The organism is Thalassobacillus pellis, assembly GCF_016908295.1.
In the GTDB taxonomy this organism is placed as follows: Bacteria; Bacillota; Bacilli; order Bacillales; family Halobacillaceae; genus Thalassobacillus; species Thalassobacillus pellis.
In genome coordinates, this window is the sequence record NZ_JAFBDO010000001.1 from 807,401 (window position 1) to 865,071 (window position 57,671).

Below are 57,671 nucleotides of genomic sequence, written 5' to 3' on the forward strand. Positions count from 1 at the left end.
TCAAAATCAACTACATGGATTCCAGAAGCAGTTAAAACAGTGCTGGGAAAAAAATGAATTAGGCTAAAATGGGGATGGACCAAAAGGCCTCTTTGAAATGAAAAACCACGAAGAAGTTGACTTTTCTTTACGGTTTTTTAGTACATAAAAATGAAGATATTTGCATTGTTGATTGCCAATTTGGACAGGGAAACGATGAGACTCCTGCAGGAGAGGCAAGGCTGACGAGGCCCCGCAGGGCAAAGCCCGAGGAGACTTGTCGTCTTCCCTGCGGAAAGGGAATCGTTTCCCAGCCATACTTTTTCGGTATCAACAATAAAAAAAGAGGCTGTACAATTCAATTTTATATCGTTGGTTTACTTATGTCCCAGCCTCGTTGATTTCGTCAAAATAAATTGCGATGCCCTAATATTTGTTCCCAACAGAAAAAATATAACGCAGCTGTCATGTACACTAACTGAAGGTACAGCTTCCTAAAATTTTATTTCCCCATAACATTTCTACTTGATCACCAGGAGTAATCGTTCCTACGCCTTCCGGGGTGCCAGTAAAGATGATGTCCCCTTCGCCAAGGCCAAGGTTGCTGGCGCAGTATTCGATGATTGTTTGAAAATCAAAAATCATCAGCCTGATATTTCCCGATTGTACCTGTTCATTATTTTTCCATAAAGAGAAGTTATTCCTTTTGCATGCTTCGATTCCTTCGAACGGGATAAAGTCACTGATGACTGCGGCATTGGGGAAACCCTTTGCAAGCAGCCAAGGATGCCCTTTTTCTTTCAAGCTGTTTTGTACATCACGTAAGGTGAGATCCAGCCCAATCGCCATTTGTTCAATAACTTCCTCCGCACGCATTCCATCCTGAAATGATTTGCCGATCCGGATGACCAGTTCGGTCTCATAATGGACCTCTCCCCTGTCTTTGGGTATCGTAATAGAATTCCCATTCGCATGAATAAAAGCATGAGTTGGTTTAGAAAATATCATTGGCTGCTCAGGTACCTCATTTTGAAGTTCTTTCGCATGGGCTGCATAATTTCTGCCTACACAAAAAATGTTCCTGATTTCTGTCATTCTATCACCCTATTTCAAATTTTTCTTAAATACATAGCTGGCTTTGTCATAATCCATCTTGGTTTCATAAAAGCTGTGGGCTTCCGTGCGCTGTAGCCCGGAGGATAAAGCAACGCTCTCAAAATTATTTTTGATTGCCCAGAATTCCACGAAATTAAGTAGTTTTTTACCGTAACCTTGTGAACGCCAAACTTCGTCCGTAACCAAGTCACACACCCACACAAACCTTCCATAATATAGCGTTATCATCGGCTTGAATCCTGTCACTGCCACTATGGTGTCTTTTTTATATAAAGCATAAAGCTTGTACATATCTCGTTCCTTTGCCTCGAATACAAGCTCCACGAAAGCTTCTTCATCTAAATGACCTCGCAGCTGCTTTAACACCGGAAAAGCCTGCCTGACCTCTTCTTCTCTTTTCAATTCCTTTATAGTATGATCCACCAAAACACTTACCCTCCTGAGTTTTTTAGAAGAACATGGCTTGTCGCCAAGTCCTTATGGCGAATGCCTCAGTTTACTTATACTGAAACCCTTTAACATAGTTAACCTTTCTTAAAGGTAAAACTAGCATACCACAACCACTACAATCAAAATGTCTCCGAAAATTTTCTATGTCTGCTCTGTCCGGCAGCAAGTTGTTTACCTTAGAATGCCAGACTTGTTATTTTAAGATTTTTAAAGGTGCTTAGAGGGTATCAATTATTGCGAGCTTAATAGTTGTGTCGATGAAACGAAGAAAGTATAATTTCATAATTGGTCTAGCGTTTTTATGGGAAGGGAGGAATACTGGTGGCACAGGAAAACTATAACAAAGTATTGATGGCTGCATTACTGCTGGCAGGGTCATTCATCACCATACTAAACCAGACATTGATGATCACAGCGATTCCGCCGATCATGCACGAGATGAATGTATCAGCTAACTCTGCTCAGTGGCTGACGACTGTTTTCATGCTGGTCAATGGGATCATGATCCCCATCAGTGCTTTTTTGATTGAACGGTTTACAACTAGACAGCTTTTCATGACAGCAATGAGTGTGTTTGTTCTTGGTACGGTTGTCGGTGGTATTGCCCCGAATTTTCAAGTACTGTTACTTGGCAGGGTCATACAATCAGCAGGTGCCGGCGTAATGCTGCCATTGATGCAGACCGTATTCCTGTTAATTTTCCCAGTTAATCGACGAGGGGCTGCGATGGGGTATATTGGCCTTGTCATTTCATTTGCCCCGGCTATCGGTCCTGCCCTTTCCGGCTGGCTAACGGCTCATTATTCCTGGCGCGTGTTATTCTGGTTCATTCTGCCGTTAGCATTACTGATTATTGTTATTGCCCATTTTATTTTGAGAAATGTAACGGAGCTTTCCTACCCGAAGGTGAACATTCCTTCGATTATATTATCGTCCATCGGGTTCGGAAGCCTTCTTTATGGCTTTACGAGTGCCGGTAATAATGGCTGGGGGAGTTCAATAACAATTACAGCTCTATCGGTCGGTGCCGTTACGCTCGTATTTTTCATCGGCAAACAGCTTCGGATGGATCATCCTATGCTCGAATTCCGGGTATTCAAAGGAAGGACGTTTACGATTGCCACTATCATCGGAATGATTGCTTTCCTTGGACTGATCGGTTCCGAAACACTTATTCCTCTCTATATGCAAAATATGCGGGAATACACACCGTTTGAATCTGGCCTGGTGCTATTGCCAGGAGCATTGATAAGCGGACTGATGTCACCTATTACCGGCCGTATTTTCGATAAAATCGGCGCACGACTGCTTGCCGTTGTCGGCCTTACTATAGTAACAGGAGCGACGCTGTCATTATCCTTTTTAGATACGTCGACTTCACTCATCTATTTGACAATCGCTTATTCTGTACGAATGTTTGGACTGTCTATGGTTATGATGCCGGTTACTACCGCAGGACTGAATGAATTGTCGCAAAAACTGATTCCGCATGGTGCCGCAATGAATAACACGATGCGTCAAATTGCAGCTTCCATTGGTACTGCTATCTTAGTAACAGTAATGACAACCACAGCTCAAACTGCCAGGCAGCAGCCATCGATTGAGCACCCAGATATCCATGGGGTAAATGTGGCATTCTTAGTCATAACGGTGCTATCCTTCATCGGCATTATTCTATCAGCTTTCATCAAACGCACTTATCCACCTGAAGAGGAAGACACAGATAACGAAAAAAGAGAAGTACAGACCGAGGCATAGACATTTTTATGCCTCTTTTTTTTGCTGTTTTGTTATAATACAGGCAGGAGGGGTTCCCATGATACGAAAAGAAGATGCAAGAAACTTGGATAAAAAGGATCCACTTGCCCATTTCAAAGAGGAATTTTACATAAATGAGCCCAGGCTGTACATGGACGGCAACTCGCTGGGGCTCTTGTCGAAGCGTGCGGAAAAATCCCTGCTCACTTCGCTTGAAGACTGGAAGGAACATGGAATTGAAGGATGGACAGAGGGGAAAGAACCCTGGTATTACCTGTCCGAAAAGCTTGGTTCTATGACTGCACCGCTAATCGGGGCGAAGGATGAAGAAGTGATCAACACCGGCTCCATAACAACTAACCTTCACCAGCTGCTGGCCACCTTTTATAAACCGACAGGGAATAGAAATAAAATTCTCGCCGATGAACTCAATTTCCCATCCGATATATATGCAATCCAGAGCCAGTTAAAGCTACACGGTCTTGATCCTAATGAATACTTAGTCAAGGTGCCGAGTAACGATGGAAGAATGCTCGATGAAGATACGATCATCGACATGCTGAATGATGACATAGCACTGGTGCTGCTGCCTTCAGTCTTATACCGCAGCGGTCAGCTGTTGGATATCGAAAAGATAACAACGGCGGCCCATGAAAAAGGTATTATTGTCGGTTTCGATCTCGCTCATTCGATTGGTGCCATTCCTCATGAACTTCACGCATGGGGAGTTGATTTTGCAGTATGGTGCACGTATAAATACTTGAACAGCGGCCCAGGTGGTGTCGGCGGATTGTATGTCCATGAAAAACACTTAGGGCAAGCTCCGGGGCTGGCAGGATGGTTCAGCTCAAGCAAAGCCAAACAATTTGATATGGACCATACACTTATTCCAGCCGAAACAGCCGGTGCCTATCAAATAGGTACACCGCATATATTGAGCTCTGCTCCTTTGGCCGGATCTCTTGAAATTTTTGCTGAAGCAGGAATCGCGAGCATTCGTGAAAAATCCCTGAAGCAAACTACCTTCCTTATGGAGCTGATTGAACAGGAGCTCGGCAGTTATGGTTTTACAATAGCTAATCCTAGAGAGGCAAAACGCAGGGGTGGCCATATCAGTCTGGAGCATGAGGAAGCAGCAAGTATTTGCAAAGCATTAAAAGCAAAAGACGTCATTCCTGATTTCCGCTCCCCTAATGTGATACGGCTTGCACCAATCGCGCTTTACGTATCGTTTGAAGATATTTATGAAATGACAATGCGATTGAAGGAAATAATGGAAGGTAAACTGTATAAGCAGTTTACAAATGAACGTGGAATCATTGCGTAAGGAGGTTCATTCTATGAAAATCATTGATATTTCCATGACGTTGGATCACCAGACACCACCTTGGCCTGGAGATGAACCTTTTCATTATGAGCGGACATGGACAATGGAAGAAACGGGATCAGTCAATGTCGGCAGCGTGAAAATGAGCAACCATCTTGGCACCCATGTAGATGCTCCCTTTCACTACGATAATCAAGGTCAAAAGATTGCCGAATTACCTGTGGAACGATTTTGCGGTCAGGCATTGGTTGTCGATCTAGCCGGAAAGAAAACTGTCAGTGCCGATGATTTTCGGGATGTCGATTTTACTGGTGTCACGAAACTGATCGTCCGTTCAAACAGTTGGAGGGACAGGAGCACTTTCCCAACTGAATACACTGTCCTCGAAGAGAATCTTGGCCACTTTCTGGAAACACAAGGTATCGATCTTATTGGCGTAGACACACCTTCTGTCGATCCGGAAACAAGCAAAGAATTACCTGCTCATCACAGCTTATATGAACATGACATTCTTATTCTGGAGGGGCTTGTGCTCGATAATGTGGAACCTGGCCGATATGAATTAAATGCCTTTCCTTTAAAAATGGCAGAAGCAGACGGAAGCCCGGTTCGAGCTGTATTAAAAAAGGATTAACCTATAGCGAAAGCGCCTCATTCACCCCCGACCAGCTTAAGACAAGCCTCGTCGTGACGTTTTTGTGTCACAGAGAGGATTGACTTAAGACCTCGAGGGGGTAGGCGCTACAGCTGGATGCGACAAATGCGGAAGCGCCTGCTCACCCCCGACCAGCTTAAGACAAGCCTCGTCGTGACGTTTTTGTGTCACAGAGAGGATTGACTTAAGACCTCGAGGGGGGTAGGCGCTACAGCTGGATGCGACAAATGCGGAAGCGCCTGCTCACCCCCGACCAGCTTAAGACAAGCCTCGTCGTGACGGTTTTTGTCACAGAGAGGATCGGCTTAAGACCTCGAGGGGGTAGGCGCTACAGCTGAATGAAAAACGCAATAAAAACACCGCGGAGAAAATGAAGTTTCCTCCGCGGTGTTTTTTACTCTAGACACTTTTAAAATTCACTGATCTATGGTTTGAACTCAAGTGGTCATTCACCTTGTGGCTGATCAAGGTCTTCCACTTCATCCTTATGCCTCTTTTGGCAATCCTTACATAGTTGAACTTTCTCTTCTTTTTTGCTTGTCAGTACTTTACCACAATTACTGCATTTGCCGAAATCATTAGGGTTCGGCTGAAATCCCATCAGATGGTTATCCGGCCCACTCATATATACTTCGCCTCCATTTCTAGTAGTTAAACACTATTTATCCAATACCCTTGATATTGATTACCCAAACTGAAGCGTAACTTTCCAAGTTTTGTAACAAAACTGTAATATAAGGCTTTAAGATGTGCTTTAAATATATTAAAATGGAAGAAGTATATTGCAGGAGGAACATGCATGACATTCATTAAAAACAAGAAAGTCCTCGCACTTTTCATTGCCTTTTTCATGTGCGGAATTCCGTTATTTTTTATAAATTCTGCTCCTATCAGCTCAAAAGAAGGAAAAGAGCTCACCCCAACCGTTTTTGTTCACGGTTTCAAAGGGGGACCTGGTTCATTCAATTATATGCTTTCCCGCTTCGAAGCCAATGATTGGGGAATGAAACGAATGGTTTTCCGCGTATCGGCGAATGGGGAAATCGCAGTCCGTGGGGGTATTCCTAATAAAAAGAACCCATTCATTCAAGTAATCTTCGAAAACAACAGGGCCAGTATTGAAACTCAAACCAACTGGCTTATTAATATCATGGAACTGCTCAAGACAAACTATGGCATTAAACAAACGAACCTTGTCGGCCATTCGATGGGCGGTTTGACATCAACTAACATGCTGCTTCACCAACAGGGTAACAATTTACCTAAAATTGAAAAACTTGTAGTCATTGCGAGCCCCTTCCTGGGGATTGATAACAAAAAATATTTTGCTTTCAACACTGGAAATGCGACGGTAGATCTTAGACCGGAATCGCAGGCTTTGACAAATATGTTTGACAATAAAGAATATTTCCCTGGACATGTCGATGTTCTGGCAATCGCAGGGGTCATCAATGAAAACATAACTGACGAACATGCCATGCAAGCTGAGTCTGACAGATATGAACAAAACAAAACCGATGGGTTAGTTGCATTAACGAGCGCACTAGGAATCAAAGAAATCGTTCCAGCAAAAAATTATCAACAGAAAATCTTTTCCGACACTACTGCAACCCATTCAGGCTTACACGAACATTTTGGCGTAGATGCCGCGATTGCGGAGTTTTTATGGGATATACCAACACCAACTTATTGAAATGGAAACCAGAACAAAGGAAAGCCGGATGCTGAACAGCATCCGGCCTTTCTATTTTGTATTAATCAAAATTTATTGCCCAGCTGCCGTTTCGCATGACTGGTTCACTTGTGCCATCTGCAAGAACTCCATCAATATCCAGTTCATTGGAGCCCATCATGAAGTCAACGTGGGACAAGCTATCATTGACACCATGTTTATCAAGCTCGTCTTCATCCATATCGGATCCGCCTTCCAGGTTATTCGGATATGCTTTACCGAGCGCCAAGTGGCAGGAGGCATTTTCATCATACAATGTGTTATAAAAAATTAATCCTGACTGGGAAATTGGTGACTCATCTGGTACGAGTGCCAGCTCTCCTAAATGAGTCGAGCCCTCGTCCGTTTCAAGTAGATATTTTAATGTTGATTCACCTTTTCCGGCTTTGAAATCAACTACTTTCCCATCTTTGAACGTGAGTGTAAAGTCATCGATCAGGTTTCCCCCGTAGTTCAGTGGCTTAGTGCTGGAAACTGTACCATTAACACCATATTTATGAGGTACTGTAAAAACCTCTTCTGTTGGCATGTTCGGATTGAAAGGAACTCCCTCTTTCTCCGTCTTGGCTGCTCCGCCTTTCCACACATGACCTTCCGGAAGTTCCACTTCAAGATCCGTTCCAGGTGCTTTATAAACAAGTTTTTTATACTTCTTGCGATTCAGGAAGTTACAGGCTTGAGATAAAATGCTGTTATGTCTTTCCCAGGCTGCAACCGGGTCATCATGATCCACGCGTACAATTTTGAATATTTGTTCCCAAAGCTTTTCAACTGCTTCTTCTCCATTAGAATCAGGAAAAATTTTCTTGGCCCAGGAAGTAATCGGTATAGAAACGATTGACCATTGGATGCGGTCGTTCATTGTGTAGTTACGGAAATTTTTCATCGCTTCAGCTCCGGCTTTATTGGCAGCCTGGATTTTTTCCCCATCAATCCCCTGCAGAAGATCAGGGTCCGTCGAACGGATGGAAAGAATTGCTGCTCCGCCTTCAGCAAAATAGTCATACATTTTCACTTTCCATTCTGGCACATCCGCTAGTGTATCTTTGGATTCGTGTTCATATTTACTACGTGTGATCGCGTCATCAGACCAATTAATATGTACCGTTTTGGCTCCCATCTCGTAGGCTTTACGAACGACAACCCTAGTAAATTCTGCGCCTTCGATAGTGGAATTGATCATCAGCATTTGACCCTTCTGGAGGTTTGCCCCTGTTTTCAGCGCAACCTCAGCATATTTCTCTAACATTTGTTGTTCTGGCATACAATAACCCCTCTCCCCTTTTTCTTATATAACCACTTCTTATTATTCCATATTTCGGGTCGCGAAACAAAAGAAAATTGCCCTCCCCATCAGCAGGAGGGCAGTGGTTTATGCCTTGCTGTTTTCTTCCTCGATTTCTTCGACAAGAAGCGACAATTCTTCCCACCGTTCCATGGCCTGTTCAAGCTCTTGCTCGATTTTTTCCTGTTGTTGGTACAATTCTTGAACTTTACCAAGGTCACTGCCTGCTTCAGCGATTTCATCCTTGATTTCCTCGGCTTTCTCTTCTAAATTACTGATTTTCTCCTCAATTCCATCCCATTCTTTTTGTTCATGATAGGATAATTTCCGTTTGCGCCGGATGTTTCGCTGAGGTTGTTTATCTTCCTCGGCTTTCCTCAATGCTGCCCGGTGATTCTCGTCTGCTTTTTTCTTTTCCATATAATCGGTATAGTCACCCATAAAGGTGACAATTTCTCCATTGTTTTCAAAGGCTGCCAGCTTATCAACTACCCTGTCGAGAAAATATCGATCGTGGGAAACGACGATAACTGCCCCAGGAAAATGGTCGAGATAATCTTCCAGTATGCTGAGGGTTTTTGTATCCAGATCGTTTGTGGGTTCATCCAAAAAAAGTACGTTTGGTTCATTCATTAAGACACGGAGCAAATAAAGGCGCCGGCGTTCTCCACCGGAAAGCTTCCGGATGTAGGTCCACTGCTGGGAACGTGGGAATAAGAAACGTTCAAGCATCTGCTCAGCTGTGATCTCTTCTCCTTTGGCAGTGCTGATCACTTCCGCAACTTCCTTGATATAGTCGATCACGCGCAAATTGCCGTCGATTTCCTGATGATCCTGCGTATAATAACCGATTTTCACCGTCGCTCCTATATCGATTGTACCTTCGTCCGGGGAAATTCGTTCTGCCATGAGGTTCAACAGTGTCGACTTCCCACTGCCATTAGGACCTATGATGCCGAGTCTTTCATCTGGCATGACAAGATAACTGAATTCATTGATCAGACGCTGACCGGCAATTTCTTTAGAAACACTATCCAGCTCGATTACTTTTTTCCCGAGACGGTTCGATCCTGCAGCGAACTCAATGGATTGATCACTACTCGGTCCAGATTGCTTTCGTAAAGCTTCAACCCTTTGTTTCCGTGCTTTTTGCTTGGTGGTCCTGGCTTTTGCTCCTCTGTGCAGCCAGGCAAGTTCACGCCTTAACGTGTTCTGCCGCTTCTCCTCGGAAACCCGCTCCTGTTCAAGCCGTTCTTCTTTTTTCTCCAGGTAGGTATGATAATTGCCCTCATAAATATACAAGTTACCCCTGTCAAGCTCATAAATCAGATTAGTCACACGGTTCAGGAAGTATCTGTCATGCGTAACCACGATTAATGCCCCCTGGTATTGCGCCAGATATTCTTCCAGCCACTCGATTGTTTCATTATCCAGATGGTTGGTCGGCTCATCCAATATTAATAAATCAGCAGGCTGGATTAATGCCTTTGCAATAGCTACCCGTTTCTGCTGCCCTCCGGAAAGCTCGCTTACTTTTTTATCAAAAGTAGTGATTCCAAGCTTGGTCAATATGGTTTTCGCAGTTGTATTCGCTTCCCAGGCATTGACTTCATCCATTTTTTGCTGCTTTTTCAATAATTGGGACTGGAAATCTGTGTTTTCCGGTTCCCTTTCCAGCTGCTGAAGCGACTTTTCATAGGCACGTAACGTGATCATAACTTCAGAATCGCCATAATAGATTTGCTCGAGAACACTTGATGATCCATCAAGCTCTGGCTCTTGCGGCAGATATTCAATCCGGAAATCATTGGCATGATGCATCTCACCGGATTCCTTTGAATCAAGTCCTGCAAGCACCCTGAGCAGTGTTGATTTACCCGTACCATTGACACCGATCAAACCGATTCGCTGATGGTCGGAAATAGTAAAAGAAATATGATCGAACAGGGTTTTCTCCCCGTATGTTTTCGTTAAATTTTCAATTTGCAAAAGGCTCATGTCCATCATCCTCATTTCTAGACTGATCCTATTATAACATCCAGGAAAAGGTTTCTCTGACCTGCAAAGATAAGAGAGATGATCAAAAAACCTAAAGAAAACCTGAACAATGTGTGGTACACGTTGTTCAGGTTTTCTTTTGTTTAGCATTCCTGTCAGCCGCGGGAATTTAGTGTTTCATTTTCTTTTTCATGACTCTTAATCGGGTCTTCCCTCTTCCAGTACTCCATACCGGATACCCCAGGAAGGTGGTCCTGATAAAATACAGGATCCTTTCCCTCTTTTTTCTGCCTGCTGTAATCTTTCATAGCTGCAAAAGCTACTTTTGACAGGCGGGTAATCGCATACAGGTTGATGAGTGCCATAATACCCATTGTCAGGTCGGCCATCGCCCAGACGATGTCAAACTCCGCCATCGCACCAAAAACAACCATCAATAGAACAGCTATACGGTAGATGAATAATCCAGTTGGTGTGTTTTTGATGAATTCAATATTCGTTTCCCCGTAATAATAGTTTCCAATAATGGAACTGAACGCAAAGAGGAAAATAGCTATGGCAACGAATATTACTGCCCATTGCCCAAGCTGTGATTCAAATGCAGCCTGTGTCAACTGGATGCCATCCATACTTTCCGGAGCAGATAGATGTGCTCCAGATGAGATGATAATCAATGCTGTCGCACTGCAGATGAGTAAGGTATCCGTGAACACGCCTAATGTTTGGATCAAACCCTGTTTGACCGGGTGGGTAACTTCGGATGTCGCTGCGGCGTTCGGCGCACTACCCATCCCCGCTTCGTTAGAAAATAATCCACGCTTGATCCCCATCATTATAGCGGCACCGAAAGTACCTCCGGCCACTTCACGCAACCCGAACGCCCCCTGAAAAATCATGGCGAATATTTCAGGAAGTGCACCAAAATTCAACGTTAGGATGTATACAGCTAATATGATATAGAAAATTGCCATAATCGGAACTATCAATTGGGTGACCTGTGCGATCCGTTTCAAACCGCCAAAAATGATCAAGGCGACGATGATTGTCAATATGGCAGCCATCATCCACTTTTCAACAGCGAAAGATTTTTCAAAGGCCAGTCGAATCGTGTTCGCCTGAACGGAACTGAAGACAAGCCCATAGGTAAATGTAATTGTGATAGCGAATACAATTCCAAGCTTACGATTCTTCAATCCTTTTTCCATGTAGTAGGCAGGACCGCCTCGGTATTGATTCTTTTCAGGAATTTTATATACCTGAGCCAGTGTACTTTCAATAAAACTGGAAGCTCCTCCTACAAGTGCTACTATCCACATCCAAAATACAGCTCCAGGGCCGCCTATGGCAATCGCTGAGGCCACTCCGGCCAGGTTCCCTGTCCCGACACGGGAGGCTGTACTGATTGTGAATGCCTGAAATGGTGAAGTACCTTTCTTTCCCTCGGCTGATATTGCCCGCTTGTCGAACAGTACCCGGAACATTTCGGGAATGTATCGGAACTGGACGAATTGGAACTTTACGGTAAACCATAATCCTAACCCAATTAGTACGGCTATCAATATGTAACCCCACATGGCGTCGTTGGCATAGCCGAGTAATCGTTCAAAGGTTTCCATAATTGCACCTCCATGAAATTTTTAATGGCCGCTGCCATTGTAAAAAAAAGACATTATAAACTCCTGTAACCCTTTTCCATTCTTTTCAAACCTTGAATTGACCGTTTTCTATCGTGCACCTTTTTTAGGTTAGTATATATCCGGCAATTTATCAATTATATTCCTGTATAAGCGTTTCTTTCTAATGTCCTGCACAAAAAAAGACAAGCTCGACGATGAGCTTGCCTGCCTATCATGCCCACGGAAATCCTGCACCGAATTTATCCGCTACTTCTTTTGAATCTTTCCTTCTTTCTTTTCTCTGCTTATGACGTTTATCTGCTTCCGAATGGAGCCATTTTTCTTCATCAGACTCTGGAAGAACTGGTCGTACCGGTGTCGGCCGGTTGTTTTCATCGACTGCCACCATCGAAACAAACGCTGTGGTACACACTTTCCTATCCCCAGTCAGTAAATTTTCCGTTATCGCTTTTACGAAAACTTCCATGGAAGTGTTGTGTGTCCATGTTACAAATCCAACTACACAAATCGTGTCGCCTTCAAATACAGGCTGCAGAAAATCGACAGAGTCGATGGAAGCGGTGACCACCGGTTTTCGGCAATGCCTGGTTGCTGCAATCGCGGCTACATCGTCGATATATGCCATCAGTTTACCCCCGAATAATGTTCCATGGCTGTTGGTATCCGGCGGCAGAACGTGTGAATTTTTTACAGTCAATGATTCAATACATGGTTTTGCGTCCATTGTTTTCTCTCCTTTAACGATGTTTTTTTCGGGCGTTCAATCCGTACCGTTCGTGCGGTATTTCGGCAAGTGGATAACAAAAGTCGCACCCTGTTCCTTATTATTATAAGCTGATATCGTGCCATTACTCCGTTCAATGATTGCCCGTGATATTGCTAGCCCTAATCCCGTTTCCCCTTGTTTTCCTTTCATAAACCGTTTGAACAAGCTTGGGAATAGATCTTCAGGTATTCCACAGCCATCGTCGCTTACCTTGATCGTGTAATATCCCCTGGAAAGTTCAGTTGTCAATGATACTTGCTTTTCCGCATGGCGGATAGCATTACCAAGGATGTTGAGCAGGGCTTGCAGCATTTTTTCCTGATCGACATTCACAAATAGCGGTTCCAGCTCTTTATAAACAAGCTCTATCTGTTTTTCCTTTGCTAATGGATAAACGCGCTCTGATGCCTGTTTGATCAGTTCATGAAGGTCTGTCTTTTCCGGATGATAAATGTTTTCGTCACTATCAAGCTTTGCCAGCAAAATCATTTCATCAACAATTTTTTTCAGACGCTCTGTTTCACTTGCCATCACCTGCAGCCCCTTATCGGCGGCTGCCCCCTCAAAAATACCATCCTTGATTCCTTCCGCATAACCTTGGATGGACATAAGGGGGGTTTTCAGCTCATGGGAAGCATTTTGGAAGAACTGCTTCTGGGAATGGATATAATTTTCCAGCTCTTTAGCCATCTGCCTGATGCTTTGCTCCACTTCTTTAATCTCCCCACTGGCGTGTACAGGTTTAAGGTCATTGAATTTTCGCTGTTCAATTTTTTTCAGCTCTTGTTTCAGCCTCGTAAGTGGTGTGACCAGCTTTCTGGTGAGAAGGTAGCTGATCGATACAGCGAGAATTAAGCCGATGATAAGGACAACCACCATTCTCCACGCAAACATTGTCTGAACAGCCTGCAAATCATCCAAAGGAGTTGCAAGGGCCAATACTACACCATTTGAGCGAGGAGTGAATGTGATGTCATAGACTACATAATCCTTTCCTTCACCTTCCCATAGGTCTTCTTCCTTCAGCTGCTGATCATACCTGGAAGCCCAGTCAGCAGCGGTTTTTTCAGGCAGTGTCGAAAATAATATTTCCCGCTGGGAGCGGTCGAACATAAGCACCCGAAATTCACTATCACTGAGGAGTTGGGATAGCTGCGTATATTTACCTGGGTTCTCCTGCTGGTTCACCAATTCGATTAACAGCTCTCCCTTATCCTCCAGTTGTCTTTTTTCATCCTCAATCAACAGGTTCAGTATCATGGAATAAAGAAACAGGGCTGTCAAAGACATGACAATTACTATTAAAGCGGTAAAAGCCGCATTTAATTGGTACAGAAGCTTCATGAGTCATTACCGTCATTTCTTAGCCGGTAACCATAACCCCAGACTGTTTCTAAAGGAATATCATGCAGCTTTTTCCGGATTCTTTTGACCAGGTCGTCTACCGCTCTGTCACTGCCAAAATAATCTTCTCCCCAAACTTTCACAAGCAATTCCTCCCGTGAAAATGCTCTGTTCACCTGCCGGGAAAGTATTTTCAGCATCTCGAATTCTTTAGCCGTCATTTCTTTTTCTGCACCTTCCCAATAAACTCTTCTTTCCCCTAGAGAAAGGACCAGTCCACCAACTTCGATTGTTTCGTTCGACTGTGAAGGAGCCTGGTTCATCGACTGCCATTTGACCAGATGGCGCTTGACTCGAGCGACTAGTTCCCTGGGGCTGAAAGGTTTTGTCAAATAGTCATCTCCTCCAAGCTCAAGCCCCAATATTTTGTCCAACTCTTCGTCTTTTGCAGAAATGATTATGATTGGAACTTGAGAATGCTGGCGTACTTGTTTGCAGAACTCATAGCCATCCATACCTGGGAGCATTATATCAAGCACCCATAGATCTGGAGGATCATCCTTGAACAGATTCCAGGCTGTTTCCGCATTCTCCAGGCCATGGACAAGGTAACCTTCTTTCTTTAAATACCCTTCAACGATATCGCGAATGTTCGGGTCGTCTTCCACTATCGCTATTTTATGTTTCATAGGAAAAACCCCCTTTTACTTATAACCCTCTCGTCTTTATATTCCCATATTACATTCCCTATTTCCTGATTAGCGATTCTTTTACATACTTTTCCCACATTTTCTCCAAAATCGTGCCATATCTCACCCGTACAATATGAATTGTACACATCACAGAACACCAACTTCAACGAGACTAACAAGAATATATAAAAGCGTAAGCGCCTCTCTCACCCCCGACAAGCTTAGGGCCTCGAGGAGGTAGGTGCTTGAGCCGATACAATCGGGTTTTTATATTTTTTAGATAAGAAGAAAGGGGCATTAATTGTATGTATCTTAACGGACAGAAACAGTCAAAGAAATCTAAAAAGAGGTACGGATTCGCCTATGGTGTTCTCGGAGCGATTACCGCCCTATTCCTCGTAACGACTATCTTTCAATGGAAAGGAATTTCTATTGACATTAATACAGATAAACCGACAGCACAAGCTGACGAACTGAATATAGGAAAAGATAAGCCGGAAGTTACACAGGCTATTAAAGAGGTGTCTGGCGCTGTAGTAGGTGTGACGAATCTACAGCAAGGGAACCAGAGCCTCGCCCAAAAATCCGGCACAGGATCTGGGGTCATTTACAAAAAAGAGAATGGAAAAGCTTATGTAGTCACAAACCACCACGTCATTGAAAATGCTGGAAAATTGGAAGTCGTTTTGAGTGGTGGAAAAGCTGTCAATGCTGAATTAGCAGGCAGTGACCCATTGACAGACCTGGCCGTTTTAACTATAGATGATAAACATGTCGAGGATGTTGCCGAATTTGGATCAGCCAAAGACGTAGAGGTTGGTCAAACAGCCATAGCCATCGGCAATCCGCTCGGTATGAAGTTTGCAGGCTCTGCAACGAAAGGGATTGTAAGTGGATTGGATCGTAATCTTCCGGTTGACATGAACAAAGACGGGCAGCCGGACTGGCAGACAGAGGTCCTGCAGACTGATGCTGCCATCAATCCTGGCAATAGCGGAGGAGCGCTTATCAATCTCCAGGGTGAAGTAATAGGTATCAATTCTATGAAAATCGCCCAGAAAGCAGTTGAAGGAATTGGTTTTGCGATTCCGACTGACGTTGTCATTCCTGTTATTGAAGACCTGGAAAAGTATGGTGAAGTGAAGCGGCCATATATGGGCGTTTCCCTGCAAGATGTCAACAAGATTCCAGGATCCATCCTGCAACAGCGTCTTAACCTTCCAAATGATATCAATTATGGTGTCATCATCGGAGAGGTAGTAGACAGTTCACCAGCTGATGCAGCAGGTTTGAAGCAGAATGATGTTATTACTGAAATTGACGGCAAGAAAATCAATTCGATGATGGAGCTTCGCCAATACCTTTATAAGAAGACAGAGGAAGGCAAGCAAGTGGAATTGACCGTTTATCGTAATGGTGAAAAACTGACAACTGAATTAGAATTAGCATCACGCTGAAATCTATCCTTCTCATGAAGGAATACTCCCCCTCTTTCTAATATAGAAGAAAGGCAGCCTGTGAGTGGCGGACACTCATCGGGCTGCCTTTTTTTATATGGCCTTATTATAATCTGTTATACAAGCGTATTCTTAAAGCAATTTCGTTCCTTCAGGTGAGAAATCGTAAATAATCCTGTTATTTCAACAAGCTGACTGCGACAGTGCCTTTAAAGAATCGGTGATAATAACCGGGAAATAGATTCCTTGAAGCGAATCCATTTTGAGCGTGACCTGTACAGCTTCAAAGTAAGCTGGGTAGAATCGACGATATCTTCATAAAAACGTTCTGATAAATGTTGTGCCAGACCTTGTTGATACAAGAAAGCATTGACTTCAAAATTCAAACGGAAGCTCCTCACATCAATATTGGCCGTCCCAACGGAAGCTATTTTTTCATCGACAACGATGGTTTTGGCATGCAGAAAGCCTTTCTGATAGATATAGATAGTAGCTCCTGCTTTCAGCAATTCTCCTACATTTGAATAAGTTGCCCAGTAAACAAACGGATGATCAGGCATTTTAGGAATCATTACCCTTACATCAACACCGGAAAGGGATGCGATCCGGACAGCATCCAGCAGGCTGTCATCAGGAATGAAATAAGGGGTCTGAATATAGACAGACTTTTTAGCTGACAGTATCATTTTGATATAGCCATGTTTTATCTGCTCCCATTCTGAATCTGGTCCACTGGAGACAATCTGCATCGCAACATCCCCTTTTGGCTCTGACTGATAATAACGCTTATCATAGTAGATGTCGCTTCTTGAAGCGTGGTTCCAATCTAAAATGAACCGTGTCTGCATATTGCGGACAGCACCACCTTCCACTCGAAGATGGGTATCGCGCCAGTAGCCAAACCTTTTGTTGAAGCCCAGATATTCATCCCCGATATTGAAGCCGCCAATATACCCGATTTTTCCATCAATAATAGCTAGTTTTCGGTGGTTCCGGTAATTGATTTTTAAGTTCAGCTTTGGTATTAAAGGCGGAAAAAATGCTTCCAGTTCACCGCCAGCCCTTTCGATTCTTTTGACAAAATCCTTTCCTAACGTTCGTGAACCCATATCATCATATAGAATCCTGACCTGAACTCCTTCTTCAATTTTTTTGATCAACGCTTCCGCCATACGCTGCCCGAGCTGATCATCACGAATGATATAATAAAGGAGATGAATATGGTCTTCCGCGTTATGAATATCCTCCAATAAAGCATGGAACTTCTTCTCTCCATCTGTAAAAACTTCGACCGCATTGTCCTGGGTTAGCAGGGCATCATTATTTTTTAAATGCATATAAAATAAGTCCTCGAACTCCTCGAGGTTCGGGTGCTGTAACTTAAGGGAACCATCCTCGATGGACCTAAGCTGTTCCTGAACTGCTGTCAACAAGCCAAGTCTGCTTTTTTTATCCCAGGTGAAAATTTCTTTATTACTCAGCCTTCTCCCGAAAATAAGATACAGGATGAAGCCAGCAATAGGGATGAACAAAAGGACCATCAGCCATGCCCAGGTAGCACTCGCATCGCGGCGCTCAAGGAAAATGATGGCTAAAGCCAGGATAACGTTAAAAAATATGATAAAGCTCACAACATATGGAGCAATTTGTATGGTCAACCGCCTTCATCCTCCCTCCAGGATCGCCTGATTCCTTTGTGGATCTAAGAAAAAACAAGAAGAGATATGTGCTTTGACAAACATACCTCTTCCTCAGTATATTCTTATTTTACTGAATTACCTCATGATTTCAATAATATTCCTTCAGCTTGAAGAGCATCCAGCGCTTCTTCGATTGCCTTGTTATTGTCAGCAGAAATGGTATGAAGATGAATACCTCCTGTCAGTTCCAATAAATAGGATGATTTCGTCTCACGTATCCGCTCCAGTAATGTCTGGACATCTCTTCTATTCGCGAGCAGTAATGAGGCGGTCAAATCCCCATAGACTGGATGCTCTACGGTCACATCTTTGATAAAAACGCCATGATCGACAAGAATATTAAGCTCTGTTTCCGTCTGTTCAGCCGAGTGGCGACAGGCAATCGTACGCTCAAACGCAGGAGCTGCTTTGTTTTCCTGCACGTAAAGGTAGCCCTGGCTTGTTGCTATAATAGGTTCATTTTTCGCTTTCAACAAGGAGACATCCCCAACAATCACCTGCCTTGATACCTTCATTTTCTCAGCAAGTTCGCCCCCCTTGATCGGTTCTTTTTCCGATTGCAGTAACGAGAGTATTTCCCTTCGTCTTTCAGGGGCTTTCATTTTTTTCTGTTCCCTCGTCATACTTCACCAATCCTCCGTTCCAATTGCTGTTACCTACTATTATAATATACCTGGCACAGCCTTGGATAGAGCCCTTCAACTCCAATGTTCTCCTACAGCACGACTGATGTGCAGAGTTAAATAGCTGATTTCATTTTCCGGGTAGTGTATATCGTACTCTTTTTCTAAATATCCAGAAACATTTAGAGCACATTGGTAAGCATTGCGATATTTTTTCTGGATGAGAGCCAACATGTCTTTATCCATTTCCCTTCCATTTCTTCCTGTGGCTGCAATACTAAGTGACTTGCTGAGATTAGCCAAAAGGCGGTTATAAGAAATAGAATTGGTATCTATTGTGTTCATGAAATTTCGATTAATAAAAACAGCAAGATCCCGTACTATTCTTGTCTGACGCAACGCCACATTGACATCTGAATCGCCAAGGGCAGCGGTCTTTAAATATAAAGCGATATGCCCTGCTTCTTCTTCCGGCAATTCCACCCCTGTATTATCTCTTAAGTTCCGGAGAGCCCACAGTCCAACCTGGAATTCTTTTGAATAGAGAATACGTATCTCCTCGATAATATCATTTTCAATCTTATTCCCTTTCCTGTACTCTTCCATTGAAAAAGCTAAATGATCAGCAAGTGAAAGATGTACATTGGAATTTAATGAGGTCTTTAAATAGTTTTCCGCATGGGAAATAATCTCCTCTGAAATAGCAATTGTCTCTTCACAGGTCACTTTCACTAGCTCTTCAAATTGCCGGGTGTTTTTTTCCATGAAAAATGTTTTCTCAATTTCTTCTTCTCCAACATAGTCATTCCTTTGTTTATTAACTGCGATATTCGATCCCATAACTATTTTGTCATGCTTATTTTCCTTAACGATAATAACGTTATTATTTAAAATTCTTGATACCCTCACTCCGATTCTCTCCTTAGATTTGACGAATTACTTCCTTCAAGTACTCCCTCAGGTGTCCTAAACAGACCGGATTCGTGCTTATTTTCACAGAAGCTCACAACTAGGTATTCTAGTTTAAGAGTCTGAGGCAATATAAAATTAATTATTTACCAATAATCGATAATAAAATTTTACATGAAATTCAAACTCCAGAACTCTTATTCAGTGGAAAATCAACCAAAATGGCGGTCTGAGTTTCTTGCTAATCAGGGTAATAATCCATTATTATATCCTTCCTTTTAAATACAAAAAACAAACCTCAAATAGATACATTTAATCATTTCCATAATAAAATACATTTATTGTAAACAAATTGTAAAAAAGGAATTGACTGGCTATTTTGTTGTGGCGTATAATGTTACACAAATATTACTAATTTACTGAATATTTTATCAGGGGTGTATTATGAAAAACATGACAGATTTTCCGTCTCAAGCTCCACTGCTTGAAGTCACCGGCCTGGAGACAGCTTTTGAGATCGATGGCGAGTTGTATAACGCTGTCGATGGCGTCAGTTTCAACGTCAAACCTAAGCAGGTGCTTGGTGTTGTCGGGGAATCAGGCTGTGGTAAAAGTGTTATGTCATTATCGATTATGCAGCTGCTTCCAAAAGGAATCGGTAAAATAAGAAATGGCCAAATCACCTTTAATGGACAGTCTCTCGAAAAGCTGGATGATAAAAAGATGAATAAAATTCGGGGAAAGGATATCGGGATGATATTCCAGGAACCGATGACGTCCCTAAATCCTGTTTTCACAATCGGATTTCAATTGGCAGAATCCTTACATAACCATTTCAAATTATCGAAAAAAGAAGCTCGGGGCAAAGTGATCGAGCTATTGGATCAGGTCGGTATATCCCGGCCGGAAAGGGTCGTCGATGAATATCCTCATCAACTCTCCGGAGGGATGAGGCAAAGAGTCATGATTGCCATGGCAATTGCCTGTAAACCTAAGCTGCTGATAGCAGATGAACCGACAACAGCTTTGGATGTGACAGTCCAGGCTCAAATTCTTGAGCTTTTACAAGGCCTCCAGGAAACAAATGACATGGCCATCATCCTTATCACCCATGACCTGGGTGTCGTAGCAGAAACATGCCATGAAGTCCTGGTCATGTATGCAGGAGAGGTAGTCGAACGGGCAGATGTGGTCACTTTATTTGAAAATCCCAAACACCCTTATACAGAACTATTAATGAGATCCATCCCCCGCCTGGATGAGGAAGAAGAAAAACTCGCCTCTATCGAGGGGATCGTTCCTTCACTCAAAAACATGCCGCGCCAGGGCTGCAAGTTTGTAGACCGCTGCCCAAAAGCAATGGAAGAATGCAGGACAATTACTCCGCGTTTAAGCGAGAACCTTCCAGGCCATGAAGTCAGATGCCTTCTCTATGAAACCAGCTGGAATCGGGAAGGGATGAGTGCCAAATGAACAACATCATTGATTTAAAAAATAAAGATAAAGCAGCTTCCAGCCACACCAAGAAAGAAACATTGCTTGAAGTCATTAATCTAAAAACCCATTACCCGATCAAGGGAGGCTTTTTCAGACGGACAATCAGTCATGTAAAAGCAGTGGATAATGTAAGTTTTTCCGTAAAGAAAGGAGAAACGCTCGGCCTTGTCGGCGAATCCGGCTGTGGTAAGTCAACCGCTGGCAGGACCATATTGAAGCTCCTTAACCCGACAGCCGGAAAAATCATGTTTGACGGAGAAGACATCACCAATCTTCGCGGGAGCAAATTAAGACAAAGGCGAAAAGATTTCCAGATGGTATTTCAGGACCCCTATGCATCTCTCAACCCGATGCAGATGGTCGGAGACATCATTACTGAACCTATCCACAACTATTATCCGAAGAAAAAATCAAGGGAAATTAAACAAGAAGTACTCGAACTTTTGAATCGCGTCGGCCTTCCGGATGATGCTTATTATAAGTATGCCCATGAGTTTTCAGGCGGCCAGCGGCAGCGCATCGGGATAGCTCGGGCTCTTGCATTAAAACCGAAACTGATTATCGCCGATGAACCTGTTTCTGCTCTTGATGTTTCTGTCCAGTCCCAGGTACTTAACTTGCTTAATGAACTGCAAGATGACTTTGATCTTACCTATCTGTTCATCGCTCATGATTTGAGTGTCGTAAAGCATATGAGTGATCGGATCGGTATCATGTATCTCGGACATATCGTAGAAATCGCTGATAAACACTCCATCTATAAAGAACCGCTTCACCCATATACTCAGGCACTTATATCAGCGGTGCCTGAACCCGATCCGAAAAGGAAGAAACAGCGGATCGTCCTTCAAGGAGATGTACCTAGTCCGGAAAATCCACCATCTGGATGTCCATTCCACACAAGGTGTCCAATGGCTGTGGATAAATGTTCCACCATCACACCAGAATTAAAGGAGGTGAAACCGGGACACCACGCTGCGTGTATTCTGGTTGACTAATAGCTTTGTACTTACTTTAACCTTACAGGGGGGAACCACATGGGTAACAAGAAATCATTTTACTGGCTTGCAGCAATGATGCTCATCATGACATTATTCATGGCTGCCTGCAGTGGCAGCGACGATGAAGCGAATGCCACGGACGATGAAAAAGCAGAAGAGAAAGGCAAAGCCAAGGAAGGCGGCACTTTGGTGTATGCGCTTGACGCAGCTCCTGAAGGACTTTTCCATTGGAACTGGTACGGTATTGTAACGGATGCCGAGGTTCTTGGATTGTTTGATGATAACCTGATCACTTTTGACGAAGAGTTGAAACCACAACCGAATATCGCGTCCTGGGAAACCGAGGATAACAAGGTATTCACCTTTAAATTTAAAGAAGGTGTCAAATGGCATAACGGGGACGAACTAACTGTACACGACTGGGTGTTTTCTTTAGAAACAATCGCCCACCCGGACTATGATGGCCCTCGTTACTCCAATGTACAAACGATCGAAGGTGCAGAAGCCTACCGTAAAGGGGAAGCTGACTCGATTTCTGGTATCGAGGTCATCAATGACTACGAAATCAAAATCACTTTTGATAAAGCACGAGTCAACAATCTGTTGAATCTATGGACATACCCTATGAACCGTACAGCATTCGAAGGAATTGAAGTTGCAGATATGGGCGGATCCGATCCAGTTCGTCGTACTCCTATTGGTACTGGTCCATTTAAGGTAAGTAAAATTGTTCCTGGTGAGTCTGTTGAGCTGGTAGCAAACGAGAATTACTGGCAAGGCAAGCCGAAACTTGACAAAATCATCGTCAAAGTCGTCGATGCCACCGCTGTTACAGGTGCCCTCCAAAATGGTGAAATCGATATTGTGAGCGTTCACCCTACCATCGGTGCGGACGTAGAAGCAATGGATAACGTTGAATTGATGACAGCTCCAGGCCTTTCTTACTACTATGTGGGATTCAAGCTAGGTGTCTTCGATAACGACAAAAAACAAGTAGTAGAGAAAAAAGAAAAATACGCTAACAAACAGCTCCGTCAGGCAATGATGCATGCAATCAACCGGGAAGAATGGATTAAAGCCTTCTTCGGAGGCTATGGTGATGTCGTTAACCGTCCGGTTCCAAGCGCTCACTGGATAGCTGCAGACAATGATAAGTTGAACACCTATCCGTATGACCCTGAAAAAGCTAAATCATTGCTTGATGAAGCCGGTTATGTAGATACAAATGGCGACGGTTTCCGTGAAGATCCAAATGGTGATGAGTTTGTGGTCAACTTCTCTCACTATGCAACCGGTAACCCTACCTTCGAATCTCGTGCCAAAGCCCTTACCCAATACTGGGAAGAAGTCGGCTTGAAAACCACTTTGGAAATGATTGAAGTAAACCAGTATTATGACATGATCGAAAAAGATAATGAAAACATGGAAGTCTTCTTCGGCGGATGGAGCTATGGCGCTGACCCGGATCCATCAGCATTATGGAAATCAGACCAGCTTTGGAACTACCCTCGCTGGGTGAATCAGGAAAGTGACAAATTGCTGGATGATGCCCTTGATGTAGAAGTAGTCGGAACAGATGAGGCTAAGCGTAAAGAGCTATATGTTAAGTGGCAGCAGCTTGTCAATGAAGAACTTCCAATGCTATTCATCACAGAGCTCCAGGAAATCTATGGTGTGAACAAGCGTGTCGGTGGATTGACTATGGACGTTTCTGGCATGAACAGCCCACATGAATGGTACGTCACTGAGTAAAACCTTTTTAAAGGAGCATGATCATGTTAAAGTATACGATCCGTAGAATTTTAGGCATGATACCGATGCTTCTCCTTATTTCCATCGTTGTGTTCTCCCTGGCATTATCCATGCCGGGGGACCCCTTCGGTGGGGAAATTGATCCAAATAATACTGATCCTGAATATATCGAGAAAATGCGGGAAGAAGCAGGTCTTAATGACCCGGTACATGTTCAGTATGCAAGGTGGATTGCCAATTTTGTGCAAGGAGACTTCGGTGAGTCAACCAGATATAAAATGCCCGTCTCTGAATTGATTGCAGAACGGATGCCGAATACGATTTTTCTTGGAGTCACCTCTTTAATTATTACATATATCCTTGCTTTTGCCATGGGAATGTATGCTGGCAGAAAGCCGTATACTGCCGGGGACAACTTCATTGGAGGCTTGAACTACCTTGGACTAGCGATACCATCTTACATTGCCGGGGTATTTGCGATTTACTTTTTCTCTTTCAAATTAGGATGGTTTCCATTCAGCGGTTCGATCGATATCAGATTAACCGAAGGCACTTTGGAATGGTACCTCAGCCGCCTGCATCATGTCTTTCTGCCAGCTGTAGTACTTGGTGCACTAGGAACGGCCAGCTACACGCAGTTTTTAAGGAATGACATCATTGAAAGCAGCCGAAAAGATTATGTGCGGACTGCCCGGGCAAAAGGCACACCCGAATCAAAAATCTACAACAAACATATCCTTAGAAACTCGATTATCCCTTTAATTACATTTTTGGGATTTGATATTGTTACCTTAATCAGCGGAGCAATTATAACGGAAGCAATCTTTACCTACCCTGGAATTGGACAACTCTTCCTCGACTCGATCAATTCCCGTGACTTTCCTGTCATTATGACACTGACAATGATGTTTTCGTTTCTGGTCCTGTTCGGCAATATGGTCGCTGACCTGTTATATGGAATTGTCGACCCTAGAATCCGGGTAGATTAGGAGGTGCACCCATGGCAGAATTAGCTGATAAAACAAACCTGCATATCAAACCGCAAAAGAGAATGTCACCATGGGCGGTGGCAAGACGGAAATTCATGAAGAACAAACTGGCCATGGTCAGCCTGTTTTTCCTCATGACGATTTCCATCCTATCTTTCCTGGCCCCTTATATCACTACTGCTGATATTTCCAGGGTCAACATCGGTTCCATGTCTTTAGAACCCTCTGCAGAGCACTGGTTCGGAACAGATAAGAGCGGACGTGATGTGTTCACAAGACTGCTTTATGGGGGCCGTGTTTCCCTTTTAGTAGGAATCTCATGTACCATGCTGATCATCATGTTCGGTACATTGATCGGTGCATTAGCCGGCTTTTTCGGAGGACTTGTGGACACGATGCTGATGAGATTCACTGATTTTATATTGAACTTCCCGCTACTCGTATTCGTTATTGTACTGAATGCCGTCTTTTTCGGAAAGCTGGGCGGGGTTCCGGTACTGATTGCTGTCATCAGTGTCCTTGGCTGGGGCGGCGTTGCAAGACTTGTTCGAAGCAAAATACTTTCTGAAAAAGAAAATGAGTACATCCTGTCTGCAATTTCCATTGGGTCCAGGCCCTCCAAAGTAATCTTGAAGCACCTGATTCCTAACGTTCTTTCCACCATTATCGTCCAGGCCACTATTACGTTTGCGGCGATGATCGTAGTGGAATCCGGACTAAGTTATTTAGGCTTCGGTGTACCTGCGGAAACACCAAGCTGGGGCAACATGTTATCTGCTTCCAGAGAACCAGACGTACTGCAGAATATGCCATGGATATGGATTCCGCCAGCATTGACTTTAATCATTACCATCCTTTCCATTAACTTTATCGGAGAAGGAATCAAGGATGCATTAAACCCAAAATCTTTAAGGTAGTTTCTATTGCCGATAATTTTGGGAATAAGAAATTTCGCTTAAAAAGTAAAAACCAGGAGCCCGCTTTTCAAGCAGCTCCTGGTTTTTCGATTAATTTTTCATTTCAAGGCTACCGTCTCTGACTTTAGTGAATGCCTGCTCAAGATCTCCCCATATATCCTCCCATGCTTCCAGCCCAGCAGAAATCCGGATCAATTGATCAGTAATCCCCATTTTCAAACGGGACTCCTCTGGAATTACCGCATGCGTCATAGTGGCAGGGTGCTGGATTAAGCTCTCGGCATCACCGAGGCTTACGGCTATTTTAATGAACGTAAGCTCGTTTAAAAATTTCTGGGCATCTTTTTTGCTTCCAACGATTTCGAAGGCCAGTACTCCCCCACCCTGCTTCATTTGCCGTTGCATGATAGCAAAGTCTGGGTTCTTATCATCTCCCGGGTAATAAACTTGTTTTACCAGAGGATGGTTATTTAGCTGTTCGAGCAGCTTACCAGCATTATAGCTGTGGCGATCCATTCGGACTGGAAGAGTTTTTAACCCCCTTAGGAGCAGCCAGGCATCAAACGGGGAAAGTACCCCTCCGATGTCTTTTTGTGTGGTCATGGCAACTTCCTTCATGAAATCAGCTTTGCCGGCGACCAGCCCGGCTATGACATCCCCATGACCGCTAATATACTTTGTCGCACTATGAATGACAATATCACAACCTGATTCAAGCGGACGCTGCAAGTATGGAGTTGAAAATGTATTATCAACTACGACAGGTATCCCATATTCATTGGATACCCTGGCGATCATTTCAAGATCAAGCAGTTTCATCGTTGGGTTGATTGGTGTTTCAATAAAGATACAGGCTGTTTCCGGGCGAATCATCCTCCTCAGCTCTTCTTCTGTTTTCATATAACTGAAATCATGAGTGATGTTATATTTTTCTTTCATCATTGAAAGTAAGCCAAAGGTACACCCATAAAGTCCGCGGGAACACAGGACATGATCACCAGCCTTGGTCAAGGCAACCAGCACGGCCGAAACAGCAGCCATTCCAGAGCCGAAGGCAAGTCCCATTTCTGCCCCTTCCAGCTGGGCTATTCTTTCCTCCAACGTTCGAACAGTCGGATTACCCAGGCGTGAATAAATGTATCCCTCTTCTTCCCCGGCAAATCTTTTCTCTCCCTGTTCAGCTGAATCGAAAGTGAATGTGGATGTTTGGAAAAGCGGTGTCGATAAACTGCCTAAATGCTGTTTAGAGTCATATCCAGCATGAATGACCGCTGTTTCCATCCGTTGTTTCTTTTGCATTTTCTCTTCCCCCTTATCCAATTTCCCCACTTCCATCATATGTTATTTCCAGTTATTTTGAAAGCGTTTACATTAAATTAAGGCTAGTTCTATGGAACTAAATACCTTTATCGCATTCATGTGGTAAACCGCTATATAAAGCATATGTTCACGATTTCAGCCAAACTTTTACATGAAAAAGATTCTGTTGGTAAACCTAAAAACAACAGATTGATAAGGAGGCATATTCCGTGAAAAACCATTTCCCATGGGAACATCCTGAACCGATATGGCGAAAGGATACAACTGTACAAGAATGCTCGAATCTGACAGAAGATACCAGTGCAGAAATTGTCATCGTCGGTGGAGGGATAACTGGAATTACAACAGCTTATTTACTTACAAAGGAAAATAAAGACGTCGTATTGCTGGAGGGAAGTCAACTGTTGAATGGCACTACCGGCCATACGACAGCAAAAATCACCGCACAGCATGACTTAATTTACGATGAACTGATTCAGCACTTTGGTAAAGAGAAAGCATCCCTTTATTATCAGGCTAACGATGAAGCACTTCGGTTTGTGAGAGGCACCGCAAGTCAAAACCAGATTGATTGCAACATGGAGACAGAAGATGCCTGTATCTACGCACAAACAGATGAGTACAAAGACAAACTTGATAAGGAGTATGCGGCGTATCAGGAGATTGGTATTCCTTGTGAATACAAAGATGATGTCCCATTTGAGGCAGAAGTGAAAAAAGCATTATATATGAAGGATCAATCCCGTTTTCATCCTTTGAAATATTTATCCTTTATGGTTGATGAAATTTTGAAAAATGGTGGAAGGATTTATGAACATACGGTTGCTATTGATATAGAAGAAGAACCACAATTGAGTGTAAGAACAAAGCAGGGACATAAAGTGGCGTGTGATAAAATCATCTCCTGTTCCCACTTCCCTTTCTGTGATAAGCTAGGATTTTATTTTGCTCGCATGTATGCAGAGCGTTCCTATGTTGTCGCCATTGAGCCAAAGAAGCCTCTTACAGCCGGTATGTATCTGTCCGTAGATGAACCAGTACGGTCTATTAGAAAAGCAGCGTATGACGGTGAAGAAGTCCTGTTGATAAGCGGAGAAAGCCACCGGACCGGAGAAGGTGTGGATACTTCCTTCCATTACCGGGCATTGGAAGAATTCGCCGCAGAGACGTTTGGCATTAAAAACAAAGTTGCACAATGGTCGGCACAAGATCTATTCACCCTTGACAAAGTTCCATATATCGGCAAAGCTACGAAAAACAATGAAAATATCCTGATTGCCACCGGGTATAAAAAGTGGGGAATGACATCAGGAACAGTTGCCGCGTTGTTATTGAGAGATCTGGCAACTGGCAAGAATAACCGCTATGAAAAGCTATTCACTCCTTCCAGATTCCAGGCAGATCCAAGCTTGAAAAAATTCCTTTCCAACAACTTCAATGTTGCCAGCCATTTGATTGAGGGTAAACTGGAGCTGGTGGGTACCCGGCCTGAATCCCTCGAAAAAGGCCAGGGAGATATTGTGGAGATCAATGGCAAACGTGCCGGCGCCTATAAAGATGAAAAAGGAAAACTCCACATCGTCGATACCACTTGTACGCACATGGGGTGTGAAGTCGATTGGAACAGCGCGGAACATACATGGGATTGTCCATGCCATGGTTCCAGATTTTCCATCAATGGAGAAGTCATCGAAGGTCCTGCTAAAAATCCACTGAGATGCATCAAAATGGATGAAGACACGGCACAGCCAGTAGATGATAAAGACCAGGAAGAAAAACCCGATACACCAGAACCAGTATAATTCAGCTATAAGGAAGGGCCTTGTCCACCCCCGACCACCTTAAGCCAAGCCTCGTAGTGACGGTCTTTGTCACAGAGAGGATTGGCTTAAGATCTCGAGGGAATAACCTATGCAAAAGGGTTATCCATAACCATCCAGCTTTATAACTTCCCTGACAACACCAAAGGGCTGTCTGAACTTATCAGACAGTCCCTTTTTTATTCTCCCATTGGCCATAACACTCGCCAACCATAACAAAATCCCGGACTGGAATTAACTTTTTCCTTTATATTCCGAGTTAAAAAAATTGCTTTAATTTATTGAAATATTTTATAGTTGATGAATGATAGCTTACAGAAATAAGGGGGCGGGAGGCATATGGACGAAAACAAACTTGGCGCTATCTATATGGCTGGCGCTTATACATTATGGGGGTTCCTTCCTATTTACTGGAAATTGGTACAGGAAGTTTCTGCTCTTGCTATCCTTGGGCACCGTATCGTATGGTCATTTGTTTTTATGGCAATTGTGGTCTTTTGTCTGAGAAAATGGTCTGCCTTCAAGCAAGAGGTAAAGAAAACATGGGGAAATAAAAGAAGCGCAATCACCATCACGCTGGCATCGATTGCCATCAGCATCAACTGGCTGACTTATATATGGGCAGTTAACAGTGACCACGTCGTTGAAGCCAGTTTAGGCTATTACATAAACCCGCTCGTCAGTATTTTGCTGGGAATGATCTTTTTCAAAGAAACCTTCAGCCGCCCGCAGTGGCTTGCTTTTGCCTTCGCGGCAGCCGGAGTCGGTTATATGACATATCATTTTGGTTCCATCCCCTGGGTAGCACTTCTACTCGCATTCAGTTTCGGGATTTATGGATTGCTGAAGAAAACAGCAGGACTTAATGCAATGTTCGGTCTTACGATCGAGACTTTGATTATGACACCGATTGCGGCTGTCTATTTGTTGAGCCTTCCCGTTTCCTGGAGCGCCATGGACTGGTTCTCGATGACCGCCATACTACTATTCGGTGCGGGTGCGGCAACAGCTATTCCCCTTTTGTTATTTGCTGCAGGGGCGAACCGGATTCCATTGTCTATGGTCGGTTTCCTTCAATATATAGCCCCTACCATCATGCTATTTATTGGCGTTTTTCTATACCACGAACCATTTACTAATGTGCATCTCTTATCTTTCATTCTGATTTGGAGCGGTCTTGCTATTTATACGTATTCTCGTGTCAAGCGTTTGAAAAAATATGAAGCATAGATGCCTGGCACTCGCCAGGCATCTCCTTATTCTGCTTCTATGATTTCATCGAGTATAGGATAAGCTGTCTCCACCCCTTTTTCAGCAATTAGACAGGCAACGCCGATCGGTGTCTTCCAGAACGACGCTGGAATATGCGGGGTTTTCAATCCTGCTGGCTTGAATAAGGCACGGTAAATACGCTGCACATGCTGCTGGGTCACTTGTCTGTCTTCTTCCCTTTCCCCGCGGGCAATTAAGAACACATAACGCATGGATTGAAATAGGTTATCTCCTGGCATAAACGTATATTCTTTAAAAAGTTTCAGCTTTTTTTCTGCCTCTTCCTTCAGACCATTGGTTGCCTGCAAATCATCCAAATGTCCGAGCAAGTGGTTATATACCTGTTGAAAAACTCTTCGTTTTTCATCCTGCATGACTTCGTCTGTATAAATTTCCTGCAGCTTCGCGTATGCTGAAGTTTTCGTCCACATGTTTTTCTCCCCCTTACATTCCTTTTCTTCATACTAACATTCGGGTTATAAGAGAACTACTCATTGCAGAGCAGCGAAATAGCATTGGCATAAAGTAAGAAAAACAGCCTCAAACAACAGCAACCAGCCCTTATTCACTTTTTTTCAAGGATTCTTGTGCTTCCTGGCGAATGGCCTGCCAGAGGATAGGCGAATCCTCAGATTGGTGGTGCAGCAATTCCGGTAAATGGGGAACAAGCTTATTCCAGACGACCGGATTAGCTGTCATGGCATCTGTGTAGGCTGATTCTGATTCAGTCCATGGACGGATAGAGCGAATGTAATCTAATGTCATATGATAGCCAGGCAGGAGCTGTTCATCACGTTTTTGATGGAATTCAGCCATAACTTTCTCCCATTCCTGACCCTCGTCCTGTAATTCCAGGGCTTCGGCGAGGAGAAACGATTGTAGAAAGGCATCATTCATCCCTAACCCCGTACTGGGATCCTTGCTGTGCCCTGCATCACCAATTAACGCCCATCCTTTCCCATAAGGTTTTCTGAAAAAATTGTCTACCCCTTTAGTACCAACAATTCTGCCTTGCAATGTTGCATGCTGCATCCGGATATCCATTCTGTAAAATTGTTTATAATATTTTTCAAACTGTTCCTGTGGATTCCTTGCAAATTCTTTAAATTCCTCTGGGAGAATTTCTAACCCTAGGCAGTCTCTGCCCTCTTCCATTGGAAATAAAAAGCCGATTCGACCATCCTGAAGGAATATTTCTGTCGCTGTCTCTTCGAGTGGAGTGATTCCTTGGTAATATCCATAAAACACAGGTCTTAGTGCAGGCAAGGAATAATATTTTTCGGCTTCAACCCAACGGGACACTTGCGAATGCATTCCATCGGCCCCAACGATAAGATCCGCGTACAAATGTTGGACATCATTTTCTCTGGTTCTAATTCTAACTCCAAAAACACGGTCTGAGTCCCATAACAATTCTTCCGCTCTAGCCCTTTCCATAAGCTCTACTCCCTCGTATTCAAGCGCTTTTTTAATCAGGATATGATCTAAATAGTCTCGTTTTGGTATCAAAGTATATTGCTTGCGCGGCCCCTCGAACAGGCTTGCTCCGATATAAGTCCGCATTCTTGTCACCTTCCTGAGCCCGCCTTTTTGTACCTCTTCCAATACACCCAGCTTTTCCAAATATTGAAGATGAGATAGATGATGGGTGGACAATGTATCACTGGGAAAAGAAGCTTTATCCACGAGCAGTACCTTTTTCCCTAGGCGTCCCAATAAAATAGCAAGGCTTGCTCCAGCAGCTCTCGCCCCTACCACGAGGACATCATATGTATTAGCCATTATTATTTTCACCCTTCGTTTATTAATCTCTATTAAGCGTAGCCGAATCCGTATTATTTAGCTAGTGAACTAACGCAGCTTAACACTCTTTCGAGTTGTATGAAGCGGGGACTTCCCAATTTGTCGCCACTTTTGAAGCTGACGAAAAACGCCTCCACTTTTGTAATTTCCCAGAATGAAAAAACGCCTCCGAGAAAACATATTCTCCGAGGCATTCTTTCTATAATATCTTTTTGATTCAAATAATTAGTAAGTTCTTTCTTCAATGACTTCTTTATTCTCGTCCTGGATACTAAGCTTGCTTGGCTTGTTACCCTTTGCCATCTCTTCAGCTTTTTCAATTGCAGTATCCTTCTCATCATATAAATCTGTAGGAGCTGTATCCTCGATTTTTACAAACCAGCCTGTTACATCTTTATTTGGCTCTACACTATATTGTTTCATTGCTTTCACTCCTCTATCTTTTGTTCTTGATAAACCCTTCCCCGTCCTCTGACCGCTGAAACATAGTACAGAAAAAAGAAGTATTCGTCAGAACATAAAAAATTGTTTGACTTTAAAAAGGGTTTCATCTAAAATACGTTACAAGCATATACATGAACTGGAAAATTGAATCTCTTATCGAGAGCGGCGGAGGGACTAGGCCCTTTGATGCCCGGCAACCATCAAGCTTTTGTTTGAAAAGGTGCTAATTCCTACAGGTCAGCGGACCTGAAAGATAAGAGGAGGAAACGTACATACGCCCTCTTCTTAGGAAGGGGGCTTTTTTATACTTTAAGTAAGCTTAACTTGTTAAAGGATTAAAGTATAAGTAAAACTAAGGCTTTCGCCATAAGGACTTGACAATAAGCCAAGTTTTTCTAAATGCCTTCTCTCCACTCTCCGCTTTTCATGCTATTACAAAATTAAAATATTCAAGGAGGAATTTTCTATGAGTTTACCTTTTCACCAGTATGACCCAGAAACCCTATTGCTTCACGGCGGGCAGGAGGCTGATCCATCTACCGGATCACGAGCTGTTCCTATCTATCAGACTACTTCCTATGTGTTTCGCGACACCGAACACGCACAAAATTTATTTGGACTGGCTGAGCAGGGAAATATCTATACCAGAATCATGAACCCGACAGTGGATGCTTTTGAACAGCGAATCGCACTTCTGGAAGATGGTGCTGGCGCGGTTGCGACATCTTCTGGAATGGCTGCGATCACCCTCTCTATTTTGAACGTAGCAAGTGCAGGAGACGAAATCGTAACTTCCACTAACCTTTACGGAGGTACTTACAACCTGTTCACTCACACCCTTCCCCGCTATGGGATTTCCGTGAAATTTGTGGACAGTACAAATCCTGAAAATTTCAGAGAAGCGATAACTCCGAAGACAAAAGCCATTTTTTCTGAAATTATCGGTAACCCAAGCCTGAATGTGCTCGATGTGGAAGCTGTCGCAGACATCGCCCACGATAACGGAATTCCACTTATCATCGATAATACCTTTGCCACCCCTTACGTTTGCAAGCCAATCACCTGGGGAGCAGACATCGTTGTCCATTCCGCTACGAAATGGATCGGTGGTCATGGAACCACAATAGGTGGTGTAGTTGTGGACGGTGGAAGGTTTGATTGGACAAACGGAAAATTCCCAGGCTTTACAGAACCTGACGAAAGCTATCACGGAATTCGCTTTGGGCACGATGTTGGGCCATTGGCATTTGCCATCAAACTACGCGTCCAGCTCCTCCGTGATATCGGTGCCTGCCTCAGTCCGCAGAATGCATTTTTACTGCTGCAGGGATTGGAAACGCTGCACCTTCGCGTAAAAAAACACACAGAAAACGCACTAGAGGTAGCAAATCATCTAAAGGATCATGATGGGGTCGAATGGGTGAATTACCCAGGACTTGAAGAACATCCAACTTATCCATTAGCAAAAAAATATCTCCACCATGGGGCAGGCTCCATTCTTGTGTTTGGCATTAAAGGGGGACGAGACGCAGGTCGTAAAGTGATTGACAATATAAACCTCTGGTCACACGTGGCAAATGTCGGAGATGCCAAATCATTGATCATCCACCCTGCCTCTACCACGCATCAGCAATTGAGTGCTCAGGACCTGGAAAAGTCAGGAGTCACGGAAGAAATGATCCGACTGTCAATTGGGTTAGAGTCAACAAAGGATTTGCTTAATGATTTGGACAAAGCGATTGAAAAAGCAAATGGCGCGACCAACCCTATTCGTCTGAAAAAGGAAGATCCTATCCATGCCGTCCTCGCTTCCTCCCTCGACAGGGAGAATGGAGAATTACGCAGGCGAATCATCGTTACTGTAGGAGAGCTTTCCGAACACGAAAAAACTTCGCTACGAAAACTTGAGCGTTTGGGTTTCGTTATAAAAGGGGCAGAAGAAGTAGAAACATCCGAGGAAAAAGTGGATATTGTCTTTAGCGAAACAGCACAGGCATTAAATGATCGTAAAACAGAAATAAACAAGCTCGACCCTGCACTGGTCTGGGTAAAAGAGAACACATCCACACCTGATGGTCTTTCTATCAATGTAGTGACCGGGGATAATATATACGAACGCGCCGTGACTTTGCGAAAAGCATCCGATCAGGCAGATGTAGCCTTAACCTTATAAATAGAGAAAGGAGCTTTGGATATGGCCGCCAACCAACAGGTCGATCGCCCGACCATAAACAAAATAACACTGGAATCTTTCCCCCTTGAATCGGGCGAAATTCTTCCAGAAGTCATACTCGCTTATGAACAGGCGGGCAATCCTGAGTCACCGCTCCTATTGATATGTCATGCCCTGACAGGCAATCAATATGCTATTGGCACAGATGACGATCCCGGCTGGTGGTCAGAACTTGCTGGTTATGGACAAGAAAAGGCGATCAATTTAGAGCAATTCCAGACGATTTGCTTTAACACGATCGGCGGATGTCATGGCTCAACTGGTCCTGCTTCCTTGCATCCTGAAACAGGAAGAATCTACCGCTGTAATTTTCCGACTATAACGATTCGAGATATGGTCCATGCACAGTATCTCGCTTTGAAGAAATTAGGTTTTAAAAAAGCAGAGGCAGTAATCGGTGGATCCCTTGGAGGTATGCAAGCGCTTGAATGGGGACTGCTTTATCCGGATTACATGAAAAAGTTATTCGTTCTCGCAGCTACTCCTTATCTGTCCGATTACGGCATTGCCTTCAATCATATCGGGGCTTCCGCCATCCGGTCAGATCCAGAATGGTGCGGCGGTGAATATAGCGAGTCTGCAGAAATGAAGGGCTTTGCTATTGCCAGGATGACAGGTATGGTGACCTACCGAAGTGAACCATTATTTCAAAAAAGATTTGGGAGAAAACTGAACCACGACAAGCATTATGATGTGCAAAGTTACTTGGATTATCAAGGAGATAAGATCAATAACAGATTTGATGCGAATAGTTACCTGACTTTGTTGGAAGCAATGAACCATCATGATATCGGCCGTGGCCGAGGGGGATGGGAACAGGCAGCACAGAACTATCTGGCTCCCGTTTATTCTCTGAGTTTTTCCCGTGACCTGCTTTATCCATATGAGCTTATGCATCCATTCAGCCTTTGTGTTCCAGCAGGCGACCATCACCATGTGGAGACGGACTATGGCCACGATGGTTTTCTTGTCCAATTTGATCGATGGAAGGAATGGCTTAAAGACAGGCTTAACAATGAATAGTGTTTTGTCAGGGTAGAAGCTTACTTATTAAAAAAACGTAGCGATGGATTTAATCCATCGCTACGTTTTTTAATTAATAGCCTCTGTGAATACACGGCCATTCTTTTCGGCTGTGTCAAGCTGGTTCAAATGCAGCAATTCACTTACTGTTACAAGCTGATAACCTTCCTCGATCAATTGTCTGACCAACTGTTTGACTGTATCCACCGAGGTGGGGGAAATGCCTTGAAGAGTGATGATATCTCCTTCCCCTACCTTGGACATCACATCTTTTACTGCCTTATTGGCATTATGATGACGCCATAGGTCAGTACTGATGGAATGACCGATCAATGGACTGTTTGCATATTGCCTGACTTTGCTATCAACAGCCCCGTATGGCGGCCGGAGTAGAGCTGGCTTCTCCCCTATGACAGCCTCAATCGCCTTTTCTGAAACCGTAATCTGCTGCTTCAGCTCCTCCTTAGTCAACCCCTCCAGCTGGCGGTGGCTCCATGAATGATTTCCGATTTCATGTCCGATTTCATGTAGTTTTTTCAAAACTTCCGGGTAGTATTTCACCCGGTTTCCTAAAACAAAAAACGTGGCTTTCACTTCATAAGCATCAAGGATTTTAGCAATTTTCAAGGTTGTGGCACGATGAGGACCATCATCAAAGGTTAACGCTACTTTCTTACCTTGTTTGTTGTTTTTTAAAGGATATGTTTTGATGTCCACAGAAGAGGCGTCTTTTCGCTTACTGTACGGGACAGATAACAACTCCCGTGATTTGATGTCGAAAATAGCTGCATATCGTTCCTTCAATAATGAACTTATTTCCTCTTTTGGTATAATTTTCACCTTGTTAGCAGGCAAAGGTATCCGTGGTGAAACAGCGAGCCCCTCATCCGCAAAATAAAACTGTACAGACTCCTCCGTTAGTATTTCCTCCCCTTCTACCGGCAGAAAAGATGAGAGTGCTTTCACATCACTCTTTTGTTTAAAAAGATTCTTAAACTGCAGACGCTCCCCATTTTTCAGATCATAGTTCAAAATTGTTTTCTCAATCAAAGTCTGCTCTCTCTTGAAGCTTGCCTTCTCTGTAAATTCCACGCCAAGCAAGCTACCTTTAAGATAGAGTATTTCATATTCAATATTCAATTCGTGAGGGAAATCTCCCTCCATTTTTTTATTGCGTTGGTAGCTTTTTTGCTTGAAGTCAGCGATTTGCTTATTAATATAATCAAGCACAACCTGGTTCAGATGGTCATTTGATGTCTCGGGAAAATGAACGGCAAGACGATACTCATCGTATTCCTCTATGATGGAATCAATATCGATCTTAAATTGTTCACTTTTTTCCAGGTTTGTCAGCCGACTTTCGCTATCTTTCGTATTGGCCACCATCATCGAACATGCAGTCAATACTAGCAGAACGACCAATGACAAATATATAATAAATGGTTTTATCATAAGATTACCCTTCTTACATGTTATATTGAGCAACCTTATTGTAACATGACTGTAATATTAATCGACAAATTTTTTTCAATAATCGTTAAAAACAAGTAAATTATCATGGCAAACCGGCCAAAAAGTCACAATTTTGTACGAATATCCCATAACTCAGGAAAAAAGCGGTGATCCAATACCTTCTTCAAATACCCTACACCAGAAGAACCGCCTGTACCTGTTTTATGGCCGATAATTCTTTCCACTGTTTTCATGTGACGGAAACGCCATTGCTGAAGCCAATCTTCCATATCTACAAGTTTTTCTGCCAGCTGATAGAGATCCCAATACTTTTCGACATCAGAGTAGACTTCCATCCATGCGGCTTCTACAGAAGAGTCACCATGGTAAGTTTGAGTAAAATCCCTGTCTACAAGCTCTGGATTAACTTCAAGGCCTGCTTTGGCAAGGGCTTCTATAGCGGCATCATAAATGCTTGGGGCACGATAAGCTTCCATCAATTTTTTATGAAGCTCAGGGTCTTTTTCATATATTTTCAAGACATGAGATGTTTTGTAGCCGAGTGCAAATTCAACCATCCTGTATTGATAGGATTGAAAGCCAGATGCCTGGCCCAGCTGGTCGCGGAATTCGACGTATTCAGACGGGGTCAAAGTGGAGAGCACATCCCAGGCGTGGATGATTTGCGTCTGGATTTTAGACACCCTTGCCAGCATTTTGAATGCCGCCTGCATATCACCACACCTAATTGCTGATATCGCCGCACGAAGCTCATGGAGAATCAGCTTCATCCATAGTTCACTGACCTGATGAATAATGATGAACAGCATCTCATCATGGTGATCCGACAGGCGATTCTGTGAAGATAACAATCTATCAAGGTCAAGATACTCGCCATAGGTCATTTTTTCCCGGAAATCCGTATGTACCTGTTCATTCTTCTTAGAATCTTCGTAACCCATGTATTCACATCCTTAGCTAGTAATAGTTGAAAAGCTTCTCTGTCTAGTTTACCATGCCAAGGATGAATTCCCTATAGTACCATAACAAAAGCACAAGCGCCTTGTTCACCCCCGACCAGCTTAAGACAAGCCTCACCGTGGCGTTCTTTGCCACAGAGAGGTTTGTCTTTTCAATGAAGGAAAGTGGATCTACCGCATGAGAAAAGAGAAAGTGAAGGAACTGGCGCTGATGAGGGCTGTCTGCCAGTACATGAAAAAGATTGCCCTCCATCTAGCTAGGGTGAGCTAGGTGAAGGAGAGTCTTTTTCTGTTTTAAAGAAAATTCAAGGAGCGAGGACCCTCCCACTCCTGCGGAAGAACGAGGGAGCCGAGATCGCCGAGCGTGGGTTTCGGGAGGAAGCTCGGGCGCTCGTCCGCGGAAAGGGAAGGGTCCTTCGCTCCTGGCTTTAAGAAAAAAGCTTGCGGAAAAAACAGGGTTTCACCACAAGCTTAAAGGAGCCAGCAGCTCCTTTTTTTGTAGCTTTATTTTAATTCTAATGGACGAAGTTTCGCTTCGATTTCCGGCCGTTTTGATTCTAAAAATGGCGGCAGTGACAATCGCTCGCCTAGAGATTCCACAGGCTCATCGATATCAAATCCTGGTGTATCCGTAGAAAGTTCAAAAAGTATGCCATTTGGTTCCCGGAAATACAGAGCTTTGAAATAGAACCTGTCGACTTTTCCTGAATTCATCAAACCTGCCTGCTGGATTCGTTCTGCCCAACGGTCATACTCCTCTTCATTCGGAACACGGAAGGCGACATGGTGGACCCCTCCACGGCCGAGACGTTCTTTAGGAAGATCAGGACGTGGTTCAATATGAACTTCCGCTCCCGCTCCGCCTTTTCCGGTCGAATAGACCTGGATGTCAGGGAGATCGGTGCTGACCAGGGAAGAATAGCTTCCTTTGCGGGTAAATCCCATTAGTCCGGTCAAAACTTGCTCAGTTGGTTTTTCATCGTTAACAGTCAGAGTCACAGGCCCAAGGCCGAGGATCGCAAACTCTGCCGGTACTTCCGTTTGATCCCAAGGTTCTCCAGGTGCTACTCCCTCTTCATTATTATCAGCAACCAAAATTACCCTTGTTCCTTCCTGATCTTTGAAAGCAAGTGTATCCCTGCCAGCACGCTGGACTATGCCTTCATGCTTGATGTCATGGTGCTTAAGACGTTTTTCCCAGTATTGGAGTGCCTCCGTATCTTTTACCCGCAGCGAAGTCGAAGAAATACTGGAAACACCCGGGTGGGTTCTTCCAAGTCCGGGAATATCAAAGAAGGTAAGTTCCGTTCCAGGACTCCCTTTCGCATCCCCATAAAAAAGATGGTAAGACTGGGTATCATCTTGATTGACCGATTTTTTTATCAGACGCATCCCCATTACTTCTGTATAAAATTTATAATTCTCTTCTGCTTTTCCTGTCAGAATTGAAACATGGTGTAATCCTAATAATTCCATCATAATCCTCCTGACTATGATTCTAAAAATATCTTGAATTTGAGATAATTTTACCGGATTTACTGATGAATGTCAAATTCCAATCAAAACAAAAAAGAGCTGTAAACCGATACGACGGCTCACGCTCCTTTATTTATTCGACCAGATCATGCTTGAAAGCGTAGATGACAGCCTGTGTCCTGTCATGGACCTCCAGCTTTCCAAGAATATTACTGACATGAACTTTTACCGTTTTCAAGGCAATGTATAGTTCGTCAGCAATTTCCTGATTAGTCTTTCCTTCAGCGATTTTAAGTAAAATTTCCATTTCCCTGCTCGTCAGTTGTTCATGGAGATGATTGATTGGCTTTTCCCGCATGCGATTCATGATTTTTCCTGTAACTTCCGGTTCGAGGATGGACTGCCCGTCATAAGTGGCACGAATAGCGGAGGCAATTTCATCTGCTTTGGAAGTTTTCAGCATATAGCTTGTTGCCCCAGCTTCTAAGGCAGGATATACCTTTTCATCATCAAGGAAGCTGGTGACAATGATGATTTTAGCTTCCGGCCAGGAGGAAGTGATCTGCTTTGTCGCTTCGATCCCATCCATTTCTTTCATGACAAGATCCATCAAAATAACATCTGGTTTAAGGTCTAACGCCATACGGACTGCTTCTCCGCCATCATCCGCTTCTGCAATAACCTCGATATCCTTTTGGGCTGACAGGTAAGCAGATACACCAATACGGACCATTTCATGATCATCGGCAAACAGCACTCTAATCATGGTCTTCACCTTCCTTCTTGCTATTAGGAATTTTAACTTCCAGTCTTGTTCCCTGTTCTTGCAGGCTGACTATTTTCAATGTGCCTCCTACTTCAAATGCACGCTCCTGCATATTTTGCAGGCCATAAGAGCTTGTCTTCACCTGTTCCACATTGAAGCCCACCCCGTCGTCGACGACACGCATGATAATCATTCCATCCCTCTCGATCAGCCTCACTTCCAGGGAATCAGCTTTGGCGTGCCTTAAAGTATTAGATACAGACTCCTGTAAAATTCGGAACAGCTGATCTTCTATCCCTTTATCAATTCTGATATCCTCGATATTCCACTCAATTTCCATGGGGACCTTTTGTGTAAGTTCCTCCAGCAATTCTTCGACACCTTCATGAAGGGATTTTCCCTTCAAAGCTACCGGCCGCAAATGGAGCAGCAATGCCCGCATCTCCAGCTGAGACTGGTGAATCATTTTTTCAACCATGACCAATTGATTCTGCATTGTTTCATTTTCAGGTGGATTGGTATCATTGATTGCTGACATCATCATCGATGCAGCGAATAACTGTTGGCTTACGGAATCATGGAGTTCCCGGGCAAGCCTGTTCCGTTCCTGGATAACAACTTCCTGTAAGCTTTTCTCCCGTTCATTCGCCCTTTCTGTTGCAAGCCGTTGCGATAACTCCGCCTGCTTTGTCATTTTTTCTTCCAATTGGGTAATATGATCTTGAATATCTGTAATTTCCTGAAAAGGATCTTCTTCGATATTCGTCCTCTTCTGCCCTTTGATAAGATCGAGCAGCTGCCGATCAATCCTGTGCAGTTTCTGCCGCCAGAACCCCCCATATAAAAAACCGATAATAAGCCCCGCTGAAACAGGCAATACAACAATAAGCATAAGGTAAGGAACATCAAAAATTTCAACTTCAAGCAAATATGACCAGCCAGGCATTGGAAACGCGATTAAGCTGACGCCGATCATGCCGATAGCAACTACAAGACTGAACAGCACACATAACAGCATCTGTCGTACAACCAGCCTCATACCCGCTTCACCTCAAAATCACCTGAGAGCATTGTCGTAATAATTTTCACCCTTGGTTTATTCTTGGCATATCCTTCTGTCTGATAAGAGACAGTCTGATTCATCAGGCGCAGGTGCTGGTGACCGAAAATATTTGCCCTCCCAAAAATCGCGCCATGATGGATACTGACTTCCACTTCATAAGGTACGTAGACAACAATGCTGCCGATCATATGCCTGATCGATATGACAGCCGTGTCTTCAGGCAGAACGGTATTACTTAAATCAATTACCCTGTCACCGAATCCCCCATGAATATTGATGTCATTCCATTGATATGCTGTATCTGCTGTCTGCTGGTCCCCAAAAAACTTTTGCTGAAACAGCGGTTCTTTTTTAAATACAGATTCTTTGCAGGGAGGATTTCCTTCCGTCCACTCTGGTCTGATGTACTGCGGATTCTTTTTTGATCGGGAATAATGGAGTAAAAACATGACAACCCCAGCGATCAACAGAAACCTGACGGCGATCATGTTCAGTATGGTTATAATCAACGTGATAAGTCCTATCCAAAAAAGCACCTTCCCCCAGAGCTTCGCATATCTTTTCCAGCCGAGATAAATGAATAGACCAGAAAATACCACCGAGAAAATCAACCCTCCATGGAAAAAGGCTACCTCAATGACAAAGAGGAGCACGCCAATGATTATCAGCCAGTTCAACGTATCTGTTTTCATTTTTTGTAACATTGCAGCTCCTCCTTTACATTTATGTACTTTAATATGTGGAACCAGGGATAAAGTTCTGTAAAAAATAGTAATAGAAAAGACGCAATTTGCTGCGCCTTTTCAGAATACCATGTTTTCTAATGATTCGCTTCCGCTTTTTCTTGTTCCTGCATTTGCTTTTCGAGCTGGGCGATTTTACTGTCAAATGTATTGCGGTAGTAGGCACTGTTCACTTTGTATTCTAAATCATCGATGTAATGCTCCATTTCGGAAAATCTGGAGTAAGAATCATGGGATGTTCTTTCAATCACGGAATTCATTCTGTGATGAGCCCTTGCTACGTTTTCCTTTCCCATCAGTTCAAGACGGCGTAAGTGCATATCTTTCAGCTTATGTTTCATTTCCTCGTATTTCTGCTCAAGTTCTTCCAGCTGGTTGACTGCATCTTCACGGGAAGCTTTCATCCGGTCTGCTCTGCTTGCGTATTCCTCGTATTCCTTCATCGCAAACTCGTACATAGCGTCTTCACCGGCTTTATTTGCAATTTCAGCCTGATGCTTACGTTTGTTTGCCAGGTCTTCGGCTTTATGAAGTTCCCGGGTAAACTCCTCTTTCAAACGATGCTGGCGCTCTACCAGCTTTCTTACCTTTTCCGTTTCCTGCTCGCTTTGTCGAAGGTATTGATTCAATAGTGCCATCGGATTCTTTTGTTCTTTTTGATCCAATAAATCATGGAAATCAGCGGAAACCGATTCTTTGATGCGTGTAAATAAGTTTGCCATTCTTCATCTCTCCTTATTAATAATTTTTCATTTCTGCCCATTGCTTTTCAAAATTGGTGAATGGGTCATCAGTCGTTTTGGCTTCCCATTCGTCCTCGTTTTTACCGCCATGCCATTTTTTATAAATGACATACAACACATAAGCTGCAGCCAGGCCAATAACGGCATAAATGTTGGCAACAGCAACGCTAAGCACAATCAGGCCAGCGATAACCCAGCCGATTTTCGCGGCGATGGAGTTACTCTTGATGAATTGCTTGAACGCGATATACAAAAGCCACACGCTAACCCCAAGCAAAATCATCGGCCCAAGGTTTGCCAGTAGGACAAACAGTGCAATTAATCCTCCGATAAATAGCATGAATTTCTTCACTTCATCCGCCTCCTTTCTCTTATCTTGCTTCCATCTTACCGAGATTAACGTTTTTCCATAATGAGCCTCAGCTATATTTTGCTTTAGGCCCTGAGGCGTATATTGCTATAAGTACAGCTCAGCGTCGAAACTTTTCATAATAGACCCCAGGAGAACCATAATATGGAACCCCGGGAGAACCAAAAAATGGATGATCCATAAAATTGGATGCTGCTCCGGAAAATCAGCGGTAGAAAAAGTTTTACCAGCGGACATAGCTTTTTTCAAAAAAATTCAAAAAATAGCATTCCACTAAACTGAATAATGTGTTATTATACATTTTATCGCATATTTATACTTAAATACTTTTCAGTCTTCATAAACATTACTGTTTTTAAAGAGAGGAGAAAGCATGCATTGTTGGAAAAAGAAGCGACTATGACGACGATCGATTCTGCGAAGGCTAATTTAAGCGGAAGAAGTTTCTTGACATTGAAGGATTTTAGTGAAAAAGAAATTCATTACCTGATTGAGCTTGCGGGCTATTTAAAATCCATGAAAAAAGCAGGGATTCCTCACCGTTATCTTTCAGGTCAGAACATTGCATTATTATTCGAAAAGCCGTCTACACGTACAAGATGTGCATTTACCGTCGCCTGTTCGGACTTGGGTGCCCATGCGGAATATTTAGGGAAGCACGATATCCAGCTTGGAAAAAAGGAATCCGTCCGAGATACCGCTGCTGTATTAGGAAGGATGTTTGATGGAATTGAGTTTCGCGGCTTCCATCATGAAACAGTGGAGGAACTTGCGGCACATGCAGGAGTACCAGTATGGAATGGATTGACCGATCAATACCACCCGACACAGGTACTGGCCGATTTTCTCACAATTAAGGAACAAATCGGAAAACTAAAAGGCGTGAAACTGGTTTTTACTGGCGATGGAAGGAATAATGTAGCGAACAGTCTGTTGATTGGCGGAGCGAAAATAGGTATGGACATACGTATTTGCACCCCGAAGGAACTATTTCCTTCAAAGGAAATCATCACCTATGCCACCGAGGAAGCTCAGCAATCTGGCGGAAATATCATGGTTACAGAGAAGATAGCGGATGCTGTGCCGGGTGCGGATGTCATCTACACGGATGTGTGGGTATCTATGGGGGAAGAAGAAAAGTTTGCGGAAAGAATTGCACAGCTCCTTCCCTACCAGGTGAACAGAAAGATGGTGGAAACATCAGGAAATGACCACCTTGTTTTCCTCCATTGCCTGCCGGCGTTCCATGATCTCCATACACAAGTCGGCAAGGACGTTCACCAAAAATTCGGAATAACGGAAATGGAAGTGACAGATGAAGTATTCCAAAGCAAGCATTCCTTTGTCTTTGATCAGGCAGAAAACCGTCTTCACACCATAAAAGCACTGATGGCAGCAACAAACGGTAAAGATTGATTAGAAAAACTTGGCTAGTCGCCAAGCCCTCATGGCGAAAGCCTTAGTTTTGCTTATACTTTAATCCTTTAACAAAGTTAAATTTTCTTAAAGTAGAACAAAAGCGCAAGCGTCTTGTCTGCCCCGACAAGCTTAAGGAAATCCTCGCCGTGACGGTTTTTGTCATAGAAACGATTGACTTAAGACCTCGAGGGGACAGTCACTAGAGCTTGATGAAGCCCGCAATAGAGGGTTATCCGCAAACATCATTTTATAATTACTTAGACAAATATAAAAAGGCCAGACTTCACATTTGCGTGAGTGTCTGGCCTTTAAAAATTATTCGATGACTTGTAGTTCTTTCGGGAATTTCGTCAGTGTCTCGTAACCATCCTCTGTTATCAGGACATCATCTTCAATTCGTACGCCGCCAACATCAGGATCATAAATGCCTGGCTCGAGTGTAAATACCATCCCTTTTTGCAGCCTTCCGTCATTCAAATGGCTCATGGAAGGGAACTCATGTACATTGATGCCCATCCCATGTCCGATACGATGCGGAAACTTATCGCCGTATCCGGCTTGCTCGATAATATCCCGTGCAACTTGGTCCAGGTCACCGATACGTGTTCCAGGCTTGCACAGTTCAAGTGACCCTTCCTGTGCTTTCAATACAGTGTTGTATATTTCTTTCTGTTCCTCACTTACTGATTGAAAAACAAAGGTACGAGTAATATCTGAAGTATAGCCATCAAGTACTACCCCTAAGTCAAACAGGACAAAATCGCCTTTTTTCAGGGTGCGGTCCCCTGGATTTCCATGAGGCTGTCCTGACTTTTCCCCGAACAGGACCATCGTAGAAAAGGACATTTCGCGAACGCCTTTTTTCTTCAGCTCATACTCGATTTTAGCGAGGACTTCCATTTCCTTGATGCCCTCCCGCAATGCTTTCACGCCTACTTCTACACCGTAATCGGCAAGTTTCGCAGCTCTTCGGATAACTTCTGCTTCCTCTTTATCCTTGACGACGCGCATGTCGTTCAATATACCGGCAACATCAGCAACATCTGCTCCTGGATATAGTGACATAAGTGATTCACTGCGGCCATAAGAAAGAACCTCTTTTTCCAGGCCGATTCGCTTTGCTTCCGCGATGCTTTTCTTAGCCAGGGAATCCTTCATCTTGTCCCACGGATTCTCGTGGTCACCGTAGCCTATCACTTCATGTTTCCAACCTGAATTGCGAATCTGACCACTTTCCATACCCGGTACAATGGCGATTGGTTCTGAATCCGGGAATACCAGCAAACCTAGTAAGCGTTCATGAGGATCTGTGTGAAATCCGGTTAAGTAAAAAAAGTTTTCTGTTGAATTGATAAATGCTGCATCAATCCCCTGCTCTTTCATAGCAGCTGAAAATCTTTCTAAGCGCTGTTCCATCTTCCCACTCCTTTTATCTGTATAATCTTTAACGTTATGATAGCCTAATTTGTCAAAAATAAAAATTCTACAACCCATAGCATCCTAACATGTTTTTCATGATTTCTCCAATGACTGAAACCGGTTACCGAAATTCAGTCACATTTTCGACATTCTTGTTACATTTGTTTTCAGTCTATATACTTTCTTATATAATGGGAGGGTCGTCGTCGGTAAGTTCTAATTACATAGGAGGGGAAAAATGGATCGAACACGTTTTTTTATCAGAGTTTCTGCAATCTATGCGTTGATTGGTGCTTTCATAGGTTCTCACATGGCTGGCTCAGGCGGATATGAATTTCGAGCCGTCCACGCCCACATTCTAGTCGTCGGGTGGTTGTCATTGTTTGCCTTTGCTATATATTATAAAGTTTTTCAGATACCGAAAACCTCAAAGCTCGCCACTTTTCACGTATGGACTGCCTTTATTGGCTCTATCGGGCTGACAGCAGGTATGTGGCTGTATTATGTCCAACCGTTTGCCGGGTCGGAAACATTCAATTTAGTCTTTTTCATTGTCGGCGGTTCCATCCTGATGATTTCATTCTTCCTGTTTGCAATCATGACTTTCGTGCATGGGAAGTTCATAACAGAAGAATAGATTGTTGCAATTCAGAAAAAGGGAAGCGCCTAGACCCCGGTTTATACTATGCCTCGCCGTGGAATTCTTTGGCACAGAGAGCATAAGTTTAGGACATCGAGAGGATAGGCGCTCCGGCTGGATGAATTCCACTGCTAACTGGCATCACAATTTATAAATATAATTCAGACTTGTCGCCAGGTCTTTATGGCGAAAAACTAAGTTTTATATATATTTTAATCTTTAACAAAGTTGAAATTTCTTATAATGTAAAAAAAGCGGGATATTCCCGCTTAATGTCAACTTTCTATAGGCAGTTTCACTAGCCTGTCATCTTCTTCAGTCGGGTTACCTCTCCCATCTGTATTGTTGGTGAGAAAATAAAGAGTCCCATCCACTATTTCTACATCGCGTATTCTTCCATATTGATCAGTCACTATTTCAGGCGAATTATTCTCCAAGTTCATCCTCCTTACTGCTGTTCCACGCAAGCTTGCGATATACATATCAGCTTCATGGATTGCAATACCTGACGGTGCCCACGTATCCTCACCTGTCTGGTATAGCGGGCTTACCATACCCTCTTGGGTTTCGTCCCCCAAGATTTCCGGCCATCCATAATTACTACCTTTTTCAATACGGTTAATTTCATCATGGGCGTCCGGTCCGTGTTCTGAGGCATACATGACTCCGTCTTCTGTCCATGCCATTCCTTGAGGATTACGATGTCCGTACGAGTAAATATACGATCCTGGGTAAGGATTATCGTCCGGTACAGAACCATCAAGATTCATCCTCAGTATCTTTCCTGCAAGGCTGTTCTTATCTTGTGCCAGTGGCCGTTCAAGGGCATCTCCAGTAGTTACGTACAATTTTCCATCAGGACCAATTTCCAGACGACCGCCGTTATGAAAATTCGCTCCAGGAATTCCTTCCAGCAGAGCTTTTACTTCCTGCCATGAATTGCCCTGTTTTTGCAGTAAGATGACACGATTTTTCGTTACCCCATTTTCCTCATAGGTATGATAGGCAAAAGCTTGTCCATTTTTCTCAAAATCAGGGTGCAGCTTCAGACCAAGAAATCCACCTTCCCCTCGTTGAAGGACGGGTTTTCGTACATGTACGTCCATTCGTTCCTTGTTTTCACCAGGCTGCCACGAGACGATATTACCATTTCGTTCTGAAATGAAAAATGTTCCCTCGGCCACCTCAATATCCCAAGGCACCCTTAGGTTGGTGACAAGTGTTTCCTCTTGTTGGACCGTAGCTGGTTCTGCATCCTTGGAAGAGCTGTTTTGATTCTTATCTTTCGAGGGAGCTTCATCCGCTTTACTGCACGCGCTGACCATTGCCAACAAAAAAAATAACAAAAAAATCCTTAGTATCCTCATAGCCACACTCCTAGACAGTTATTATATATCCTTATTTTAGCAGGGTGGGCGGACAGTTCCAATTTAATACCTTTTCATGTAAAACCTAGAAAACTTGGAGAAAGATTATCACTCATTGTTCCTTATCATGCGTTTTGCACCATGTAAAACGGGTATTAGTTTATTAGATTTAAAGGAATACAAATAGCAGCCCAGAAAGGCGGAGGACTCGTATGAAATCTAGTTCAAATTCAAAAAAACTGGATAGCCGCTTGTTTCTTGCAAAATTAATTTCCCAATATGCCCATATCCATCAAAAAACCGCAGGACCCGTAGCTAATGAATACATCCGCCAGCTTGGTATTCGTACTGGGGAATGGTTTGAAAATTTCTATGATTATATCCCAGAACCGTGGACCTTGGATGATTACGCTAATGTCATAATTGATATAAAAAATTCCATTGGCGGACACTTTGAAATAGATGAAATACACACTGACCATGTCATTGTAAAAGCGACGGAATGCCCGTTTGGGAAGGAAGTACAGCAAGCGCCCCACCTCTGTATGATGACCTCAAGTGTTTTTGGCGGAATTGCCGCAAGAAAGTTCGGTTATGCTAAAGTGAAACTTCAGAAACAAATCGCTCTCGGTGATTCCGGGTGTGAAGTGGTGATATATTTTGAACCGAATGAGGAAGTGGAAGGTGAAGTATACGAAGATCTTCCGATTACACCTGAAAAAGGAGATCCTTTTACTTGGGAGGAAGATGCCTTGATAATGCTCGATAAAGAGTTGAATCATAGCGATAGGATGATTGAGCAGCTCTTAGATGAACTGGAAGATTTAAGAAACGAAGTGAACAGATTAAAGAAGCACGTTTAAAAACAAAAGCCAGGGATCAAATCAATTGTCCCCCTGGCTTTTTGCATTGATGTTTACTGGATAAGATAAGGTCCGATGAAAAAGGTCAGTAACAGTACATGGCAGCCAACAAAATATGTAAACCGCACTACAAGTCCCCACTCCTTACTTTTTGTACCCAGATACATGATGAGGTAGGCCAGAGCGCCAAACCCAAGAATATACAGCCAGGAACTTCCCTGAAAACTCATGTAAGCCGGGGCTGCAGCCAATAATTTATTTGTGAACAACAAATCGTCTAACAATACTATCGGGATGGTATATATAAAGAGACTTAGATACATGATCCACGACTCTCCTCTTTCGAGAGCATTATTATTTACAACCATCATCAATAAGATGAACAAAAATGGCCAGATATACCACATAAGTGTAAGAAATATCGTAAAAAATGCATAAGATAGCATGCCCACAGACTTACCGGCAGCTGAGATAAAGTGACCGGAAGTATAGTTATCGGCTTTCTGGATGATCACTTCCCTGTTGGACGCCAGATTTATTTGCTTTTCGTCCCCGTGTACATCGAGCCAAAGAACCGTTCCTTTATCGATAAACATTGGCTGCATCGAACGGTTTGGCGTATTGCTGATCCGAGTGATTTCCTGCCCGCTGCTGCTCACATGCAGTCTGTAAATATTGCTTGCTTTCGCTTCGCTGTATGTTGTCTCGGTAAAGCCGTGGGAGGCAAAAAGTATATCGGCTTCTTTTCCATTAAGCTTTAATTCGATATCCTCCCAACCTTCCAACTGACTTCCACTAAATGGATCTTTCGCTTGTAATGTTTTCACAGCAGGTGCTTCTTTCTTCTTGAAAGGGTGGTAGGTATAATATTGGGCATTGACAGTCTTTCCGCCTTGCTTTTGAATTGTGCTAAAAATCACGGCAAATGCATTATGATTCACATCGAAACTAAGATCTTTAAAAGTTTCTGTCGTACTGATTGGATATATGTTCTCCGATACTAATTTTGCTTCACTTTGTGTGTCAGCACGATAAAGTTTGATTAAATGTCCCTTTCTTCCAGGATAATACACTAAAATATATGTCTTTGAATCTATCTGCTCGACAAATACCCGTTTCTGTCCTTCTTCAAGGGATAAAACCTTCTGGGTTTTCAGTGTGTTGGGTTCAAGTCGGTACATATTGTGGTTATCAAGAAAGAGAACACGATTTTGGAGCGGAAAAAAATCATCAATTTCTGAAATTTTTTTATCAGTACTGCCAAGATATAAAGCATAATAATCCGTATATAGAAGCGTCTCCCCGTTATTATAAACTCGTGACCACTTGTTAAAAGGGATATCATGAGTCTGCTCCGAATCCAGATCCCAACTTTTTGTGTATATTTTCTCTATTAATTTCTCATCATCAAAATAACTTAATATATATGAATCGTTTTTTGAAAAAATGGCAGGTGCATTGGCAAGCTGGCTTTCCCCTAGTTTCAACTCTCTGCTTATGCCCTCATCAGGAGGCTCTTTAACTTTCTTGAGGTTTTCATAAAACAATAAACCTATGCCAGCCAATACGATCATTAGCGGCAAAATCCAATACAGACGCTTTGCTAAGCTCATTCTTTTCGCTTCCTCCCCGATAATCCTATTCTCCCATCTTTATTTTGTACGGCAGAAGAATGAATAGGTTTCAAAAATTTCCAAATTAACAGACTACTATGATCATAGCAGAATTCAGAAAAACAGGAAGTACATTTTCTCAATAAAAAAGCCTGGCACTTAAATTCCCCTTCCAAGATCAGGCACCGGCCTGAAAAATAAGGAGCAATTCAAATACCAGACTCTTTCCCAAAATATATTTGCATTTTAATACAGCATATTAACCGACAGCACTTTTCTTTTCACTTTCCTCTTCTTCCCAAGCTTCGGTATTATCAATGTCGAGCTCTGAAGGTTTAAAAACAGGATTCTTTCCTGCCTTACGCTGTATTTCGTAATCCTTTAACACTTTAAATGCCACTTTTCCAAGCAATCCAATAGCAATCAGGTTGATGACAGTCATCAATGCCATGAACAAATCGGCCATTTTCCAAACCAGACCCAGACTTGCTACTGAACCAATAAATACAAACACCATCGTCGCAATTCGAAATGCAAGTTTTGCATTTTTGCTTTCTTTTATAAATTCTATATTTGTCTCACCGTAATAGTAAGAACCGATGATAGAACTGAATGCGAACAAGAAAATCGCAACGGAGATGAAGAAGCTGGACCACACGCCGATATGAGAGTCCAGGGAATTCTGCAAGAGTTCAATACCTGATACGTTTCCAGTCTGAAATACAGGAGCAAGCAAAATGATAAACGCAGTCGCTGTACAAACGAAAATTGTATCAACAAATACACCAAGCGACTGAATCAAACCCTGTTTAGCCGGGTGTGATGTAGTTGAAGTGGCAGCAGCATTTGGCGCACTACCCATACCAGCTTCATTAGAAAACAAACCACGTTTGACACCATTCATAATAGCGGCACCAATACCACCGCCGACAGCTTGTTCCAAACCAAAAGCATGGCTGAAGATCATACTCAGGATTGCCGGAAGTTCTCCAATATTAATTATCAGAACCACAGCAGCAAGTACCAGATACAGTACTGCCATGATTGGTACGATAACACTGGACAGATTAGCAATCCTGTGAACTCCGCCAAAAATGACAAGTCCAGTCAAAGCAGTAAGTACAAGACCTACTATCACCCGGTTTGCTCCAAAGGAGTTTTCAAATGCTAATGAAATGGTATTACTCTGGACAGAATTAAATATAAGACCAAATGTAACCGCTATCAAAACTGCGAACACAATACCGAGCCATCTCTTTTTCAGCCCTTTTTCGATATAGTAAGCCGGGCCTCCACGGAAAGCATCCGAGTCTTTAATTTTATAAACCTGGGCCAGTGTACTTTCAATGAACGCCGTAGCTCCCCCAAGCAGTGCTACGATCCACATCCAAAACACAGCACCTGGGCCGCCTAATGTAATTGCAACAGCTACACCCGCAAGGTTACCAGTACCAATACGCGTGGCCGCCCCCACACAAAAAGATTTAAACGGGGAAATGTTCTTTTTGCCATCCCTAAAATCCGTTTTCTCTGTTAATACTCTTACCATCTCGCCAATAAACCTGAATTGAACGAACCGAGATCCTATCGTGAAATAGATTCCCAGGCCGATCAAGCCTCCGATAAGAACGTAAGACCAGAGAATATTGTTCAGGAAATCAAGAATTGGTGATAAAATTTCTCCCATGTTAAATTAGCCGCCTCTCTTAAATTTTTATTTTTCTGAAAAATCAATCACGTCTTTTATTATACATTTGTTAACCCTTATTTCAACACCTATTGACAAATTCCTTAATCTTACAGTCCGGGCTTCTCCCTTCTGTGTCACTTCAGCCTTGCCTTCCCCGTTGAGGACATCCTCGTTTTCCTGTCCAAGTTGGCAATCAACAATGCAAAAACTCTCTTATTTTACATACAAAAAAACCACGAAGAAAAATCAATTTCTACGTGGTTTTTCATTTCAAAAGAGGCCTTTTGGTCCAATCCCTTTAAGCTTACTAACTAATTGCCCGATTATTCTCTCTGTTCTCTTTTTTCTTTTTGCGAATATCCGCTTTTGTAAGGATAGAGACCACTAATGCGAGTATAAAAAGACCTGCAAAGAAGATAAGACTATTTTCATAACTTCCAGTCGTATCCTTCATCCATGCCGCAAAGATCGGACCTACAAGACCTGCAGCCGCCCAGGCAGTTAGAAGATATCCATGGATAGCTCCAAGCTCCCTGGTTCCGAATACATCCCCAATGAAAGCTGGAAGTGTGGAGAATCCTCCCCCATAGCAAGTATAAATAACAGCAAGCGAAATAACGAATAACGCTGTTATAGTAGTCCAAGGGAGGAGTAGAAACAAGCCAATTTGCAATACGAAAAATATTAAATAGGTAGTAGATCTTCCAATATAATCGGATGCACTTGCCCATCCGATTCTCCCTGCTCCATTAAAGATTCCCATAACACCGACAAGAGTAGCAGCAGCCCCAGTACTCATCCCTACACTTTCGACTGCCAGAGGCTTTGCAGCAGAAATTACTGCAATTCCACATGTAACATTTATGAAAAGCATGGTCCAAAGGTAGTAAAAACGTTTTGTTTTCAACGATTCTTTTGCCTTCATATAGGCCAGGTCTTTCTTATTGCTCTCCCCTGTATTTCCTTCATAACCTTTTGGCTTCCATCCTTCCGGGGGCTTGGAAAGATAAAGGGAGGACAAAATCATGAGAATAAAATAACTTGCGCCTAAAATATAAAACGTTACAGCAATACTTGTCGCACCTATCAAATAATCCATCACCGGACTTGAGATCGCTGCCGCAAAACCAAATCCCATGATAGCCATACCAGTTGCAAGGCCGCGTCTATCAGGAAACCATTTTACTAAAGTTGAAACGGGGGCAATATATCCTACCCCAAGGCCTATCCCTCCAAGAACCCCATAGAAGGCATAAAGCATCCATAGTGAGCCTAGTTGAACCGCAAATCCAGACCCAAAAACTCCAATTACAAAAAAAATGGCAGCTGTAATCCCTGCAACTCTAGGCCCATACTTTTCAACAAACCAGCCTAAAAAGGCTGCAGACAAACCTAAAAAGAGTATAGCAAGACTGAATGTAAACTGCACTTGACTAGATGACCATCCGAACTTTTCAATCAAAGGATTCGTAAAATTACTCCACGCGTACACAGAGCCTATAGAAATATGGATACCAACTGCGCAAGCAGCAATGAGCCAGCGGTTTTTCGCTTTACTTTCCGACATCTTACCCCTCCAGTCAATTATGTCATGAATGCTGCCATCAATCACCTGCTACTTTTAGGGGGGTGATTGGACCATTCCTATTGCTATGAGTTTCCAATATAGTGATTATTTTCCTTATATTGCAAGATTGAAACATTTTTGAAAGGAATTTGTTGTCTTGCCTTTAGATTTTAGAAAAATAGCGGAGAATTAAGGGAGACTTGGATATACATGATCTGGAGTTGTTTCTCTGTTTGATGCCATAAAAGAGCAACTTTCGTTAAAATTTTTGAAATTAAAAAAGCCAGCGCAAATTACACTGGCTTTTCAACAATTTTCATTATTTCCCCGGAAATAATGTCATTTATTTATAAGGAACGACATTATAATGGTTCCATTCATCAGGAAGCAGTCTTTTATATTGTCTGTTTAAAAAACGATCGTCGATGAGCATAATTTTTCCATAATCCTTTTCGGATCTTATCAGTCTGCCACCAGCTTGAAGCACTTTATTCATGCCGGGATATACATAAGCGTAATCATAGCCGCCTTTACCGATTTGGTTAAAATATCTTTTTATCAAATCACGCTCGAAGCTGCGGGGTGCAAGCCCTATCCCTATTACAGCAACACCGTTCAACCGGTCCCCCCTTAAATCGACCCCTTCCGAAAAAACTCCTCCGAGTACAGCAAAGCCGATTAATGGCAGTTCACTATCTGGCTGGAAGCTTGCCAGGAAATCATCCTTTTCCTCTTCCGACATATCCCGGCTCTGGATGATTGTATGGAAATTGTTGTTCCCTTTCACCTTAATCCATTCCTGATAGACGAGCTCCATATAGTGATAGGAAGGAAAGAATAACAGGTAATTTCCTTTCATCATTTGTACATGTTCATATAATATTCGGGCTAATTCTGAGCTTGTCCGTTCACGATCCTTATATCTGGTAGAAATTGGATGTATTGTTACTTCCATTTGCTCGTTTACGTATGGGGAAGGCAGTTGTAAGATATAATCTTCTTTCTCTCCCCCCAGCATATCTTTATAGTAAGCAAACGGAGATAGAGTTGCTGAAAAGTAGACAGCCGTTCGATAATTTTTACTTACCTGTTTCAACAAATGGGAAGGGTCCACGCAAAAAATCTTTATCCTGATATAGCCGTTGACCGTTTCTCCGTATACTACATGCGTATCATCAATCAACTGGATTATTTTCATGAAATTCTGGGCTGCAAAATATGTTTCTAATAGCAGGTCGTTACCATCCTCTTCCACCTTTTCTTCTTGTTGCAGCTCCTTCTCCGCCTTTGTGATAAAATAATCGACTGCCTCTTCAAGTGTTCCTGGCATCTCCACCAATTCAAAGCTTTCTGCTCCTTTAAACTGGTTCTTAATTGCAGTAAGCTCCTCCTCCAACCTTATTGCAGCTGCATGAATATCTACGCTATCTTCATAACGTTTCTTCAAATCGGCAAATGGAGCCTGGGAAATCTCCGCTGAATACATCTCACGTGATCGTTCCACCAGATTATGTGCCTCATCTACCAGCAGGACAGTGTTTTTCCGATCTTCCTGCAGCAGCCTTTTCAAGGATACTCGAGGGTCGAATATGTAATTGTAATCGCAAATGACTGCATCTACCTGATAAGCAAGATCCAGGGAAAATTCAAAAGGGCAAATACGATGTTTCCGTGCATATCTCTCCACCACTGAACGGGTCATTTGAGTTTCATTGGATAAAATGTAAATCATTGCACCGTTAACCCTGTCATAATAGCCCTCTGCAAATTCACAGTATTCTGGTTGGCAGATGGTTTCTTCTTTGAAGCATATCTTATCTTTGGCAGTCAGCGTTACGGAACGCATACGCAGCCCTTGCCTTTCCAACAAACCCAGCGCCTCTTCTGCTGTCATCCTGGTAATTGTCTTGGCAGTCAAATAAAAGATTCGCTCCGTTTCTGTATCATCCATTGCTTTTACAGCTGGAAACAAAGTGGAAATAGTTTTCCCTATCCCAGTTGGTGCCTGGGCATAGAGATCCTTTTTTTCTGTAATCGTTTTATAAACGGAACCCGCAAGCTTTCTCTGACCAGCTCGATAGCTTTCATATGGGAAATCCAAACCATTCAGCGATGTGGATTTTTCCTCCTTCATTCTCACTAAAACATTCCCGAAAGAAACATAGTCATTGACCATTTTCTCCATAAAGACGGCGAGCTCTGACAGGGTGAATTTTCGGAGGAATTTCTGTTTTTCTTTTGTTTCTTTTTGCACATAGGTAAGTTGAACATTAATTTCCTCTAATTGGTTATCATAAGCATAAATATAAGCATAACCTTTTGCCTGCGCCCAATGGACGGGACTGCTGTCAATTTGTATTTCATCAAGCTGCTGTGAAGTAGATTTAATTTCATCAATCATTACTCCACCCGGTGTTTTCAATAAGCCGTCACAGCGACCATGGACCGTTAGCGTTAAACCTTCTACGTGAAAATCGGTTTTCAGAAAAACTTCTTTCTCATCTTCATCTTTATACTTTTTTTGGATCATCTGATGGATGGCAGTTCCTTCAGTCAACGAACTGCTTGTACGAAACCGATTGTCTATATTTCCAGCCCTGTAAACATATTCTGCTAGCGAACGAACGGAAATTTTCATATGGGCCATTTATTTCACCTTTTCTTCCCTATAATAGATTATTGTCGTTAATTACAGTCAGCTTTTCCCATTAGTATTCGAATGATTTAGATAACAGGTTTGTTGCATACTAGGTTCCACGTTGTTCATTACTAAAGTGTATTATCCAACCTTTTTTGTTGAAGAAGCTTCAGACCTTCCTGACTTAACGTTATTCTGGGCTTATAGAAAGACGAATTAATTTCCTAAAAGGCTCTTTAACAATATAATAGTAGTAACTTTGAAAATAACAGGTGTGATACACATGAACAATAAATTGTCTATCATAATCATTTCAGCCGTAATAATACTTACAGGCTTTTTTATTATAACAATTTCTCTAAATGATACGTCTAATAATAATGATAAGGAGCAGCCCCCCCAGGAACAAGCAGTAGAAAACAAAGAGGCTGAACAAAAAAAACAAGAGGAACAAAAAGAAAAAAGCCAGCCGGAAAAAGATGAAAGCGCAGATAATGGCGATGCGTCCATCGGGCAAGGGATCAAAAAGGCAGTTACGAGCGTATTGGAAAGCGCCGTTGATTTATTTATAAAAAAAGATTTAAAGATTGTAGCGATAGGTGATTCCTTGACGCAGGGTGTCGGAGATGAAAGTGAACAGGGTGGGTATGTCGGTATCCTCGAAAACACACTTACTGACGATGAAACTAATCCGGATTTTAATATTGAAAACTATGGTAAAAGAGGCAATCGTACAGACCAATTGATTGAACGTATGAAGGGAAAAGAAATGTCTGAATCAATTGAGGAGGCAGACATTATAATGATTACCATCGGTGCAAATGATGTAATGGCTGTAGTGAAGGACAATTTTCATGATCTCGATTACGGTGATTTCGTTGCAGTGCATGAGGAATATAAACAGAGGCTGAATGAGATTTTTCAAATCATCTATGATAAGAATCCAGATGTACACACCTATTTGATCGGTCTATTCAATCCATTTGCCGGTTATTTCAATTATATCCCGGAAATGGGACAGATAATGGATGATTGGAATCAAATAGGCAGAAATACTGTTGCAAAGTATGATAATGCCACCTTCATTCCAATTAATGATTTATTTTTGACTACGGAAGAAGACCTTTTGTGGGAAGATCATTTTCACCCGAACCAAAAAGGGTATAAACTTATTGCCGAGCGCGTGTTAGAATATATAAGACCAGAGATTGAACAACAACAGTGATTTTTAGAATAATTCCAACAGGTGGAGTGCTATGAAAGCATTGGAAATCAAAAATAAATGGAAAGTATTATTCCTGATTCTTGCAGCCCTCAATATTGGCATTGTCCTTTGGATACTGGCTCTTGTCTTTCTCCCTAC

The 57,671-nt window shown here is 42.9% G+C and carries 50 protein-coding genes and 1 riboswitch (2 of these 51 running past the window's edge); of the genes, 20 read left to right on the top strand and 30 right to left on the bottom strand.

The genetic code is table 11. The features are described 5' to 3' along the window. Nucleotides 1-35, top strand: partial view of an ArsR/SmtB family transcription factor gene (locus JOC33_RS03835; protein ID WP_338054467.1) — the 3' portion only. The gene continues 907 nt to the left of window position 1, outside the view; the window shows 35 of its 942 coding nt (coding positions 908-942); its start codon lies beyond the left edge, outside the window; its stop codon occupies nt 33-35. A gap of 418 nt (nt 36-453) precedes the next feature. On the opposite strand, the gene JOC33_RS03840 is transcribed toward JOC33_RS03835, so the two are convergent. Beyond that, the gene (locus JOC33_RS03840) at nt 454-1,074 is read right to left on the bottom strand and encodes a fumarylacetoacetate hydrolase family protein (RefSeq protein ID WP_205091041.1); all 621 of its coding nucleotides are present in this window, start codon (nt 1,072-1,074) and stop codon (nt 454-456) included. Between the two features lie 9 nt (nt 1,075-1,083). After that, complete coding sequence (locus JOC33_RS03845; RefSeq protein ID WP_420825696.1) at nt 1,084-1,518, bottom strand: GNAT family N-acetyltransferase; 435 nt, start codon at nt 1,516-1,518, stop codon at nt 1,084-1,086. 348 nt (nt 1,519-1,866) lie between these two features. Between JOC33_RS03845 and JOC33_RS03850 the strand changes: the two genes are divergently transcribed. Genes JOC33_RS03850 through kynB form a run of 3 tightly spaced genes read left to right on the top strand, consistent with a single transcriptional unit; the run spans nt 1,867 to nt 5,264 of the window. After that, the gene (locus JOC33_RS03850) at nt 1,867-3,303 is read left to right on the top strand and encodes an MDR family MFS transporter (protein ID WP_338054468.1); all 1,437 of its coding nucleotides are present in this window, start codon (nt 1,867-1,869) and stop codon (nt 3,301-3,303) included. Nucleotides 3,304-3,361: 58 nt separating this feature from the next. Continuing rightward, nucleotides 3,362-4,630 (top strand): kynureninase, encoded by a 1,269-nt coding sequence (gene kynU, locus JOC33_RS03855; protein WP_205091044.1) that lies wholly within the window; start codon nt 3,362-3,364, stop codon nt 4,628-4,630. A gap of 13 nt (nt 4,631-4,643) precedes the next feature. Beyond that, entirely contained in the window at nt 4,644-5,264 is a 621-nt protein-coding gene (gene kynB / locus JOC33_RS03860; RefSeq protein WP_205091046.1) for an arylformamidase, read from the top strand. A 466-nt stretch (nt 5,265-5,730) separates the two neighbouring features. Here the strand turns inward: kynB and JOC33_RS03865 are convergent, their stop codons facing one another. Next, on the bottom strand, nt 5,731-5,910 hold the full coding sequence (locus JOC33_RS03865; protein ID WP_205091048.1) for a hypothetical protein: 180 nt from the start codon (nt 5,908-5,910) through the stop codon (nt 5,731-5,733). Between the two features lie 174 nt (nt 5,911-6,084). Here JOC33_RS03865 and JOC33_RS03870 point away from each other — a divergent pair, with 174 nt between their 5' ends. Next, complete coding sequence (locus JOC33_RS03870; RefSeq protein WP_205091050.1) at nt 6,085-6,978, top strand: alpha/beta fold hydrolase; 894 nt, start codon at nt 6,085-6,087, stop codon at nt 6,976-6,978. A gap of 61 nt (nt 6,979-7,039) precedes the next feature. Here JOC33_RS03870 and JOC33_RS03875 read toward each other — a convergent pair whose 3' ends face one another. The 6 genes from JOC33_RS03875 to JOC33_RS03900 form a co-directional block, all read right to left on the bottom strand. Further along, nucleotides 7,040-8,281, bottom strand: a complete 1,242-nt coding sequence (locus tag JOC33_RS03875) for an aminopeptidase (RefSeq protein WP_205091052.1) — start codon at nt 8,279-8,281, stop codon at nt 7,040-7,042. 108 nt (nt 8,282-8,389) lie between these two features. After that, nucleotides 8,390-10,300 carry an ABC-F family ATP-binding cassette domain-containing protein gene (locus JOC33_RS03880; RefSeq protein WP_205091054.1) on the bottom strand — a complete coding sequence of 637 codons (1,911 nt, stop codon included), beginning with the start codon at nt 10,298-10,300 and terminating at the stop codon, nt 8,390-8,392. A gap of 155 nt (nt 10,301-10,455) precedes the next feature. After that, nucleotides 10,456-11,916, bottom strand: coding sequence for an alanine/glycine:cation symporter family protein (locus tag JOC33_RS03885; RefSeq protein ID WP_205091056.1), 1,461 nt, complete (start codon nt 11,914-11,916; stop codon nt 10,456-10,458). Between the two features lie 232 nt (nt 11,917-12,148). Next, nucleotides 12,149-12,661 (bottom strand): acyl-CoA thioesterase, encoded by a 513-nt coding sequence (locus tag JOC33_RS03890; protein ID WP_205091058.1) that lies wholly within the window; start codon nt 12,659-12,661, stop codon nt 12,149-12,151. A 36-nt stretch (nt 12,662-12,697) separates the two neighbouring features. Further along, nucleotides 12,698-14,047: a sensor histidine kinase gene (locus JOC33_RS03895; protein ID WP_205091060.1), complete on the bottom strand. Its 1,350-nt coding sequence runs from the start codon at nt 14,045-14,047 to the stop codon at nt 12,698-12,700. Further along, nucleotides 14,044-14,736, bottom strand: coding sequence for a response regulator transcription factor (locus tag JOC33_RS03900; protein WP_205091062.1), 693 nt, complete (start codon nt 14,734-14,736; stop codon nt 14,044-14,046). The genes JOC33_RS03895 and JOC33_RS03900 overlap by 4 nt, the downstream gene beginning before the upstream one ends. A gap of 308 nt (nt 14,737-15,044) precedes the next feature. On the opposite strand from JOC33_RS03900, the gene JOC33_RS03905 reads away from it, so the two are divergent. After that, entirely contained in the window at nt 15,045-16,196 is a 1,152-nt protein-coding gene (locus tag JOC33_RS03905) for a S1C family serine protease (protein ID WP_205091064.1), read from the top strand. A 209-nt stretch (nt 16,197-16,405) separates the two neighbouring features. On the opposite strand, the gene cls is transcribed toward JOC33_RS03905, so the two are convergent. From cls to JOC33_RS03920, 3 genes are all read right to left on the bottom strand, one after another. Then, nucleotides 16,406-17,848 (bottom strand): cardiolipin synthase, encoded by a 1,443-nt coding sequence (cls, locus tag JOC33_RS03910; protein WP_205091541.1) that lies wholly within the window; start codon nt 17,846-17,848, stop codon nt 16,406-16,408. 128 nt (nt 17,849-17,976) lie between these two features. After that, nucleotides 17,977-18,519: a transcription repressor NadR gene (locus JOC33_RS03915; RefSeq protein ID WP_205091066.1), complete on the bottom strand. Its 543-nt coding sequence runs from the start codon at nt 18,517-18,519 to the stop codon at nt 17,977-17,979. 75 nt (nt 18,520-18,594) lie between these two features. After that, complete coding sequence (locus tag JOC33_RS03920; protein ID WP_205091074.1) at nt 18,595-19,428, bottom strand: PRD domain-containing protein; 834 nt, start codon at nt 19,426-19,428, stop codon at nt 18,595-18,597. Between the two features lie 444 nt (nt 19,429-19,872). On the opposite strand from JOC33_RS03920, the gene JOC33_RS03925 reads away from it, so the two are divergent. From JOC33_RS03925 to opp4C, 5 genes are read left to right on the top strand one after another with little or no spacing between them, the layout of a single operon-like run. Continuing rightward, nucleotides 19,873-20,901: an ABC transporter ATP-binding protein gene (locus JOC33_RS03925; RefSeq protein ID WP_420825693.1), complete on the top strand. Its 1,029-nt coding sequence runs from the start codon at nt 19,873-19,875 to the stop codon at nt 20,899-20,901. Then, on the top strand, nt 20,898-21,923 hold the full coding sequence (locus JOC33_RS03930; RefSeq protein WP_205091076.1) for an ABC transporter ATP-binding protein: 1,026 nt from the start codon (nt 20,898-20,900) through the stop codon (nt 21,921-21,923). Before JOC33_RS03925 ends, JOC33_RS03930 begins: the two co-directional genes overlap by 4 nt. 39 nt (nt 21,924-21,962) lie before the next feature. Further along, on the top strand, nt 21,963-23,678 hold the full coding sequence (opp4A, locus tag JOC33_RS03935) for an oligopeptide ABC transporter substrate-binding protein (RefSeq protein ID WP_205091078.1): 1,716 nt from the start codon (nt 21,963-21,965) through the stop codon (nt 23,676-23,678). A gap of 23 nt (nt 23,679-23,701) precedes the next feature. Continuing rightward, on the top strand, nt 23,702-24,667 hold the full coding sequence (gene opp4B, locus JOC33_RS03940) for an oligopeptide ABC transporter permease (RefSeq protein ID WP_205091080.1): 966 nt from the start codon (nt 23,702-23,704) through the stop codon (nt 24,665-24,667). An 11-nt stretch (nt 24,668-24,678) separates the two neighbouring features. After that, entirely contained in the window at nt 24,679-25,584 is a 906-nt protein-coding gene (gene opp4C, locus JOC33_RS03945) for an oligopeptide ABC transporter permease (protein ID WP_205091082.1), read from the top strand. A gap of 90 nt (nt 25,585-25,674) precedes the next feature. On the opposite strand, the gene megL is transcribed toward opp4C, so the two are convergent. Continuing rightward, nucleotides 25,675-26,883: a methionine gamma-lyase gene (gene megL, locus JOC33_RS03950; protein WP_205091084.1), complete on the bottom strand. Its 1,209-nt coding sequence runs from the start codon at nt 26,881-26,883 to the stop codon at nt 25,675-25,677. A 230-nt stretch (nt 26,884-27,113) separates the two neighbouring features. Here megL and JOC33_RS03955 point away from each other — a divergent pair, with 230 nt between their 5' ends. Then, nucleotides 27,114-28,706: an FAD-dependent oxidoreductase gene (locus tag JOC33_RS03955; protein WP_205091086.1), complete on the top strand. Its 1,593-nt coding sequence runs from the start codon at nt 27,114-27,116 to the stop codon at nt 28,704-28,706. A gap of 357 nt (nt 28,707-29,063) precedes the next feature. Continuing rightward, nucleotides 29,064-29,954, top strand: a complete 891-nt coding sequence (rarD, locus tag JOC33_RS03960; protein ID WP_205091088.1) for an EamA family transporter RarD — start codon at nt 29,064-29,066, stop codon at nt 29,952-29,954. A gap of 26 nt (nt 29,955-29,980) precedes the next feature. Here the strand turns inward: rarD and JOC33_RS03965 are convergent, their stop codons facing one another. The 3 genes from JOC33_RS03965 to JOC33_RS03975 form a co-directional block, all read right to left on the bottom strand. Next, nucleotides 29,981-30,427 carry a hypothetical protein gene (locus JOC33_RS03965; protein ID WP_205091090.1) on the bottom strand — a complete coding sequence of 149 codons (447 nt, stop codon included), beginning with the start codon at nt 30,425-30,427 and terminating at the stop codon, nt 29,981-29,983. 130 nt (nt 30,428-30,557) lie between these two features. Further along, nucleotides 30,558-31,778: an NAD(P)/FAD-dependent oxidoreductase gene (locus JOC33_RS03970; protein ID WP_205091091.1), complete on the bottom strand. Its 1,221-nt coding sequence runs from the start codon at nt 31,776-31,778 to the stop codon at nt 30,558-30,560. 246 nt (nt 31,779-32,024) lie between these two features. Continuing rightward, a complete protein-coding gene (locus JOC33_RS03975) occupies nt 32,025-32,222 on the bottom strand; it encodes a DUF2188 domain-containing protein (RefSeq protein ID WP_205091092.1) in 198 nt (65 codons plus the stop codon). Nucleotides 32,223-32,393: 171 nt separating this feature from the next. Next, nucleotides 32,394-32,503, top strand: a riboswitch (SAM riboswitch). A 206-nt stretch (nt 32,504-32,709) separates the two neighbouring features. Here JOC33_RS03975 and JOC33_RS03980 point away from each other — a divergent pair. Both JOC33_RS03980 and metX read left to right on the top strand, forming a co-directional pair. After that, entirely contained in the window at nt 32,710-34,416 is a 1,707-nt protein-coding gene (locus JOC33_RS03980) for an O-acetylhomoserine aminocarboxypropyltransferase/cysteine synthase family protein (protein WP_205091093.1), read from the top strand. 21 nt (nt 34,417-34,437) lie between these two features. After that, the gene (metX, locus tag JOC33_RS03985) at nt 34,438-35,499 is read left to right on the top strand and encodes a homoserine O-acetyltransferase MetX (RefSeq protein WP_205091094.1); all 1,062 of its coding nucleotides are present in this window, start codon (nt 34,438-34,440) and stop codon (nt 35,497-35,499) included. A 69-nt stretch (nt 35,500-35,568) separates the two neighbouring features. On the opposite strand, the gene JOC33_RS03990 is transcribed toward metX, so the two are convergent. The 8 genes from JOC33_RS03990 to JOC33_RS04025 all read right to left on the bottom strand — a co-directional run bounded on the left by JOC33_RS03990 (nt 35,569) and on the right by JOC33_RS04025 (nt 43,074). After that, nucleotides 35,569-36,951 carry a polysaccharide deacetylase family protein gene (locus tag JOC33_RS03990; RefSeq protein ID WP_205091095.1) on the bottom strand — a complete coding sequence of 461 codons (1,383 nt, stop codon included), beginning with the start codon at nt 36,949-36,951 and terminating at the stop codon, nt 35,569-35,571. A 125-nt stretch (nt 36,952-37,076) separates the two neighbouring features. After that, on the bottom strand, nt 37,077-37,913 hold the full coding sequence (kynA, locus tag JOC33_RS03995) for a tryptophan 2,3-dioxygenase (protein WP_205091096.1): 837 nt from the start codon (nt 37,911-37,913) through the stop codon (nt 37,077-37,079). A gap of 522 nt (nt 37,914-38,435) precedes the next feature. Then, entirely contained in the window at nt 38,436-39,407 is a 972-nt protein-coding gene (locus tag JOC33_RS04000; protein ID WP_205091543.1) for a ring-cleaving dioxygenase, read from the bottom strand. A 133-nt stretch (nt 39,408-39,540) separates the two neighbouring features. Next, nucleotides 39,541-40,173: a response regulator transcription factor gene (locus JOC33_RS04005; protein WP_205091098.1), complete on the bottom strand. Its 633-nt coding sequence runs from the start codon at nt 40,171-40,173 to the stop codon at nt 39,541-39,543. Beyond that, nucleotides 40,166-41,212, bottom strand: coding sequence for a sensor histidine kinase (locus tag JOC33_RS04010; RefSeq protein ID WP_205091100.1), 1,047 nt, complete (start codon nt 41,210-41,212; stop codon nt 40,166-40,168). Before JOC33_RS04010 ends, JOC33_RS04005 begins: the two co-directional genes overlap by 8 nt. Then, the gene (liaF, locus tag JOC33_RS04015) at nt 41,209-41,940 is read right to left on the bottom strand and encodes a cell wall-active antibiotics response protein LiaF (RefSeq protein ID WP_205091102.1); all 732 of its coding nucleotides are present in this window, start codon (nt 41,938-41,940) and stop codon (nt 41,209-41,211) included. The genes JOC33_RS04010 and liaF overlap by 4 nt, the downstream gene beginning before the upstream one ends. Before the next feature lie 116 nt (nt 41,941-42,056). Further along, nucleotides 42,057-42,701: a PspA/IM30 family protein gene (locus tag JOC33_RS04020; RefSeq protein WP_205091104.1), complete on the bottom strand. Its 645-nt coding sequence runs from the start codon at nt 42,699-42,701 to the stop codon at nt 42,057-42,059. A gap of 16 nt (nt 42,702-42,717) precedes the next feature. Next, nucleotides 42,718-43,074, bottom strand: coding sequence for a lmo0954 family membrane protein (locus JOC33_RS04025; protein WP_205091105.1), 357 nt, complete (start codon nt 43,072-43,074; stop codon nt 42,718-42,720). 417 nt (nt 43,075-43,491) lie between these two features. Between JOC33_RS04025 and argF the strand changes: the two genes are divergently transcribed. Continuing rightward, the gene (gene argF, locus JOC33_RS04030; RefSeq protein ID WP_239534023.1) at nt 43,492-44,508 is read left to right on the top strand and encodes an ornithine carbamoyltransferase; all 1,017 of its coding nucleotides are present in this window, start codon (nt 43,492-43,494) and stop codon (nt 44,506-44,508) included. 318 nt (nt 44,509-44,826) lie between these two features. Here argF and JOC33_RS04035 read toward each other — a convergent pair whose 3' ends face one another. Next, nucleotides 44,827-45,927 carry a M24 family metallopeptidase gene (locus tag JOC33_RS04035; RefSeq protein WP_205091106.1) on the bottom strand — a complete coding sequence of 367 codons (1,101 nt, stop codon included), beginning with the start codon at nt 45,925-45,927 and terminating at the stop codon, nt 44,827-44,829. 241 nt (nt 45,928-46,168) lie between these two features. On the opposite strand from JOC33_RS04035, the gene JOC33_RS04040 reads away from it, so the two are divergent. Beyond that, nucleotides 46,169-46,567 (top strand): hypothetical protein, encoded by a 399-nt coding sequence (locus tag JOC33_RS04040; protein WP_205091107.1) that lies wholly within the window; start codon nt 46,169-46,171, stop codon nt 46,565-46,567. 278 nt (nt 46,568-46,845) lie between these two features. Here the strand turns inward: JOC33_RS04040 and JOC33_RS04045 are convergent, their stop codons facing one another. Beyond that, nucleotides 46,846-47,937 (bottom strand): PQQ-dependent sugar dehydrogenase, encoded by a 1,092-nt coding sequence (locus JOC33_RS04045; RefSeq protein WP_205091108.1) that lies wholly within the window; start codon nt 47,935-47,937, stop codon nt 46,846-46,848. 212 nt (nt 47,938-48,149) lie between these two features. Between JOC33_RS04045 and JOC33_RS04050 the strand changes: the two genes are divergently transcribed. After that, a complete protein-coding gene (locus JOC33_RS04050) occupies nt 48,150-48,800 on the top strand; it encodes a methanogen output domain 1-containing protein (protein WP_205091109.1) in 651 nt (216 codons plus the stop codon). 53 nt (nt 48,801-48,853) lie between these two features. Here JOC33_RS04050 and JOC33_RS04055 read toward each other — a convergent pair whose 3' ends face one another. The 4 genes from JOC33_RS04055 to JOC33_RS04070 form a co-directional block, all read right to left on the bottom strand. Beyond that, complete coding sequence (locus JOC33_RS04055) at nt 48,854-50,413, bottom strand: hypothetical protein (RefSeq protein ID WP_205091110.1); 1,560 nt, start codon at nt 50,411-50,413, stop codon at nt 48,854-48,856. Nucleotides 50,414-50,672: 259 nt separating this feature from the next. After that, entirely contained in the window at nt 50,673-52,100 is a 1,428-nt protein-coding gene (locus JOC33_RS04060; RefSeq protein ID WP_205091112.1) for an alanine/glycine:cation symporter family protein, read from the bottom strand. Between the two features lie 310 nt (nt 52,101-52,410). Next, nucleotides 52,411-53,670 (bottom strand): L-lactate MFS transporter, encoded by a 1,260-nt coding sequence (locus JOC33_RS04065; RefSeq protein ID WP_205091114.1) that lies wholly within the window; start codon nt 53,668-53,670, stop codon nt 52,411-52,413. Nucleotides 53,671-54,013: 343 nt separating this feature from the next. Further along, a complete protein-coding gene (locus JOC33_RS04070) occupies nt 54,014-56,317 on the bottom strand; it encodes an ATP-dependent DNA helicase (RefSeq protein ID WP_205091115.1) in 2,304 nt (767 codons plus the stop codon). Between the two features lie 274 nt (nt 56,318-56,591). Here JOC33_RS04070 and JOC33_RS04075 point away from each other — a divergent pair, with 274 nt between their 5' ends. Together JOC33_RS04075 and JOC33_RS04080 are read left to right on the top strand one after the other, a co-directional pair. Beyond that, the gene (locus JOC33_RS04075) at nt 56,592-57,533 is read left to right on the top strand and encodes an SGNH/GDSL hydrolase family protein (protein ID WP_205091116.1); all 942 of its coding nucleotides are present in this window, start codon (nt 56,592-56,594) and stop codon (nt 57,531-57,533) included. Between the two features lie 31 nt (nt 57,534-57,564). After that, nucleotides 57,565-57,671, top strand: partial view of a YpmS family protein gene (locus JOC33_RS04080; RefSeq protein WP_205091117.1) — the 5' portion only. Its footprint extends 529 nt past the window's final position; 107 of the gene's 636 nt are visible here — the first part of the coding sequence; the start codon lies at nt 57,565-57,567; its stop codon lies off the right edge, out of view.

Bases quoted from the DNA above. Each gene is read 5' to 3' on its own strand.
- JOC33_RS03965 (WP_205091090.1), bottom strand. From the start codon at position 30,427: ATGTGGACGAAAACTTCAGCATACGCGAAGCTGCAGGAAATTTATACA.
- opp4A (WP_205091078.1), top strand. From the start codon at position 21,963: ATGGGTAACAAGAAATCATTTTACTGGCTTGCAGCAATGATGCTCATC.
- rarD (WP_205091088.1), top strand. From the start codon at position 29,064: ATGGACGAAAACAAACTTGGCGCTATCTATATGGCTGGCGCTTATACA.
- kynA (WP_205091096.1), bottom strand. From the start codon at position 37,913: ATGGGTTACGAAGATTCTAAGAAGAATGAACAGGTACATACGGATTTC.
- JOC33_RS04035 (WP_205091106.1), bottom strand. From the start codon at position 45,927: ATGGAACAGCGCTTAGAAAGATTTTCAGCTGCTATGAAAGAGCAGGGG.
- JOC33_RS04065 (WP_205091114.1), bottom strand. From the start codon at position 53,670: ATGTCGGAAAGTAAAGCGAAAAACCGCTGGCTCATTGCTGCTTGCGCA.
- JOC33_RS03900 (WP_205091062.1), bottom strand. From the start codon at position 14,736: ATGAAACATAAAATAGCGATAGTGGAAGACGACCCGAACATTCGCGAT.
- JOC33_RS04045 (WP_205091108.1), bottom strand. From the start codon at position 47,937: ATGAGGATACTAAGGATTTTTTTGTTATTTTTTTTGTTGGCAATGGTC.
- kynU (WP_205091044.1), top strand. From the start codon at position 3,362: ATGATACGAAAAGAAGATGCAAGAAACTTGGATAAAAAGGATCCACTT.
- JOC33_RS03990 (WP_205091095.1), bottom strand. From the start codon at position 36,951: ATGATAAAACCATTTATTATATATTTGTCATTGGTCGTTCTGCTAGTA.
- JOC33_RS03930 (WP_205091076.1), top strand. From the start codon at position 20,898: ATGAACAACATCATTGATTTAAAAAATAAAGATAAAGCAGCTTCCAGC.
- JOC33_RS03915 (WP_205091066.1), bottom strand. From the start codon at position 18,519: ATGACGAGGGAACAGAAAAAAATGAAAGCCCCTGAAAGACGAAGGGAA.
- JOC33_RS04055 (WP_205091110.1), bottom strand. From the start codon at position 50,413: ATGAGCTTAGCAAAGCGTCTGTATTGGATTTTGCCGCTAATGATCGTA.
- megL (WP_205091084.1), bottom strand. From the start codon at position 26,883: ATGCAAAAGAAACAACGGATGGAAACAGCGGTCATTCATGCTGGATAT.
- JOC33_RS03905 (WP_205091064.1), top strand. From the start codon at position 15,045: ATGTATCTTAACGGACAGAAACAGTCAAAGAAATCTAAAAAGAGGTAC.
- JOC33_RS04000 (WP_205091543.1), bottom strand. From the start codon at position 39,407: ATGGAATTATTAGGATTACACCATGTTTCAATTCTGACAGGAAAAGCA.
- JOC33_RS04070 (WP_205091115.1), bottom strand. From the start codon at position 56,317: ATGGCCCATATGAAAATTTCCGTTCGTTCGCTAGCAGAATATGTTTAC.
- JOC33_RS03840 (WP_205091041.1), bottom strand. From the start codon at position 1,074: ATGACAGAAATCAGGAACATTTTTTGTGTAGGCAGAAATTATGCAGCC.
- argF (WP_239534023.1), top strand. From the start codon at position 43,492: ATGACGACGATCGATTCTGCGAAGGCTAATTTAAGCGGAAGAAGTTTC.
- JOC33_RS03980 (WP_205091093.1), top strand. From the start codon at position 32,710: ATGAGTTTACCTTTTCACCAGTATGACCCAGAAACCCTATTGCTTCAC.
- opp4C (WP_205091082.1), top strand. From the start codon at position 24,679: ATGGCAGAATTAGCTGATAAAACAAACCTGCATATCAAACCGCAAAAG.
- JOC33_RS03870 (WP_205091050.1), top strand. From the start codon at position 6,085: ATGACATTCATTAAAAACAAGAAAGTCCTCGCACTTTTCATTGCCTTT.
- JOC33_RS03895 (WP_205091060.1), bottom strand. From the start codon at position 14,047: ATGAAGCTTCTGTACCAATTAAATGCGGCTTTTACCGCTTTAATAGTA.
- JOC33_RS03890 (WP_205091058.1), bottom strand. From the start codon at position 12,661: ATGGACGCAAAACCATGTATTGAATCATTGACTGTAAAAAATTCACAC.
- JOC33_RS03975 (WP_205091092.1), bottom strand. From the start codon at position 32,222: ATGAAACAATATAGTGTAGAGCCAAATAAAGATGTAACAGGCTGGTTT.
- liaF (WP_205091102.1), bottom strand. From the start codon at position 41,940: ATGTTACAAAAAATGAAAACAGATACGTTGAACTGGCTGATAATCATT.
- JOC33_RS03970 (WP_205091091.1), bottom strand. From the start codon at position 31,778: ATGGCTAATACATATGATGTCCTCGTGGTAGGGGCGAGAGCTGCTGGA.
- JOC33_RS04050 (WP_205091109.1), top strand. From the start codon at position 48,150: ATGAAATCTAGTTCAAATTCAAAAAAACTGGATAGCCGCTTGTTTCTT.
- JOC33_RS04060 (WP_205091112.1), bottom strand. From the start codon at position 52,100: ATGGGAGAAATTTTATCACCAATTCTTGATTTCCTGAACAATATTCTC.
- JOC33_RS03875 (WP_205091052.1), bottom strand. From the start codon at position 8,281: ATGCCAGAACAACAAATGTTAGAGAAATATGCTGAGGTTGCGCTGAAA.
- JOC33_RS04010 (WP_205091100.1), bottom strand. From the start codon at position 41,212: ATGAGGCTGGTTGTACGACAGATGCTGTTATGTGTGCTGTTCAGTCTT.
- JOC33_RS04005 (WP_205091098.1), bottom strand. From the start codon at position 40,173: ATGATTAGAGTGCTGTTTGCCGATGATCATGAAATGGTCCGTATTGGT.
- opp4B (WP_205091080.1), top strand. From the start codon at position 23,702: ATGTTAAAGTATACGATCCGTAGAATTTTAGGCATGATACCGATGCTT.
- JOC33_RS04020 (WP_205091104.1), bottom strand. From the start codon at position 42,701: ATGGCAAACTTATTTACACGCATCAAAGAATCGGTTTCCGCTGATTTC.
- JOC33_RS03880 (WP_205091054.1), bottom strand. From the start codon at position 10,300: ATGAGCCTTTTGCAAATTGAAAATTTAACGAAAACATACGGGGAGAAA.
- JOC33_RS03865 (WP_205091048.1), bottom strand. From the start codon at position 5,910: ATGAGTGGGCCGGATAACCATCTGATGGGATTTCAGCCGAACCCTAAT.
- JOC33_RS04040 (WP_205091107.1), top strand. From the start codon at position 46,169: ATGGATCGAACACGTTTTTTTATCAGAGTTTCTGCAATCTATGCGTTG.
- JOC33_RS04075 (WP_205091116.1), top strand. From the start codon at position 56,592: ATGAACAATAAATTGTCTATCATAATCATTTCAGCCGTAATAATACTT.
- JOC33_RS03925 (WP_420825693.1), top strand. From the start codon at position 19,873: ATGAAAAACATGACAGATTTTCCGTCTCAAGCTCCACTGCTTGAAGTC.
- JOC33_RS03885 (WP_205091056.1), bottom strand. From the start codon at position 11,916: ATGGAAACCTTTGAACGATTACTCGGCTATGCCAACGACGCCATGTGG.
- kynB (WP_205091046.1), top strand. From the start codon at position 4,644: ATGAAAATCATTGATATTTCCATGACGTTGGATCACCAGACACCACCT.
- metX (WP_205091094.1), top strand. From the start codon at position 34,438: ATGGCCGCCAACCAACAGGTCGATCGCCCGACCATAAACAAAATAACA.